Origin of the sequence: Micromonospora sp. DT62 (genome assembly GCF_049847285.1) — a bacterium.
In the GTDB taxonomy this organism is placed as follows: Bacteria; Actinomycetota; Actinomycetes; order Mycobacteriales; family Micromonosporaceae; genus Micromonospora; species Micromonospora reichwaldensis.
Genome location: NZ_JBNCOB010000007.1, coordinates 57,672 through 113,822, shown reverse-complemented (window position 1 = coordinate 113,822; position 56,151 = coordinate 57,672). Strand labels below are relative to the sequence as shown.

At 72.9% G+C, this 56,151-nt stretch carries 56 protein-coding genes, 1 tRNA gene and 1 pseudogene (2 of these 58 running past the window's edge); 22 read left to right on the top strand and 36 right to left on the bottom strand.

Translation table 11 applies throughout. From position 1 onward, the window contains the following. The 9 genes from ACPXCB_RS13105 to ACPXCB_RS13065 all read right to left on the bottom strand — a co-directional run. Positions 1-381, bottom strand: the 5' end (the start) of a protein-coding gene (locus ACPXCB_RS13105) for an LCP family protein (protein ID WP_425875197.1). It extends 558 nt beyond the left edge of the window; the window shows 381 of its 939 coding nt (coding positions 1-381); the start codon lies at positions 379-381; the stop codon falls past the left edge of the window. Positions 382-602: 221 nt separating this feature from the next. Beyond that, positions 603-1,817, bottom strand: coding sequence for an LCP family protein (locus ACPXCB_RS13100; RefSeq protein ID WP_425875195.1), 1,215 nt, complete (start codon positions 1,815-1,817; stop codon positions 603-605). A gap of 233 nt (positions 1,818-2,050) precedes the next feature. Then, a complete protein-coding gene (locus ACPXCB_RS13095) occupies positions 2,051-3,289 on the bottom strand; it encodes an LCP family protein (protein WP_425875193.1) in 1,239 nt (412 codons plus the stop codon). A gap of 75 nt (positions 3,290-3,364) precedes the next feature. Further along, the gene (locus tag ACPXCB_RS13090; protein WP_311409890.1) at positions 3,365-4,342 is read right to left on the bottom strand and encodes a UDP-glucuronic acid decarboxylase family protein; all 978 of its coding nucleotides are present in this window, start codon (positions 4,340-4,342) and stop codon (positions 3,365-3,367) included. Between the two features lie 103 nt (positions 4,343-4,445). Then, positions 4,446-6,119: a solute symporter family protein gene (locus tag ACPXCB_RS13085; protein WP_132240519.1), complete on the bottom strand. Its 1,674-nt coding sequence runs from the start codon at positions 6,117-6,119 to the stop codon at positions 4,446-4,448. Beyond that, a complete protein-coding gene (locus ACPXCB_RS13080) occupies positions 6,097-6,468 on the bottom strand; it encodes a DUF485 domain-containing protein (protein WP_357580133.1) in 372 nt (123 codons plus the stop codon). Before ACPXCB_RS13080 ends, ACPXCB_RS13085 begins: the two co-directional genes overlap by 23 nt. A 209-nt stretch (positions 6,469-6,677) precedes the next feature. Then, positions 6,678-7,331 carry a flavin reductase family protein gene (locus ACPXCB_RS13075; RefSeq protein ID WP_425875190.1) on the bottom strand — a complete coding sequence of 218 codons (654 nt, stop codon included), beginning with the start codon at positions 7,329-7,331 and terminating at the stop codon, positions 6,678-6,680. A gap of 9 nt (positions 7,332-7,340) precedes the next feature. Continuing rightward, the gene (locus tag ACPXCB_RS13070; RefSeq protein ID WP_425875188.1) at positions 7,341-7,748 is read right to left on the bottom strand and encodes a hypothetical protein; all 408 of its coding nucleotides are present in this window, start codon (positions 7,746-7,748) and stop codon (positions 7,341-7,343) included. A gap of 119 nt (positions 7,749-7,867) precedes the next feature. After that, on the bottom strand, positions 7,868-8,362 hold the full coding sequence (locus tag ACPXCB_RS13065; RefSeq protein ID WP_327029983.1) for an SRPBCC family protein: 495 nt from the start codon (positions 8,360-8,362) through the stop codon (positions 7,868-7,870). 185 nt (positions 8,363-8,547) lie between these two features. Here ACPXCB_RS13065 and ACPXCB_RS13060 point away from each other — a divergent pair, with 185 nt between their 5' ends. Next, a complete protein-coding gene (locus tag ACPXCB_RS13060; RefSeq protein ID WP_425875186.1) occupies positions 8,548-9,180 on the top strand; it encodes a hypothetical protein in 633 nt (210 codons plus the stop codon). A gap of 14 nt (positions 9,181-9,194) precedes the next feature. Here the strand turns inward: ACPXCB_RS13060 and ACPXCB_RS13055 are convergent. From ACPXCB_RS13055 to ACPXCB_RS13010, 10 genes and pseudogenes are all read right to left on the bottom strand, one after another. Beyond that, positions 9,195-10,069, bottom strand: a pseudogene (locus ACPXCB_RS13055) (IS5 family transposase). A 71-nt stretch (positions 10,070-10,140) separates the two neighbouring features. Next, positions 10,141-11,841, bottom strand: coding sequence for an ABC transporter permease (locus tag ACPXCB_RS13050; protein WP_425875184.1), 1,701 nt, complete (start codon positions 11,839-11,841; stop codon positions 10,141-10,143). Beyond that, positions 11,826-12,590 (bottom strand): ABC transporter ATP-binding protein, encoded by a 765-nt coding sequence (locus ACPXCB_RS13045; RefSeq protein WP_311409885.1) that lies wholly within the window; start codon positions 12,588-12,590, stop codon positions 11,826-11,828. Before ACPXCB_RS13045 ends, ACPXCB_RS13050 begins: the two co-directional genes overlap by 16 nt. A 154-nt stretch (positions 12,591-12,744) precedes the next feature. Further along, complete coding sequence (locus ACPXCB_RS13040) at positions 12,745-14,385, bottom strand: cation acetate symporter (RefSeq protein WP_425875181.1); 1,641 nt, start codon at positions 14,383-14,385, stop codon at positions 12,745-12,747. A 1-nt stretch (position 14,386) separates the two neighbouring features. Next, positions 14,387-14,776: a hypothetical protein gene (locus tag ACPXCB_RS13035; RefSeq protein ID WP_311410095.1), complete on the bottom strand. Its 390-nt coding sequence runs from the start codon at positions 14,774-14,776 to the stop codon at positions 14,387-14,389. A 287-nt stretch (positions 14,777-15,063) separates the two neighbouring features. Beyond that, entirely contained in the window at positions 15,064-15,729 is a 666-nt protein-coding gene (locus ACPXCB_RS13030) for a DUF5701 family protein (RefSeq protein ID WP_425875179.1), read from the bottom strand. A gap of 114 nt (positions 15,730-15,843) precedes the next feature. Further along, positions 15,844-16,605, bottom strand: coding sequence for a LytR/AlgR family response regulator transcription factor (locus ACPXCB_RS13025; protein ID WP_425875475.1), 762 nt, complete (start codon positions 16,603-16,605; stop codon positions 15,844-15,846). 17 nt (positions 16,606-16,622) lie between these two features. Continuing rightward, the gene (locus ACPXCB_RS13020; RefSeq protein ID WP_425875177.1) at positions 16,623-17,873 is read right to left on the bottom strand and encodes a sensor histidine kinase; all 1,251 of its coding nucleotides are present in this window, start codon (positions 17,871-17,873) and stop codon (positions 16,623-16,625) included. A 38-nt stretch (positions 17,874-17,911) separates the two neighbouring features. Then, on the bottom strand, positions 17,912-19,483 hold the full coding sequence (locus ACPXCB_RS13015; RefSeq protein ID WP_425875473.1) for a sugar transferase: 1,572 nt from the start codon (positions 19,481-19,483) through the stop codon (positions 17,912-17,914). 264 nt (positions 19,484-19,747) lie between these two features. After that, positions 19,748-20,608, bottom strand: coding sequence for an Fpg/Nei family DNA glycosylase (locus tag ACPXCB_RS13010; RefSeq protein WP_425875175.1), 861 nt, complete (start codon positions 20,606-20,608; stop codon positions 19,748-19,750). 80 nt (positions 20,609-20,688) lie between these two features. Here ACPXCB_RS13010 and ACPXCB_RS13005 point away from each other — a divergent pair, with 80 nt between their 5' ends. Further along, on the top strand, positions 20,689-21,948 hold the full coding sequence (locus ACPXCB_RS13005) for a glycosyltransferase (protein ID WP_425875173.1): 1,260 nt from the start codon (positions 20,689-20,691) through the stop codon (positions 21,946-21,948). Between the two features lie 333 nt (positions 21,949-22,281). On the opposite strand, the gene ACPXCB_RS13000 is transcribed toward ACPXCB_RS13005, so the two are convergent. From ACPXCB_RS13000 to ACPXCB_RS12980, 5 genes are all read right to left on the bottom strand, one after another. After that, on the bottom strand, positions 22,282-23,004 hold the full coding sequence (locus ACPXCB_RS13000) for a CDP-alcohol phosphatidyltransferase family protein (protein ID WP_425875171.1): 723 nt from the start codon (positions 23,002-23,004) through the stop codon (positions 22,282-22,284). Continuing rightward, positions 22,979-24,046 (bottom strand): iron-containing alcohol dehydrogenase family protein, encoded by a 1,068-nt coding sequence (locus tag ACPXCB_RS12995; protein WP_425875169.1) that lies wholly within the window; start codon positions 24,044-24,046, stop codon positions 22,979-22,981. The genes ACPXCB_RS13000 and ACPXCB_RS12995 overlap by 26 nt, the downstream gene beginning before the upstream one ends. Next, positions 24,034-24,765 carry a sugar phosphate nucleotidyltransferase gene (locus tag ACPXCB_RS12990; protein ID WP_425875167.1) on the bottom strand — a complete coding sequence of 244 codons (732 nt, stop codon included), beginning with the start codon at positions 24,763-24,765 and terminating at the stop codon, positions 24,034-24,036. Before ACPXCB_RS12990 ends, ACPXCB_RS12995 begins: the two co-directional genes overlap by 13 nt. A 78-nt stretch (positions 24,766-24,843) precedes the next feature. Further along, the gene (locus tag ACPXCB_RS12985; RefSeq protein ID WP_425875165.1) at positions 24,844-25,614 is read right to left on the bottom strand and encodes a hypothetical protein; all 771 of its coding nucleotides are present in this window, start codon (positions 25,612-25,614) and stop codon (positions 24,844-24,846) included. Then, on the bottom strand, positions 25,611-26,060 hold the full coding sequence (locus ACPXCB_RS12980; RefSeq protein ID WP_425875163.1) for an NUDIX hydrolase: 450 nt from the start codon (positions 26,058-26,060) through the stop codon (positions 25,611-25,613). The genes ACPXCB_RS12985 and ACPXCB_RS12980 overlap by 4 nt, the downstream gene beginning before the upstream one ends. 180 nt (positions 26,061-26,240) lie before the next feature. On the opposite strand from ACPXCB_RS12980, the gene ACPXCB_RS12975 reads away from it, so the two are divergent. The 3 genes from ACPXCB_RS12975 (at position 26,241) to corA (ending at position 29,396) form a co-directional block, all read left to right on the top strand. Beyond that, positions 26,241-26,699 carry an ester cyclase gene (locus ACPXCB_RS12975; RefSeq protein WP_425875161.1) on the top strand — a complete coding sequence of 153 codons (459 nt, stop codon included), beginning with the start codon at positions 26,241-26,243 and terminating at the stop codon, positions 26,697-26,699. A 106-nt stretch (positions 26,700-26,805) separates the two neighbouring features. Next, the gene (locus ACPXCB_RS12970) at positions 26,806-27,900 is read left to right on the top strand and encodes a PLP-dependent aminotransferase family protein (protein ID WP_121397512.1); all 1,095 of its coding nucleotides are present in this window, start codon (positions 26,806-26,808) and stop codon (positions 27,898-27,900) included. Between the two features lie 356 nt (positions 27,901-28,256). After that, positions 28,257-29,396 (top strand): magnesium/cobalt transporter CorA, encoded by a 1,140-nt coding sequence (gene corA / locus ACPXCB_RS12965; protein ID WP_425875159.1) that lies wholly within the window; start codon positions 28,257-28,259, stop codon positions 29,394-29,396. Between the two features lie 126 nt (positions 29,397-29,522). Here the strand turns inward: corA and ACPXCB_RS12960 are convergent, their stop codons facing one another. After that, on the bottom strand, positions 29,523-30,338 hold the full coding sequence (locus ACPXCB_RS12960; protein WP_425875157.1) for a hypothetical protein: 816 nt from the start codon (positions 30,336-30,338) through the stop codon (positions 29,523-29,525). Positions 30,339-30,422: 84 nt separating this feature from the next. On the opposite strand from ACPXCB_RS12960, the gene ACPXCB_RS12955 reads away from it, so the two are divergent. Together ACPXCB_RS12955 and ACPXCB_RS12950 are read left to right on the top strand one after the other, a co-directional pair. Then, a complete protein-coding gene (locus ACPXCB_RS12955) occupies positions 30,423-30,953 on the top strand; it encodes a peptidylprolyl isomerase (protein ID WP_425875155.1) in 531 nt (176 codons plus the stop codon). A 94-nt stretch (positions 30,954-31,047) separates the two neighbouring features. Then, positions 31,048-31,962 carry a rhomboid family intramembrane serine protease gene (locus tag ACPXCB_RS12950; RefSeq protein WP_425875153.1) on the top strand — a complete coding sequence of 305 codons (915 nt, stop codon included), beginning with the start codon at positions 31,048-31,050 and terminating at the stop codon, positions 31,960-31,962. Between the two features lie 26 nt (positions 31,963-31,988). On the opposite strand, the gene ACPXCB_RS12945 is transcribed toward ACPXCB_RS12950, so the two are convergent. Further along, positions 31,989-32,417, bottom strand: a complete 429-nt coding sequence (locus tag ACPXCB_RS12945; protein WP_425875151.1) for a PH domain-containing protein — start codon at positions 32,415-32,417, stop codon at positions 31,989-31,991. A gap of 87 nt (positions 32,418-32,504) precedes the next feature. Between ACPXCB_RS12945 and ACPXCB_RS12940 the strand changes: the two genes are divergently transcribed. The 8 genes from ACPXCB_RS12940 to ACPXCB_RS12905 all read left to right on the top strand — a co-directional run bounded on the left by ACPXCB_RS12940 (position 32,505) and on the right by ACPXCB_RS12905 (position 41,779). Beyond that, complete coding sequence (locus ACPXCB_RS12940; RefSeq protein WP_311409871.1) at positions 32,505-33,677, top strand: thiolase family protein; 1,173 nt, start codon at positions 32,505-32,507, stop codon at positions 33,675-33,677. A 53-nt stretch (positions 33,678-33,730) separates the two neighbouring features. Further along, positions 33,731-34,774, top strand: a complete 1,044-nt coding sequence (locus ACPXCB_RS12935) for a phosphotransferase (protein WP_425875149.1) — start codon at positions 33,731-33,733, stop codon at positions 34,772-34,774. A 187-nt stretch (positions 34,775-34,961) separates the two neighbouring features. Next, positions 34,962-36,557, top strand: a complete 1,596-nt coding sequence (locus tag ACPXCB_RS12930) for a glycoside hydrolase domain-containing protein (RefSeq protein ID WP_425875147.1) — start codon at positions 34,962-34,964, stop codon at positions 36,555-36,557. A 166-nt stretch (positions 36,558-36,723) separates the two neighbouring features. Next, complete coding sequence (locus tag ACPXCB_RS12925; protein ID WP_425875145.1) at positions 36,724-38,322, top strand: glycoside hydrolase domain-containing protein; 1,599 nt, start codon at positions 36,724-36,726, stop codon at positions 38,320-38,322. A gap of 129 nt (positions 38,323-38,451) precedes the next feature. After that, positions 38,452-38,964: a hypothetical protein gene (locus ACPXCB_RS12920; protein ID WP_425875143.1), complete on the top strand. Its 513-nt coding sequence runs from the start codon at positions 38,452-38,454 to the stop codon at positions 38,962-38,964. 68 nt (positions 38,965-39,032) lie between these two features. Then, positions 39,033-39,725, top strand: a complete 693-nt coding sequence (locus tag ACPXCB_RS12915; protein ID WP_425875141.1) for a response regulator — start codon at positions 39,033-39,035, stop codon at positions 39,723-39,725. After that, entirely contained in the window at positions 39,718-41,133 is a 1,416-nt protein-coding gene (locus tag ACPXCB_RS12910; RefSeq protein WP_425875139.1) for a sensor histidine kinase, read from the top strand. The genes ACPXCB_RS12915 and ACPXCB_RS12910 overlap by 8 nt, the downstream gene beginning before the upstream one ends. Before the next feature lie 55 nt (positions 41,134-41,188). Next, on the top strand, positions 41,189-41,779 hold the full coding sequence (locus ACPXCB_RS12905; RefSeq protein ID WP_425875137.1) for a hypothetical protein: 591 nt from the start codon (positions 41,189-41,191) through the stop codon (positions 41,777-41,779). Between the two features lie 101 nt (positions 41,780-41,880). Here ACPXCB_RS12905 and ACPXCB_RS12900 read toward each other — a convergent pair whose 3' ends face one another. Continuing rightward, a complete protein-coding gene (locus ACPXCB_RS12900) occupies positions 41,881-43,479 on the bottom strand; it encodes a ricin-type beta-trefoil lectin domain protein (RefSeq protein WP_425875135.1) in 1,599 nt (532 codons plus the stop codon). 156 nt (positions 43,480-43,635) lie between these two features. After that, the gene (locus ACPXCB_RS12895) at positions 43,636-45,798 is read right to left on the bottom strand and encodes a hypothetical protein (RefSeq protein ID WP_425875133.1); all 2,163 of its coding nucleotides are present in this window, start codon (positions 45,796-45,798) and stop codon (positions 43,636-43,638) included. A gap of 120 nt (positions 45,799-45,918) precedes the next feature. Here ACPXCB_RS12895 and ACPXCB_RS12890 point away from each other — a divergent pair, with 120 nt between their 5' ends. Continuing rightward, the gene (locus ACPXCB_RS12890) at positions 45,919-46,626 is read left to right on the top strand and encodes a glycosyltransferase family 2 protein (RefSeq protein WP_425875471.1); all 708 of its coding nucleotides are present in this window, start codon (positions 45,919-45,921) and stop codon (positions 46,624-46,626) included. A 97-nt stretch (positions 46,627-46,723) separates the two neighbouring features. Here ACPXCB_RS12890 and ACPXCB_RS12885 read toward each other — a convergent pair whose 3' ends face one another. Both ACPXCB_RS12885 and ACPXCB_RS12880 read right to left on the bottom strand, forming a co-directional pair. Further along, positions 46,724-47,626, bottom strand: coding sequence for a transketolase family protein (locus tag ACPXCB_RS12885; protein WP_425875131.1), 903 nt, complete (start codon positions 47,624-47,626; stop codon positions 46,724-46,726). 2 nt (positions 47,627-47,628) lie between these two features. Then, a complete protein-coding gene (locus ACPXCB_RS12880; RefSeq protein ID WP_425875129.1) occupies positions 47,629-48,393 on the bottom strand; it encodes a transketolase in 765 nt (254 codons plus the stop codon). 46 nt (positions 48,394-48,439) lie between these two features. On the opposite strand from ACPXCB_RS12880, the gene soxR reads away from it, so the two are divergent. Further along, positions 48,440-48,904 carry a redox-sensitive transcriptional activator SoxR gene (gene soxR, locus ACPXCB_RS12875; RefSeq protein ID WP_425875127.1) on the top strand — a complete coding sequence of 155 codons (465 nt, stop codon included), beginning with the start codon at positions 48,440-48,442 and terminating at the stop codon, positions 48,902-48,904. Between the two features lie 40 nt (positions 48,905-48,944). Here soxR and ACPXCB_RS12870 read toward each other — a convergent pair whose 3' ends face one another. Both ACPXCB_RS12870 and ACPXCB_RS12865 read right to left on the bottom strand, forming a co-directional pair. Beyond that, positions 48,945-49,922, bottom strand: coding sequence for an NAD(P)H-quinone oxidoreductase (locus ACPXCB_RS12870; protein ID WP_425875125.1), 978 nt, complete (start codon positions 49,920-49,922; stop codon positions 48,945-48,947). Positions 49,923-49,931: 9 nt separating this feature from the next. Continuing rightward, entirely contained in the window at positions 49,932-50,306 is a 375-nt protein-coding gene (locus tag ACPXCB_RS12865; protein ID WP_425875123.1) for a hypothetical protein, read from the bottom strand. Between the two features lie 84 nt (positions 50,307-50,390). Between ACPXCB_RS12865 and ACPXCB_RS12860 the strand changes: the two genes are divergently transcribed. Further along, positions 50,391-50,477: transfer RNA gene (locus tag ACPXCB_RS12860), tRNA-Ser, on the top strand. Positions 50,478-50,583: 106 nt separating this feature from the next. Here the strand turns inward: ACPXCB_RS12860 and ACPXCB_RS12855 are convergent. After that, on the bottom strand, positions 50,584-51,108 hold the full coding sequence (locus ACPXCB_RS12855) for a hypothetical protein (protein WP_425875121.1): 525 nt from the start codon (positions 51,106-51,108) through the stop codon (positions 50,584-50,586). Between the two features lie 185 nt (positions 51,109-51,293). Between ACPXCB_RS12855 and ACPXCB_RS12850 the strand changes: the two genes are divergently transcribed. Next, complete coding sequence (locus ACPXCB_RS12850) at positions 51,294-51,542, top strand: GntR family transcriptional regulator (protein WP_425875119.1); 249 nt, start codon at positions 51,294-51,296, stop codon at positions 51,540-51,542. Between the two features lie 37 nt (positions 51,543-51,579). Here ACPXCB_RS12850 and ACPXCB_RS12845 read toward each other — a convergent pair whose 3' ends face one another. Further along, positions 51,580-52,098, bottom strand: coding sequence for a hypothetical protein (locus tag ACPXCB_RS12845; RefSeq protein WP_425875117.1), 519 nt, complete (start codon positions 52,096-52,098; stop codon positions 51,580-51,582). An 84-nt stretch (positions 52,099-52,182) separates the two neighbouring features. On the opposite strand from ACPXCB_RS12845, the gene ACPXCB_RS12840 reads away from it, so the two are divergent. Beyond that, positions 52,183-52,443: a hypothetical protein gene (locus ACPXCB_RS12840; protein ID WP_425875115.1), complete on the top strand. Its 261-nt coding sequence runs from the start codon at positions 52,183-52,185 to the stop codon at positions 52,441-52,443. 135 nt (positions 52,444-52,578) lie between these two features. After that, on the top strand, positions 52,579-53,112 hold the full coding sequence (locus tag ACPXCB_RS12835; RefSeq protein ID WP_425875113.1) for a YbhB/YbcL family Raf kinase inhibitor-like protein: 534 nt from the start codon (positions 52,579-52,581) through the stop codon (positions 53,110-53,112). A gap of 19 nt (positions 53,113-53,131) precedes the next feature. On the opposite strand, the gene ACPXCB_RS12830 is transcribed toward ACPXCB_RS12835, so the two are convergent. Beyond that, positions 53,132-53,842 (bottom strand): class I SAM-dependent methyltransferase, encoded by a 711-nt coding sequence (locus ACPXCB_RS12830; protein WP_425875111.1) that lies wholly within the window; start codon positions 53,840-53,842, stop codon positions 53,132-53,134. A 212-nt stretch (positions 53,843-54,054) separates the two neighbouring features. On the opposite strand from ACPXCB_RS12830, the gene ACPXCB_RS12825 reads away from it, so the two are divergent. Beyond that, positions 54,055-55,875 (top strand): hypothetical protein, encoded by a 1,821-nt coding sequence (locus ACPXCB_RS12825; protein WP_425875109.1) that lies wholly within the window; start codon positions 54,055-54,057, stop codon positions 55,873-55,875. A gap of 28 nt (positions 55,876-55,903) precedes the next feature. Here ACPXCB_RS12825 and ACPXCB_RS12820 read toward each other — a convergent pair whose 3' ends face one another. Next, positions 55,904-56,151, bottom strand: the 3' end of a protein-coding gene (locus ACPXCB_RS12820; protein WP_425875469.1) for an IucA/IucC family C-terminal-domain containing protein. Its footprint extends 535 nt past the window's final position; only the last 248 of its 783 coding nucleotides appear in the window; the start codon falls outside the window, past its right edge; it ends in the stop codon at positions 55,904-55,906.

Here is a 56,151-nt window from a genome sequence, read left to right as displayed (position 1 = left end):
CCGGGACAGGGTGGCCGAGAGCAGGCGGGTGCCCGGCTGGCCGCCGCCGCCGTGCTCGTACGCCGCATTGATCTTGTCCTGGCCGCCGCCGTAGCCGTTGCCGGCGGGGATGGCCACGAGCAGGTCCCGGGGGACGGAGACCAGGTACGCCTCGCGCCCGCCGGCGGGGACGTGCACGATGAGGATGGTGTCCGAGCGTCGGTCCGCCGCGCTGCCGCTCTGCCAGCGGTCGGTCCCCACCAGCAGGTAGTTCAGCGGCCCGTCGGGGTCGGTGCGCTCCCGGCGGGCGGTCGGGTCGAGCAGTTGCTCCCGGACGACGCTGCGGTCGTACCGGTCGCTCAGCACCTCCAGGCCCACCACGGCGAGCCCGGCCAGCAGCACCAGGGCCAGGCCCAGGCCGAGCAGCAGCCGGGGCCAGCGGACGCGGGGCGGCCGGGCGGGCCGGGTGCCGGTCCCGGACCGGCCCCGACCGTCGCCCGTCGATCTGGACGTGACGCCTCCCCGCGACCCGTACGTGAATCCCTCTCACGTCAGGCTACGAGTCGACCACGGCGGTCCGGGCCGCTTCGCCGACATCGCCCGGCGGGCCGCCCCGGCCGGCGCTACTCGCGGCTGGAGACCACCTCGGGGTTGGCGAAGACGAATTCGGCCAGCTTGTCCTGTTTCACCGCGCGGAACATGTCCAGCGTCTGGGCGCTGAGCGTCTCGCGACTGCCGTCGCTGTGGAAGGTGCCGCCGTTCGTCTTCAGCATGACCAGGTCGTTGCCGGTCACCCCGCGCATGGTGAAGACGAAGTCGGGGACCGGCACGCCGGCGGTGTCGAGGATGAATGCCTTGCCGGCCGCGTCGATCAGCTTGTTCAGCTTGATCGGGTTGGTCAGCGTCCCGTCCTGGGTGGCCTTCTTCGCCATCGCCTTGATCAGCTGCTGCTGGTTCTGCTGCCGGTCGTAGTCGCCGTTCTTGAGGCTCTTGCGCTGCCGGGAGTAGTCCAGCGCCGCCCAGCCCTCCATTTCACGGCAGCCCTTCTTGTGCACCACGGGCGTCCGCTGCTTGCCGGTCTTCTTCGCGTCCGCGTTCCACATCGGCTTGCCGTCCACGTACGACATGTGGATCGACTCGACCTCCTGCTTGACGCAGATGCGCACGGTGCCGAGGGCTTCGATGACGTTCTTGAATCCGCCGAAGTTGATGATGGCCGCGCCGTCGAAGCTGATCCCGGTCATCTTCTTGATCGTCTGCGCCATCAGCTGGGCGCCGCCCTCCCAGCCGCCACCGTTGCGGGCGCCGGCCTGGAACGCCGCGTTGATCTTGTCGGTGCCGCCCGAGTAGCCGCTCGGCTTGAACGCCGGGATATGGGCCTCGGTGTCCCGGGGGATCGAGATCAGGTACGCCTGGTCGTGCGTCGCCGGGATGTGCAGCACGATGATGCTGTCCGCCCGCACGTCGTCGGCGGCCCACCGCTCCCGGGCGTCCACACCGAGCAGCAGCATGTCGATCGGGCCGTCCAGGCTGGCGCCACCCTCGGCGTCGGTCTTGCCGGCGTCACCGAGGAGGTTGCGCTGGGCGATGTTGCCGGTGGCGCTGCTGATCAGCGCCTTGCTGCCGACGATGGCCGCACCGCTGGCGACCATCAGCACGGCACCGAAGATCAGGGTGAGTCGGGCCCAGAGCGGATCCTTGCGGCGCGACCGCTTCTTCGCGGACCCGCCACCGGGCTTGCCGCCCTTGACGGGCTGCTTCGGGATGCTCGTGGAGGCCCGGACCGGGCCACGGGGGGACTCCAGCGCCGGAGGGCGACGGCTGGTCTGAACCGGCATGCGTGCTCCAGCTCGCGTTTGTCAGGGGGGCGGGATCACTGTACGGACGCTTTCCCGTCCTGGCGAGGTCGTCTGACCGTCAAATACCGTTCGCCCGGCCGTCATCCAGGGAAACTGACCGAACGGGCAGATCGATACGGCCGGTCGGCGGTTGGCTCACCGGAAGCGGTCGGCCGGCCCTCCGAATCGTGATGAAGTTCGTCGATCACGGGAGGGCCGGCCGGCGGAGCTGGTCAGTTTCCGGTGCCGTCCTTCTTCTTCTGGTTGGCCTCGACCCAGGCCGTCATGGTGTCGGCCGACATCGCCTTGTACATGGTTAGCGCCTTCTCCTTGTCCGACACCACCACCGACTCACCGTCGATGGTCTGGCTGCCGACGTGCGGGCTGGTCACGAAGGTGAGGTTCTCGCCGCGCAGGTTGCGGAACTGGACCCCCATGTCAACAAGCGAGAAGCTCTGGTCGACGGTGACCGCGGCGGTGACCGACTTGAGGAAGTCGTTCAGCTTCTTCGGATTGGTCAGCGTGCCCGTGCTCGCCGCCTTGTCCATCAGGGCGCGGAGGAAGTCCTGCTGGTGCCGCATCCGGGCGAAGTCGCCGTCCGGGAACTGCTTGCGCTGCCGGATCCAGTCCAGCGCCTCGGCGCCGTCCATGTGGTTGGTGCCCTTGGTGAACGTCCGGTACGGCTTGTGGATCGAGGTGACGGTCCGCTCGACCTTCAGGTCGACGCCGCCGAGGGCGTCGGTGACCTGCTTGAAGCCGGCGAAGTCGATCGCCATCACGTGGTCGAGCCGCACGTCGGTGAAGCACTCCACCGTCCGGACGGCCAGCGGCAGCCCGCCGAAGGCGAAGGCGGCGTTGATCTTCCCCCGCTGCCCGCTGCCGCAGTCGGCGTTGGCGCCCTCCGGGATCGGCACGTAGAGGTCGCGGGGGATGGAGACCAGGTAGGCCTTCTGGTGGTCCGACGGGATGTGCATCACGATGATCGTGTCGGCCCGCCACTTGCTGGACTTGTCCACCGGGGCGTCCGGGTCCCGGGAGTCGCTGCCCACCAGCAGGATGTTCAGGGCACCGTCCACCGCCTTGGCCGGGCGGCCCCCCGTGATCTCCGAGAACGGGTCGGTGCGGGCCAGGTCGTCGTCGAGGCCGCGGGCGTAGAACCAGGCGCCCACCCCGCCGAGCAGCGCGAGCACCAGCACGGCCACGCCGGCCACCAGGGCGATCCGGCCCCAGCGGGGGCGGACGCCGCCCCGGCCCGGCCGGTCCGGTCCGGTCGGTCCGCCTGGCCCGGCCGGTCCGCCCGGCCCCGCAGGACCGCCCGGGCCACCGGCCCGTGGCTCGTCCGCTGCCGGGGACCAGCGGGCCTCGGCCGGCCGGGCGCGTCCGGCGTCCCGGCCGGGGCCGGGCACCGAGGCGCGCCCGGCGCTGCGGTGCAGATGCGGGAGTGGAACTCCGGCGGGCATGGTCGCTGACATGTAACTCAGGGTACGTACGCGTAGCCACTGTCGCGCTGTGGCGCCGCCGACGTGTGCGCCAGCGGCGAGCGTTCGCTAGACCATCCGCTCGCGGAAGTACTCGATGGTGCGGCGGAGGCCGTCCTCGGGCGCCACGGTCGGCTCGTATCCGAGCAGCTCGCGGGCGAGGGTCAGGTCCGGGCGGCGCATCTCCGGGTCGTCGGCGCTGCGGGTGATGTAGGTCACCTCGGAGCTGCTCCCGGTGAGCGACACGATCGTCTCGGCCAGCTGCCGCATGCTCATCTCGTGCTCGGTGCCGCAGTTGATCGGCCCCGTCTCGCGGGAGTCGAGGAGCAGCAGGATGCCGTGCACCAGGTCGGACACGTAGCAGATCGAACGGGTCTGGTTGCCGGTGCCGTGCACGGTGATCGGCTCGCCACGCAGCGCCTGCGAGATGAAGGTCGGGATGGCCCGGCCGTCGTCCGGGCGCATCCGCGGGCCGTACGTGTTGAAGATCCGGACGATGGCCGTGTCGAGCCCCCGGCTCCGGTGGTAGGCCATGGTGGCCGCCTCGGAGAAGCGCTTCGCCTCGTCGTAGACGCTGCGGATGCCGATCGGGTTGACGTTGCCCCAGTACGACTCGGGCTGCGGGTGCTCCTTCGGGTCCCCGTACGCCTCGGAGGTGGAGGCCATCAGGAAGCGGGCGCCGTCGGCGACCGCGCGCTCCAGCAGGTGCAGGGTGGCCACCGAGCCGACGCGGAGGATCTCCACCGGCAGCTTCTCGAAGTCGGTCGGGCTCGCCGGCGAGGCCATGTGCAGGATGGCGTCGAACCGCTCGGCCATCGCCGGGTGGTGGGTCGGCAGGCCGTCGGAGATGTCGGCCTCGACCAGGGTGAAGTTCGGCTCGTCCAGCAGGTGGGCGACGTTCTCCTTCGACCCGGTGATGAAGTTGTCGAGCGCGACCACGGTGCAGCCGCGAGCGATCAGGGAGTCCACCAGGTGCGACGGTACGAAGCCGGCGCCGCCCGTGACGAGGATGCGGTGACCGGGTCCGAAGCGGGCAACAGCGTTCATGCCGGTCAGCCTACCCACTGCCCGGGACCGCCCTGCCGCAAGGAAGGGTCCCTTGTCGTCGCCAGGCGATGACAAGGGACCCCTCCATGCAGCTGTCGGGTCGTCAGTGGGCGCCGGCGCCGGTGACGGAACGCACCTCCAGCTCCGCGTACTTCTCCTCGTCGTGCTCCTTGGAGATCACGGTGCCGATCCACCCGCACAGGAAACCGAACGGGATGGACAGGATGCCGGGGTTGGACAGCGGGAACCACTGCCAGTCGTGCTCGGGGAACATCGAGGTGGCCGCGCCGGAGACCACCGGCGAGAAGAACACCAGCAGGACGGCGGAGAGCAGGCCGCCGTAGATGGCCCATACCGCGCCCGAGGTGTTGAACCGCCGCCAGAACAGGCTGTAGAGGATCGCCGGCAGGTTGCCGGAGGCGGCCACCGCGAACGCCAACGCCACCAGGAAGGCCACGTTGAGGTTCTGCGCGTAGATCGACAGCACGATCGAGATCGCGCCGATCACCAGGGCGGAGACCCGGGCGACCCTGACCTCCTGCCGCTCGGACGCCTTACCGTCCTTGATCACGTTGGCGTAGAAGTCGTGCGCCAGGCTGGACGAGGAGGCCAGGGTCAGGCCGGCCACCACGGCCAGGATCGTGGCGAAGGCGACCGCCGCGATGACCGCGAGCAGGGTCGCCCCGCCGAGATCGCCGCCGAGGAATTCGATGCCGAGCGCCTCGGCGAGCTGTGGCGCGGCCGTGTTGCCGGCCTTGTCCTGCGCGGTGATCGCCTCGCTGCCGACCAGCGCCGCCGCGCCGAAGCCGAGGGCCAGGGTGAGCAGGTAGAAGGTGCCGATGATGCCGATCGCCCAGAGCACGCTCTTGCGGGCCGTCTTCGCCGTCGGCACGGTGTAGAAGCGGATCAGGATGTGCGGCAGGCCGGCGGTGCCGAGCACCAGCGCGATGCCGAGCGACAGCAGGTCCATCTTGTTGTAGAAGGTCTGCGTCGCGTCGCCGGCCACCTCGACCCCGTAGCGCAACCCCGGTCCGAGGAGCGCGTCGCCCTTGCCAGAGGAGGCCGCGGCGGCGCCGAGCAGCTCCGACAGGTTGAAGTTGTACTTCGCCAGCACCAGCACCGTCATGATCGTCGCGCCGCCCATCAGCAGGAACGCCTTGACGATCTGCACGTAGGTGGTGCCCTTCATGCCGCCCACCGTGACGTAGACGATCATGAGCGCGCCGACCATGATGATGGTGGCGACCTTGGCGGTGTCGGCGTCCATGCCGAGGAACGTCGTACCCGGCTTGATGCCGAGCAGCAGGGCGACCAGCGCGCCCGCGCCGACCATCTGCGCCAGCAGGTAGAAGATCGACACCGTGATGGTGGAGACGGCGGCGGCGGTCCGCACCGGGCGCTGGCGCATCCGGAACGCCAGCACGTCGGCCATCGTGTACCGCCCGGAGTTGCGCAGCAGCTCCGCGACCAGCAGCAGCGCCACCAGCCAGGCGACCAGGAAGCCGATGGAATAGAGGAAGCCGTCGTAGCCGTAGAGGGCGATCATGCCGGCGATGCCGAGGAACGAGGCGGCCGACATGTAGTCGCCGCCGATGGCCATGCCGTTCTGGAAGCCGGAGAAGGACCGGCCACCAGCGTAGAAGTCGGTGGCGGTCTTGGTCTGCCGGCTGGCCCAGATGGTGATGGCCAGGGTCACCGCCACGAAGACCAGGAAGAGCGTGATGGTGAGGTTGCGGGCGGTGGTGCTGCCCGCCTCAGCCGCGAGGACCGTGTTCATTGCTCACCTCCCCCATCTCGGCCCGGATCCGGTCGGCGACCGGGTCGATCTTCCGGTCGGCGAACCGCGAGTAGAGCCAGGCGATGAGGAAGGTCGAGACGAACTGGAGCAGGCCGAAGACGAGGGCGATGTTGATGTTGCTGCCGAAGAGCTTCGTGCCCATGAAGTCCCGCGCGTACGCGGACAGGATGACGTAGAGCGCATACCACAGGAAGAACGCGACGGTCATCGGGAAGATGAAGCCGCGCAGCGTGCGCCGCAACCCGGCGAACTCGTCCGACCGCTGCACGGCCAGGTACCGGTCCGCCGCCGAGGTCGACGGCGTGGACGCGGGTGTGTCCGTGGACATTCGTGGATCACCACCTTCACAGGCGTGGGGAGTTTCGCGCACGGTAGAAAGCGCGCTCCCCGCCACGGAAGGGCGAGATCGACGCCGGTCGGCGGCTGCGCCGAACGGCACGGTGGCTGCGCCGAGTGACGCAGCTCACTCCGTTCACCGGTAGCGGGTGTGGCCCGGGTGGGCCGGACGGTCGCCGTCGACGCCGCCGGTGACGGTCGTCAGGTCAGCTCGCGGTAGCGGCCCCGGTAGTGCAGCAGCGGGTCCGTCTCCCCGGTCAGCTCGACGGCCTCGATGGTGGCCTCCACCAGCAGGCCCCAGCCGTACTCGCGGGCGGAGTCGAGCCGGCACCCCGCCCAGCCGCCGGCGTCGGCCGGCACCGGGCCGTAGGGGGTGTCGGTCCAGGCCCCGGTGGCGAACAGGCCGCCGGGGGACGGGAAGAGGCCCGCGAACCGGTCGGCGAGCTGCCGGTGCGCGGGGCCGAGCGGGGCCACCGCGAAGCGGCCGGCGGACTCGACCGCCGCCCACAGGTCGGACTCCGGGTCGACCAGGCCGAGCAGCCGGTCCGGCTCGCCCTCCGCGACCAGCGTCGAGGAGACCGTCAGGCCCGCCGGCTCCGGCGCCGTCCAGAGCGTCACCGGCGACGCCAGCCGACCCCGCAACCGGCGTACGGGCGAGCGTTGGTCGGCGGGCACGGCGAACGGGTCGATGTGGTGGATCTCGGCGCCCGGCTCATGATTCACGTGAAACATTGTGGGGCCTGCCCCGCCCCGACGGGCCCGGATGTGGCCCCTGGCGTCGACAGTCGGCGCGCCGCCGCTGTTGCCGGCGCGTCGGTGACGCGGTGCGGTGAGTGCCCGCCCGCGCGGCCCCACGTCACCGGATCACATGATCTCAGCGGGCTTGATGTGCAGGTTCAGCAGCATGTCCTCGAAGGCCTCGGGGCCGAATCGTGCCGCCACGATGTGCACCGGTGAACACACCATGTCCAGTGTCGCGACGCCCACGGGGCGACTCTCGACGCCGGTCACCACCAGGGTCGTCCCCCGCACGGTGACGTCCTCGATGGTGACGTCGTAGCCCAGCACGGGGCGGGTCCCTACCGAGAGCATGATGACCGTCTCACGTGCGAGATCCACCAGCGGCGGTGGCGGGACAGGCTGCACTCCCCGATTGACCGATGCCCAGTGCTGCGCCCACGACCCTGATCGGCGGATCAGAAACAGGCCGTAACTCGAGCCGGCACCGGATGCCTGCCCGTGGTGCAGGGTGCGGAAGTTCGCGCGGCTCACCCGCTGACCCTACCGGCACCGACCCTACGGACAGTTGGTCGAGATCTTGGACGTACTGCGCCCTCGCAGGGGCCGTTCCTTTCCGAGATCTCGACGGGGTGCGCGTACCGCTGGAGGGGTCAGTCGTCGGCGGTCAGTGACCGGCGGGCGGCGGCCAGCACCTCCGGGTCCGTGCAGCCGGCGGCGTACCCGGCGATCCGGCGGCGGATGTCGCGGCCGAGCAGCCAGGAGCCGATCCGGTCCGCGACCGGGCGCAGGAACGCGGGCCGGCAGCGGAAGCTGTACCGCCAGGTGGCGATGGCGTGGCCGGGCTCCGGGGCGGGCGCGAACCGCCACCCACCGGCGAACATCTCGAAGAACCACGGCCCGCGCACCATCTTCATCCCGACGTGGCTCGGCGGGGCCCAGGAGACGTACTCGCTGACCATCGCCAGGCCGTGCCGGGACCGGGTGAAGGTCCGTACCCCCTTGCCGGGCCGGGTCGCCCCGTCGGTGAAGTGCTGCTCGCGTACGAACGGGTCCCACCGGTAGCGCACGGGCGCGGTGGTCTGGGAGACCGCGAAGGCCAGCTCGGGCGGGACCGGCACGGTGATCACCGCTTCGACGACGGGCATCAGGCCATTGTGCCGCCGACCGGCAACCACCGCGTCCGACGTGCGCCGTCCGCCCCGCCTAGGCCCTGTCCTGTCGATCATGGATGCACGACCCAGCTACGCGATCGTGGGCGTTATCCGCGCCGGGCGTCGCACTGCGCCTGTGCCGCTGCAAGGGTCAAGGCCTCGCATGTGACGATGCCTCGGTGACACCGGAGCAAGTCGCCCAGATCCCAATGCGGGTGGCCGATCGATTGATTGAGCAGCTGGCACCCGGTGGATGGCGACCGCATGGTTTCGCGCCCGACGATGAGGTTGCCTTCGTGCGCGAGCCCGTTCACGGGGTCGTCTTCCACTTCGGCGTCAACCTCGCTGGTGGTGACGGTGTCTCGCTCAGCTCCAGCGTGGGCGTGGAACATGCCGGCGCCGCCGAGTTGCAGAGGCAACTCTTCGGTGACACGGGCACCGTGTGTCAGGTGGGTGCAAGCATGATCAATCTGGTGCACGACGCGGAGCCGTCCAAGGTCACGCCGTTTCGCTGGTGGGTCGCGTCGCCGGAACAGGTGGACGAAGCTGTTGCTCAGGTCGTCGCCGACTTGATGACCTATGGTGAGCCGTTCTTGGTCGGCAACCAGACGTTGCCGAAGGTGATCGAAACGCTGGTCGGACGGCCGAAATCGCAGGTCGAGTACGGAACTCTGGCCGTTTGCCTCGCGGTGTCGGGGGACCTGCCCGGGGCTCGCGCCATGCTGGCGAAGTTCGGTGCGGTTCGCCCGGTGTTTGCGGGAGACACGACCGAGACATTCGTCCACAATTTCACCGAGCGGTTCGGCGACTAGGGATCCCGCCTTGATCACGGGAGCCAGATAATGGCGGCGATGAGGACAAGACTGGCGCGGTAGAGGGATGCGCGTTTGGCGTATCGGGTGGCCAGGTCACGCCACTGCTTGAGCCGGTTGAAGCAGCGTTCCACGACGTTGCGCTTGCGGTAGATCGCTTTGTCGAAGGCTCGTGGCCGCCCGCCGGCGCTGCCCTTGGCGGCCCGGCGGACGACCTGGTCGAAGCGTTCCGGGATGACGTGTCGGATCCCTCGCCGCCGTAGCGCTCGGCGGGTCGAGTCGTGCGCGTAGCCCTTGTCTGCGATCAGCACCTCAGGCGGCTTGCGGGGCCGTCCGGGACCAGGCTCGTTGACCTGGATCGCATCCAGCAGCGCGAGGAGTTGGGGGTTGTCGCCGGCCTGGCCCGGGGTGAGCAGGATCGACAACGGCGGGCCGCGTCCGTCGACGGCGAGATGGATCTTCGTGCTCAGTCCGCCGCGGGATCGGCCGATGGCCTCGCCATCTTGCGCTCCAGGCGTCGCCGGTCGGGGAATCCCCTTTTTGCGGGCGCCAGCGGCATGCTGGTGCGCCCGCACGATCGACGAGTCGATGCTGATCGTCCACTGCACCGGTGTGCATTCGTCATGCACCTGCGCTGCGGCGAGGATCCGATCCCACGTCCCGTCGGCCGTCCCAGCGGCGCAGCCGTTCGTGGCAGGTCTTCCACGGCCCGAAGCGTTCCGAAGCGTTCCGGCAGGTCGCGCCATGGCGCACCCGTACGCAGCTTCCACAAGACTCCGTTGATGACCTGACGGTGATCCCGCCACCGCCCCCGCGAACCACCTGGCTCGGTAAGCAGCGGCGTGATCACCGCCCACGCCTCCTCGGTCAATTCACCAAGACGTACCACCGGCACATCGTCAACGACCAACCATTACAAGATCGACAGGACATGCCCTAGCCGGCGCGTGCCGGCGACCGTCAGCGCCTGGGTGTCACCGTGGCGAGCAGTTCCGGCATCCGGCGGTCCAGCACGTCGCCGGCCAGGTACGCGCCGAGCAGCGCCGCCCCCAGGCCGTACGCGGCCCCGAGCGGCAGGGCCAGCCAGAGCCAGACGTCGCCGAGCAGCCCGGCGGCCACCACCATCGGCACCGCCGCCACCGCGGTGGCGAGCATCGCCAGCAGGGTGAGGAAGCTCTTCGCGATCCCGGCACCGGTGTTCAGCGCGAACGGGTTGCTCGTCTCCGGCAGCGAGTACGCCCCGAGCACCGAGACGAAGCAGTTCACCGCCAGCCCCGCGCCGTACGTGCCGAACAGCGTGCCCGCCATCAGTCCGATCCAGCCGGGCTCGCCGATGACCACCGCGACGACCACGGAGATCACCGCCAGCATCGGCAGGACGTAGAGCGAGAACGCGGCCATCCGGGCGCGCAGCTCCTGCTGGCCGGAGACGCCCGCGACCACGTTCGCCGCGTACGCGCTGCCGTCGAAGCCGAACTGGTTGGCCAGGGTGACGGCGGCGAGCAGCCCGACGAAGAGCATCGACAGGCTGGACAGCACCGGGGACGGATCGGAGCTGGCCGTGAACCCCTCGGCGCCGTCGATCGTGAAGCCCGAGCCGCCCAGGTTGACCATGACCGGCACGAAGAGACCGACGACCGCGACGGTGATCAGGTTGGCCCGGCGTCGGGCGTCCCGCCACCAGTAGCGGGCCTCCCGGGCGACGAGGGCGCCGAACCGGTCCCGCCGGGCGCGACCGAGGACCCTCGGGAAGAGTTGGGCGACCGCCCCGCCGGTCGTACCACGCTGAGCGCGGGCCGGCCCGGCACTGGCCGTGCCCACCATCGCGGACTCGAGCGAGCGGGACCACCAGGCCAGCAGCGCGACGATCGTCGCCGCCGTGATCAGCAGCTTCACCGGTGCGGCCCAGACGCGGCCCTCGGCCACGTCGATGCCGGCCGTCCAGGGGGCGCCGAACGGGGTCCAGGCGACCACCTCGGCCACCCCCTGGAGGCGGTCCCAGTCGGCGTCGGAGAGGGCGGCGATGCCCAGGAGCTGCAACGGCCCGAGCAGCGCGGCGAGTACGGCGAGCAGCACGGCGGCCAGGTCGCGGACCCGGCGGGACCGCAGCGCGGTGGCGAAGGCGCTGGTCACCGCGCGGGCCGCGGCGACGCAGAGCAGCAGCCCGCCGACCACCCCGACGAAGGCGACCGCGGCGGCCGACCAGCCACCCAGCGCCCCGGCGGTGACCACCAGCCCGCACAGGGCCAGCAGCACCGAGATCGTGGGGACGCTGACGAAGGCGGCGGCGAAGAGCCCGGTGACGAGCGTGCGGCGGGGCAGCGGCAGCAGCGCGAACCTCGCCGGGTCCAGCGTCTCGTCCACCCCGAAGAAGACCAGCGGCAGCAGCAGCCAGCCGAGCACCGTCAGGCCGCCGCCGAAGGCGGCCACCATCAGCGCGTAGCGGCTCGAGTCGGCCAGGCCGGGCGCGGCGAAGAGGAAGAAGCCGGTGCCGGCGAACCAGAGCCCGAGCACCGCGCCGCCCACGAAGAGGGCGACCCGCCAGCCCTGACCCCGGAAGTTGTTGCCCATCACCCGCAGCTTGAGCCGGACGAAGTGCCGGGCGGAGACCCGCCGGGCGGGCTGGGCGGGGACGGTCGGTGCGGTCACTGCGACAGCCACGCCAACTCCTCGCCAGTCGCCGTACGGCCGCCGACCACCTCGACGAAGACCTGCTCCAACGAGCGGCCGCCGCGCACCTCGTCGATGGGCCCGACCCGCTTGATGGTGCCGGCCGCCAGGATCGCCACGTGCGAGCAGAGCCGCTCGACGACCTCCATCACGTGGCTGGAGAAGACCACGGTGCCGCCCCCGGTCACGTACCGGTGCAGGATGTCCCGGATCAGCGCGGCCGAGACCGGGTCGACCGCCTCGAACGGCTCGTCCAGCACCAGCAGCCGGGGCCCGTGCAGCAGCGCGCAGGCCAGGCCGATCTTCTTCTTCATGCCCGCCGAGTAGTCGACCACCAGGGTCCGGCCGGCGTCGCCGAGCGCGAGCACGTCCAGCAGCTCCGCCGCCCGCTGGTCGACCACCGCCGGGTCCATCCCGCGCAGCAGACCGTGGTACGCGAGCAGTTCCGCGCCGCTGAGCCGGTCGAAGAGCCGTACGCCGTCGGGCATCACGCCGAGCAGTTGCTTCGCCCGCACCGGGTCGGCCCAGACGTCGTGACCGAGCACCCGGGCGCCGCCGGCGTCCGGCCGGAGCAGCCCGACCGCCATCGACAGGGTGGTGGTCTTCCCCGCGCCGTTCGGGCCGAGCAGGCCGTAGAAGGAACCGGCCGGCACGTCGAGGTCGACACCGGCGACGGCGACCTTGCCGTCGAAGTGTTTCGCCAGGCCACGCAGGGAGAGCGCCGGGTGCTCAGCAGTCATGCGTCGACCGTATCCGGCCCGGACCAGCGGCTGCTCCGGCCGCAGGATGATCCCCGGTCATCCCCGAGTCGTACCCGTCGGCGCCGCTGAACGCCCGGCCCGCCTGTCAGGAAGGGCCCTTTCCGCTACCGCAGGCGTTGACAGGGGGCCTTCCTCACAGGCGGAGGGCCTCCGGGGCGTGCAGGCGGAGCATGGTGGCGCCGATGTCGGCCGGCGCCCGGCGGCGGGTCGCCATCGAGACCGCCACCATCACGGTGAAGGCGAGCGGCACCGTCCAGGCGGCCGGCTGGGCGGTGAGCGTGGCCGGCCAGCCGGACAGCGGCGGGCCGAGCACCGTGACCAGCACCGCCCCGACCGCCGCGCCGCCGCCGACCAGGATCCCGGCGGCGGCGCCCAGGTCGGTCAGCCCGCGCCACCAGATGCCGAGCACCAGCAGCGGGCAGAAGCTGGACGCGGCGACCGCGAAGGCCAGCCCGACGACCTGCGACACGTCCAGCCCGGCGAGGTTGAGCGCGAGGACCGTCGGCACGGCCCCGGCGATCACCGTGGCGAGCCGGAAGCCGCGTACCGAGCCGCGCCCCAGCACGTCCGTGGAGATCACCCCCGCGACGCTGGTGAGCAGCCCCGACGAGGTGGAGAGGAAGGCCGCGAACGCGCCGGCCGCGACCAGCGCGGCGAGCAGCCGGCCGGCGGTGCCGTCGCCGAGCGCCGCCCCGGGCAGCAGCACCACCACCGCGTCGGTCTGCCCGCTCAGCAGCAGCTGCGGGGTGTAGATCCGGCCGAGCACCCCGTAGATGGTGGGCAGCAGGTAGAACGCCCCGACCAGGGCGAGCACCACCAGCGTGGTGCGGCGGGCGGCGGCGCCGTCGGGGTTGGTGTAGAAGCGGACCAGCACGTGCGGCAGGCCCATCGTGCCGAGGAACGTGGCCAGGATCAGCGAGTACGTGGCGAACAGCCCCCGGTCGTCGTCCCCGGCGGCGCTGGGCAGCAGCCAGTCGGCCGCGTCGGTGGCGACCCCGGACACCTCCGGCACCGGGTCGCCGGCGGCGAAGGAGAGCTCGTCGCCGGGGCGTACCTCCTGGATCCGACCGTCGGGGAGGGTGAGGGTCGCTCGGTGCTCGACCACGACGGTGGTCGCGGTCCGGAACGTCGGCCCGTCGGGCGGGGTCACCGCCGGGCGGGCGTCGGCCTGCCACTGCAACGCCAGGAAGATCGCCGGTACGGCCAGCGCGGTCAGCTTCAGCCAGTACTGGAAGGCCTGCACGAAGGTGATCGCGCGCATGCCGCCGAGCGCGACGTTCGCGGTGACCACCACGGCCACCAGCAGGGCCCCCAACGGGTACGCCGAGCCGGTCACCGTGGCCAGCGTCAGCCCCGCCCCCTGGAGCTGCGGCACGAGGTAGAGCCAGCCGATGAAGATCACGAAGACGGTGGCGAGGGTGCGCAGCCGGCGCGACCCGAGCCGCAGCTCGCAGAAGTCCGGCAGGGTGAACGCGCCGGAGCGGCGCAGCGGCGCGGCCACGAAGAGCAGCAGCGCGAGGTAGCCGGCGGCGAAGCCGACGGGGTACCAGAGCACGTCGACGCCGTACTTGAGGATCAGCCCGGCGATCCCGAGGAAGCTCGCCGCCGACAGGTACTCCCCGCCGATCGCGGCGGCGTTCCAGGTCGGGCTGATCGCCCGCGAGGCGACCAGGAAGTCGGAGGTGGTGCGTGCCAGCCGCAGCCCGTAGAAGCCGATGCCGACGGTGACCAGGGTGACCGCCACGATCGCCGGTACGACGAAGCCGTTGCCCACCTCAGCGCTCCGGCCGCTGGACCAGGTCGGTGAAGTCCTGCTCGTTGCGTTCGGCCAGCCGCACGTACGCCCAGCCGACGGCGATCAGGAACGGGAACGACGCCACCCCGAGCAGCAGCCAGGGCAGGTTGACGCCGAGCACGGTGACCCGGCCGACGGCGGGCGCGACGGCGAAGAGCCACGGCAGCCCGCCGAGCCCGATCGCCACCACCAGGGAGAGCCGCAGGGCCAGCGCGAACTGGGCCCGGACCAGCCCCCGTACGAGCGCGTCGCCGACCCGGGTCTGCTGGGCCAGTTCGGCGCGGGTGCGCTCCGCCCGGTCCTCGCGGCGGGACACCTCGGCCAGCACGATCCGGGTCCGGGGCTGGGCGGCCGGGGCCTGCTGCGGCACTCCGGGCCGGCCCGCGTGCTCGGGTGCCCGGTCCGCGTGCTCGGGCGTCCCGGACCCGCCCTGCCGGGGCGCGGGGACGGGATCGTCGGCAGCGGCCACCCCGGCAGTCTCGCCCGATCGCCACGAATGTCAAGGGCAGCCATCGGCGTCACGCCCGCCCGGGCCGGCTCGGGCGAAGCCGTCCACACCGGGCTGTGGACAACCTGTGGAGAACGGGTCACGCCTGTGGATAACTCGTGGAGAGCGCGGCGGGGTGGCCGGAGGTCGGTCACCCCACCGCGCGGCACTCACTTCGTGTCGACGTGCTCCAGGCCGACGCGTTCCGGGCGGGCGGAGGCGGAGCCGAGCCAGGTGTGCGGGTTGCCGTACCAGCACCAGCCGAGCTTCGGCGCGTTCTGGCTGATCCAGAGCGCCGGCACCCGCTTGTCGCCGCAGCGGGAGCCGACCAGCGAGAAGCACTTGTTCTTCGCCAGCGCCTCCGGGTACAGCGTGACGAAGGCGAGCCCCTCGTCGATGGTGAGCGGCAGCCGGTCCTGGCCGGTGATCACCTCCATGGCGGCGGCGGGCGCCAGGTTCAGCGTCTCCTCGCCCCGGTCGACGTCGAAGAGCAGGTACGCCGGCCCGGCCGGCACCTCCAGCTCCTTGATCGGGTCGAACTTCGGCAGGTCGCCCTCAGCGTAGTGCCGGTCGACGATTCCCGGCTTCCGCTTGCCGGCGAGGGTGGTCAGCGCGACGCGCTCCTCCACCGGCACCAGGTCGCGGGTGACCACCAGGAGGAAGGGCACCCGCCCCTCGGTCGGGGCGGGCAGGTCGGCCGCCCCGGCGACGGCCGCCGCGCGCAGCGGCGCGACCAGGTCACGGAAGGCGTCCTCGGTCAGCTCGGCGAGGGTCGGGTAGCCCAGCTCCACCAGCCGGTCGAGCTGGCGGTCGAATTCGGTCGCGGCGTCGAACAAGGCGGCCTCCAATTGTCGTACGGAGTACCGTACAGCGTACGACGACGCGCGCGTATTCCCAATGGCGAAAGATTTCCGAGGGCGAGGGCGAGCGCCAGGAGCCGGGCCGAGGTGTCAGCGGTTCCAGTCCTGCTTCGCCGCGCGGACCAGCTTGTCCTTCAGCTCGCGGGTGTGCCGGCGGCTGACCGGCAGCTCCGCCGAGTCGACCACCACGACGTAGCCGGAGTTGACCAGCCGCAGCTCCGCGATCAGCTTGAGCTGCACCAGGTAGGACCGGTGGATGCGGACGAACCCGGCGTCCGCCCAGCGCTCCGCGAGGGTCGCCAGCGACACCCGCACCAGGTGGGAGCCGTCGGCGGTGTGCAGGCGGGCGTAGTCGCCCTGCGCCTCCACCCAGCGCACCGCCGAGCGGGGCAGCATCCGCGTCGTGCCGGCCAGCTCGATGGGGATGGTCGGATCCTCCTCCGCCCAGGCCAGCGCCGCCGGGTGCGACGGCACCACCCGCGCGCCGATCACCCGGCGCAGCGACTCGGCGAGCCGCTCGGCGCGTACGGGCTTGCGGACGTAGTCGGTGGCGCCCAGGTCGAACGCGTCCACCGCCCCGTCGTCGTACGCGGTGACGAAGACGATCGCCGGTGGCCGGGCGAAGCGGCGCAGCACCCGGGCCAGCTCCATGCCGTCCAGCCCGGGCATCCGGATGTCGAGGAAGACCACGTCCACGTCGCCGTCGCGGAGCACCCGCAGCGCCTCCGTCGCGTCCCCCGCCGTGTGCAGCCGGGCCACCCGGGGATCGGCCCGCAGGTGGTACGCCAACTCGTCCAGCGCCGGCGGCTCGTCGTCGACCGCCAGCACCCGCAGGAACCCGGTCGTGCCCACCTCCGCGGCCCGCTCGATCACGAGCCGGCCCGTACGCCGGGATGGAACTTCGGCACCCGCATGCTCACCTTCGTGCCCGAGCCGAGGCCCGTCTCGACGACGAGGCCGAAGCCGTCCCCGAAGACCGACCGGAGCCGCTCGTCGACGTTGGAGAGCCCGACGTGCTGGCCCGGGTCGTCCCCCACGCCGGCCAGCGCGGCGTCGCCCGGGTCCCCGGCGGCGCCGGCCAGCTCGGCGATGCCGGCGGTCAGCGTGCTCGGATCCATCCCCACTCCGTCGTCCTCCACGGTGATGTGGCACTCGGTGCCCGCGTCCCGGGCCTCGATGCTCACCATGCCCGTGCCCGGCTTGCGGGACAACCCGTGCCGGACGGCGTTCTCCACCAGCGGTTGCAGGCAGAGGAACGGCAGCGTCACGGGCAGCACCTCCGGGGCGATCTGGAGGCGCACCTGGAGCCGGTCGCCGAACCGGGCCCGCTCGATGGTCAGGTAGCGGTCGATCGAGCGCAGCTCCTCGACCAACGTGGTGAACTCGCCGTGCGCCCGGAACGAGTACCGGGTGAACTCGGCGAACTCCAGGATCAGCTCCCGGGCCCGGTCCGGGTCGGTGCGGACGAACGAGCCGATCGCGGTCAGCGCGTTGTAGATGAAGTGCGGGCTGATCTGCGCGCGCAGGGCGCGTACCTCGGCGCGGGCCAGCCGCTCCCGCGAGGAGTCCAGCTCGGCCAGGGCGAGCTGGTTGCCGGCCCAGTGTGCCGTCTCCAGGGTGGCCTGCACCAGGCCCGGCTCCGGCTGGCCGTCGGCGACCGCGACCAGCACCCCGACCCTGCGCCCGTCCGCGCCGGTCAGCGGGGCGACCACCGCGCCGCGTACCGGGCAGTCGACCCGGTCGCAGTGCAGCTCCGGCTCGCCGAGGACGGTCGAGCGGCCCGTCGCCACCGCCCGCCGGGCCGCCGCGACCAGTTGCGCGTGGTGGTGCCCGCCCCGCCCGTCGAGGGCGAGCAGGCTCTCCCGGTCCGTCAGCGCCAGCCCGGCCGCACCCACCAGCGCCCGCAGATGGCGTACGGCCTTCGCCGCGTTCGCGGCACTCAGGCCCGCGCGCAGCGGCTCGGCGGCCAGCCCGGCGGTGTGCAGCACCTCGTACGTGGCCCGCTGGGTGGCCGTGGCGATGCCCCGCCGCGCGCGCAGCCGGACCACCGCGAACAGGGCCGCACCCAGCGCGGCGAGCAGCGATACGACGCCGAAGACGCCCGAGAGGTTGCCACCCACGCAGCGATCCTGGCCCCTGGCGGCCCGTACGCCAAGGGTCAGTACGCGCCCTTGCGGGCGAGCACCACCCCGACGGTGCGCCACAGGATGCTCAGGTCGTACGCCAGCGACCAGTTGTCGACGTAGTAGAGGTCGAGCCGGACCGCCTCGTCCCAGGACAGGTCGGAGCGGCCGGAGACCTGCCACAGCCCCGTCATGCCCGGCCGGACCAGCAGGCGGCGGCGCACGTCGCCGAGGAAGTCGCCGTCGTCGGCGGGCAGCGGGCGCGGCCCGACCAGCGACATCTCGCCCTTCAACACGTTGATCAACTGCGGCAGCTCGTCCAGCGAGGAGGCGCGCAGGAAGCGGCCCACCGGGAAGACCCGGGGATCCTCCTTCATCTTGAACAGCATGCCGTCGGTCTCGTTCCGGTCGACCAGGCTGGCCAGCCGGTCCTCCGCGTTCACGTACATGGTGCGGAACTTCCAGACCCGGAAGGTGCGGCCCTCGTGGCCCACCCGGGGCTGGCGGAAGAAGACCGGACCCGGGTCGGAGATCCGGATCGCGATCGCGATGAACAGGAAGACCGGGGCCAGCAGCAGCAGGCCGAACCCGGCGGCCACCCGGTCCATCAGGTTCTTGGCCAGCAGCGCCGGCCCGGAGAGGGTCGGCTCCTCGACGTGCAGCAGCGGCAGGCCCTCGATCGGCCGGATGTGCACCCGGGGGCCGGCGATGTCGGTCAGCTGCGGGGCGACGACCAGGTCGACACCCGAGCCCTCCAACTGCCAGGCCAGCCGGCGCAGCTCGCCCGGCTCGGAGCTCGCCGAGCCGCAGACCGCGATCGTGTCGCCGCCGACCTCCCGGACGAGGGCGAGGATGTCGCGGCCCGCGTACACGGGGACCGGGGTCTCGATGCCCTTGGCCGCCGCGTAGCCGTCGGTGACGTGGATGGCGACCGGCATCAGCCCGGCGGCCGGGTTGCGGGTGACCGCCGTGTAGACCTCCAGGCACTCCGGCAGGGTGCCGATGAGCACCATCCGGTGACCCGCCTGGCTGATGTTGCGCCGGACCACGTGCAGCACGAAGCGGCAGAGCATCCGGTTCAGCAGGATCAGCAGCAGCGCCGCGAGCAGGGCGGTGCCGACCGTGTAGCGGGACAGGTCGGTCTTGGTGGCGAAGGCGAGGAAGGACACCGTCGCGGCGACGGCGACGCCGGCCCGGATCACCCGCTTGTACTCGTCCGGGCCCAGGCCCAGGTAGCGCCGGTCGTAGGCCCGGTTGGCCCAGAGGCTGACGAGCCAGCCGAGCGGCAGGAGCCCGAACGCCACCGTGTGGAACCACGTCGGGTCCTGCTCGGCGTTGTAGAAGCCCGCCCGCGACTGGTCGAACGTCTCGATGGCGATCAGGCTGGCGACCGCGGCGGCCGCGAAGTCGAGCAGCAGCAGGAGCATGATGTAGGGGCGGTGCCAGCGGGACACGCGACGGCGGGCCCGAGCCCACGCCGACCGGGGTACGCCGTTGTGGGACGGCGGTGCCGGCGGCTGGATCTCGAAGCTGTCGACGTGCCGCACGAGTTTGCTCCGGCCTGTGTTGGTTACCGGGCGCTGGAGGCTTGTCGTCACCTCACCCATGTCCTCCCGCATGACACGAGCCACTCACTCACCGTGAGGGCCCGGTCGCCCACCGTCCCAGTCTCCCACGCGGACGCCGGCCGTGCGCTGACCCGAGGGACAACGCGCCAGGTGTGGTGCCGCTGGGCGTCTGGCCGGCTCCGCGCCATTTCAGAAGCCGGGGACCGAGCCACTATACCGATGGATGGCGGGCCCGGTAGAGCCGCAACTCAGACCTTCGGCGCGGGATGGCCGATTCCGTTCCGTAATCGGCAGTGTCGTCACTCACCGTACGAGCCGCGACAGCCTACGGTCAGCGAGGGGCTTCCCGCCGGTCTGGCAGGTCGCGCAGTACTGGAGGCTGGAATCGGCGAACGAGACCTCGCGGACGGTGTCCCCGCAGACCGGGCAGGGCTGCCCCGTCCGGGCGTGCACCTTCAGCCCCGAGCGCTTCTCGCCCTTCAGCTCGGCCGCCTTCTGCCCGACCGAGCGGCGCACCGCGTCGCCGAGCACCTCCCGCGTCGCCGCGTGCAGAATCGCCACCTGGTCGTCGGTCAGCCGGTTGGTGATCGCGAACGGGGACAGCTTCGCCGCGTGCAGGATCTCGTCGGAGTACGCGTTGCCGACGCCGGCCAGCACCGTCTGGTCGGTCAGCACCCCCTTGACCTGGCCCTTGCGGCTGCGCATCCGCTCGGTGAAGGTGGCCAGGTCGGCGGCGAGCGCGTCGGGGCCGAGCCGGGCCACTCCGGGCACCGCCTGCGGGTCGGTGACCAGGTAGACGGCGAGGCTCTTCTGGGTGCCGGCCTCGGTCAGGTCGAAGCCGGAACCGTCGTCGAGGCGTACCCGCAGCGCGATCGGGCCCTTGCCGGGGCGCAGCGGGGCGGTGGACGGGAACGCCTCCCGGTAGTGCAGCCAGCCCGCCCGGGCCAGGTGGACCACCAGGTGCAGCTCGCCGTCGAGCACCACGTCGAGGAACTTGCCGTGCCGGCGGGCGTCCGTCACGGTCCGCCCGGCGGCGGCGGTCGGCGCCGGGTCGTACGTCTTCAGGGCGCTGATGGCGGCGACCTCCAACCGGTCGACGCGCCGCCCGACCGCGCGCTCACGCAGGTAGTCCGTGAGCGCCTCAACCTCCGGTAGTTCGGGCACCGTCCAACGGTAGCCTTCTTTCCCGTGAGCGTGAGGAATGAGCTTGCGAGTCCCGCAATCGCGAACGAAAGGCAAGCTCAGTGAGAATCGTGGTGGCGCACAACCGGTATCGGGAGGCTCAGCCCTCCGGTGAGAACACGATCGTCGACGCGGAGATCGCCCAGCTCACCGCGGCCGGGGTGGAGGTGTTGCCGTTCATCCGCAGCTCGGACGAGATCCCGACGATGTCGAAGTCGGCCAAGGCGCTGCTGCCGATCTCGCCGATCTGGGCGCCCCGCGCGCAGGAGGACCTGAGCCGGCTCATCACGGAGCACCGGCCGGACGTGCTGCACCTGCACAACCCGTACCCCCTGATCTCGCCCTGGATCGTGCGGACCGCGCACCGGCACGGCGTGCCGGTGGTGCAGACGGTGCACAACTACCGCCAGGTCTGCTCCTCGGGGCTCTACTTCCGCGACGGGATGATCTGCCAGGACTGCCGGGGCAGGGCCCTGGGGGTGCCGGCGATCGTGCACCGCTGCTACCGGGGCTCGCGGGCGCAGAGCGCGCTGATGGCGACCACGCTGGCCGTGCACCGGGGCACCTGGCGCTCGGTGGACCGGTTCGTCGCGCTCACCTCGGCGGTCGCCGATCACCTGCGTGACTACGGCATCCCGGCCGAGCGGATCGTGGTGAAGCCGAACGGCATCCCCGACCCGGGGGCGCCCGCGCCGCTCGGCGACGGCTTCCTCTACATGGCCCGGCTCTCCCCGGAGAAGGGGCTGGGCCTGCTGCTGGACGCCTGGCGGCGGCACCCGGACGGCGCGCTCGGCCCGCTGCGCATCGCCGGGGACGGCGAGCTGCGCCCGCTGGCCGAGGCCGCCGCCGCCGAGCGCGCCGACGTGACCTACCTCGGGCCGCTGGACCGTGCCGGGGTACGCGCCGCGGTCGAGGCCAGCGCGGTGATCATCGCCGCCTCCACCTGGCACGACGTGCTGCCCACCGTGATCATCGAGGCGTTCGCCGCCGGCCGCCCGGTGCTCGGCACCGCGCTCGGCGGCATCCCGTACCTCGTCGGCGCCGACGCGCCCCGGGAGCCGGCCGGCACCGGCCCGGCCGCCGTCGCCACGGCCGCCCCGGGGGAGGGCCGCGTCGCGCTGCCCGCCGGTGTACAGGCGGGCGAGGCGGGCTGGGTGGTGCCCCCGGAGCCGGCCGCCATGGCCGCCGCCCTGCCGGTGGCCCGGGCCGGGGCCGCGACGCTGGCCCCGGCGGCGCGCGCCCGCTACGAGCGCACGTTCCACCCCGACGTGGTCACCAAGCGCCTCCTCGACGTGTACGCAGGCGTGGCCCCCCGCCACTGACCGAGGCCCGCGAGCAGAGCGATCGCCCTACTGCTGCCGGGTCTGTGGCTGGCCGGAAAGCCGCTCCCGCCCTCCGGGATCCCCGTCCCACTCCTTAGGACCTCCGGAGATCTTGGTAGCTAGCGGCCCCTACAGGGGCCATTACCTACCAAGATCTCCCATGGTGTTGGCCGCAGCGTCCGGACTGGCGGACGCGGCGCGGTCCGGGGCGGCCCAACGGGCCGGTGACCAGCACGAGGGTGATGAATCGTCTACGACATCAGCTCGACAGCCGTGCCGCGTGTGGATCCTCCGCTGGCCGGAGACACCTTGGCGGATCGTGACGGCGGGGCGTCAGCGGAGGGAGGCGCGGGCGGAGAAGGCGATGCTGGCGAGCAGGAAGCCGCCGTTGACGATCGTGAACGCGACCATCACCCAGAGGACCAGGGCGGGGGCGAAGGCCAGCACCAGGCCGGCCGCGAAGATCACCGCGCCGTAGTCGCGGACCAGCTTCACCAGGCGTACGGGCAGCGAGGTCGAGGTGACCATGCTGGCGGCGTTCGGGCCGGCCTGCATCACCGAGGTGACCAGGTTGACCATCCAGGTGCCGGCGAAGATGGCGACCAGCCAGCTCGGGGTCGACGGCTCCTGCGCCACCGCCGTCGCCGAGAGTGCGGCGACCAGGGCGATCTGGGCGGCCACGTCGGCGAGCACGTCGACCCGGGCGCCCGCGGCGCTGCCCTGCCCGGTCACCCGGGCCAGCTGGCCGTCGGCGCAGTCCAGGGCGTACGCCACCTGCCAGCCGACCAGCGCGAGCAGCCCGACCGCCCAGGCCGGCACGTCACCGGCGGCGACCCGCCCGGCGAGCGCGACCACGGTGACCGAGGTGGCCAGGCCGAGCACCAGGTTGGCGATGGTCAGCGCGGTCGGGCGCAGCCCGAGGCGCTGGGCGACGAGCGCGAAGACCGCGCCCAGCCACTGGCTGATCGATTCGCTGAACAGGCCGCCGCCCCGGTTGACCCGGTGGAAGTCGGCGACGGTGGGACGGGGCTCAGCCAAGCTGGTCGCGGATTGCACCGGCGTAGTCTGCCAGCCGCTCCCGCGTCTCGGTAGGCGACATCGCCAGGTGTTCGAGGATCGTGTAGCGGTCCGGCCGGGTCCGGGGCGCGAACTGCACGGCATCGACGAACTGCTCGTCGGTCAGGCCCAGGTCGCCCGGGGTGGTGGCGAGGCCGTGCCGGTGCAGGCAGTGGGCGAGGCGACCGAACCGGTCGGTGTCCCCGCGCAGGAACGTGCAGAAGAGGGCGCCGAGCCCCACCTGCTCGCCGTGGGCGGCGGTGCCGGGGTGCAGCCGGTCGATCGCGTGGGAGATCTCGTGGTCGCCGCCGCTGGCGGGGCGCGTCGACCCGCACACCGAGCTGGCGATGCCGCCCATGATCAGCGCCTCGGCCAGCGTGGTGAGGAAGCTGTCGTCGGTGATCTTGCCGGGGTGGTTGAGCAGCGCCTCGGCGCCCGTCCGGGCCAGCGTCACCGCGAGCCCGTCGATGGGCTCGCCGCGTACCTCGTGGGCCAACTCCCAGTCGGCGCAGGCGTTCAGGTTGCTCACCGCGTCGCCGATGCCGGCCTGGGTCTGCCGGTCTGGGCCGTTCTCCACGAAGTCCAGGTCGACGATGACCGCGATCGGGATGTGCACCCCGTAGGAGCCCTTGCCGCCCTCGTGGTCGAGGGAGGCGGTCGGGGAGGCGATGCCGTCGTTCGCCAGGCTCGTCGCCACCGTCACCATCGGGATCCCGTAGCGGGTGGCCGCGTACTTGGCGGTGTCGATGGTCTTGCCGCCGCCGATGCCCACCACGGCGTCGTAGTGGCGGCGGCGTAGCCGGTCACCGAGGTCGTTCGCCGCGTCGATGGTGCCGCCGACGACCGTGAAGACGTCGGCCGCGCCGAGCGACGGCCGGCACAGCTCGACGATCCGTTCACCCTGCCCGGGGCCGACCACGACGGCCACGTCCCCGCCGGCCGAGATCCGCCGGTCGGCCAGCAGCGGCCCGAGGTCGGCCACCGCACCCCGCCGGACCTCGATCACCAGCGGGGTGTTGACCGTACGGGCTAGTAGTGGCACGCGATCTCCCGCGCCCGGGCCAGGTCGGCGTGGTTGTCGACCTCGACCCAGGAGACGTCGCCGATCGGCGCCGCCCGTACCTCGCCGCCCCGGTCGGCGAACTCCTGGTAGCCGTCCTCGTAGTAGAGGTTCGGGTCACGCCGCCACGTCGCCTCCAGCGCGTCGGCGAGGGCGTCGGCCACCTGCGGCTCGATCAGCGTCGCGCCGATGTACTCCCCGTACGCCTCGCCCGGGTCCATGAGCTTGGTGATCCGGGTGAGCTGGCCGGCGGCGTCGAAGGTGGTCTTCATCTCCTCCTCGGCCAGCGGCTTGATGGTGTCCACGGCGAGCAGGATGCCCGGGCCGCGCTCGGCCAGCAGGGTCTTCTCCACGCTCACCGGGTGCACGGTGTCGCCGTTGACCAGCAGCACGCCCCGGGCGAAGTGCTCCCGGGCCAGCCAGAGGGAGTACGCGTTGTTCCACTCCTCGGCCTTGTCGTTGTGCACGAGGGTGATCGTGACGCCGTACCGCTTCTCCAGGTCTGCCTGGCGGGTGACGACCGCGTCGGCGGCGTAGCCGACCACGATCACGATGTCGGTGAGCCCCACCTCGGCCAGGTTGCGCAGCGCGATGTCCAGGATGGTGGTGTCGCCGTCCACCGGCACCAACGCCTTGGGCAGGGTGTCGGTGTACGGGCGCAGCCGGCGCCCCGCCCCGGCTGCGAGCACCATCCCGATCATTGACGCGTCCTCCCTCGTACGACTCCCGGTCACCGCTGGAGGATAGCCCCGTGCGGCGGCACCGCTGCGGCCAACCGGTCAGCCGGGCAGCGCCGCCAGGTCCGCCAGCACCTCCAGCCGCTCCTCGGCGGTCAGCACGGCGTACGGGGCGGCGGCCCGCCGGTCGGTCTCCAGCTCGATGGCGAGCTGCTCCGGGCCGGGCGGCAGGGCGGCGGCGCTCGCCGCGCTGTGTCCGGCGGCCGTCCACGCGGCGGCGTGCGCGTCGGCCCGGTGGTAGCGCATCGTGCCGAGCCGGTTCAGCAGCAGCACGCCGGTCGTGGTGCCGTCCGGCTCGTAGGGCGGCGCCGTGGCGGCGAACGCGGCACCCGCGTCGGCGCCCTCCTCGGCGGCCAGCACCAGCGCGCACGTGAGTACCCGGCCGAACGCCTCCACCAGCCGCAGCACCCGGTCCTCGTGCCCCGCCCAGAGCTCCTCGGTGACCTCCGCGTGCACCTGCCAGATCTCGGCGAGGAAGGCCAGCCCGCGCTCGGTGGCGGAGAGCCCGCCCTCGGGGCTGCGGTGGATCATCCCGTACGCGACCTGCTTGTCCAGGGCCCGCCGGCACTCGACCGGGTCCCGGTAGCGGGTGACCGCGGCGAAGCCGGCCTCGTCGACCGTCCCGCCCGGCGCCGCGAGGCGGGTACGGAACTCCAGCAGGAAGCCGGTGGCCGCCGGTCCGCCGTACCGCTGGCTCAGCTCGGCGCCGCCGCCGTCGCGGCCGGCGAGGATGCCGGCGACGAACGCACGGTCCACCGCCGGGGCGACCAGGCCGGCGAACCGGTGCGGCGCCAGCTCGACGGTGTCGTTCACAGACCGATCGAACGCAGGGCGGCGAAGCCTTCGGCCGCGATCCGGCGGATGAGGCCGTCGTTGACGTCGCGGTGCTCGTCGAGCAGGTCCAGCTCGTCGGCGGCGAGCCACCGGAACTCGGTGTGCTTGCCCGCCTCCAGCGTCGGCCGGGCCAGGTCGCCGTCGACCCGGACCAGCCAGTCGCGCTCGACGCGGGCCAGGCCGTCGTCGGCGACGTAGTGGTACTCCCCGACGTGGCCGAGCACGTGCGACACCGCCCAGCCGGTCTCCTCGGTGACCTCCCGGCGCAGCGCGTCCATCCAGTCCTCGCCCGGTTCCAGATGGCCGCCGACGATGTCCCAGCAGTTGGGAAAGATGCGCCGGTGGGGAGACCGTCGCTGGACGAAGAGTCGACCGTCGTCGTCGACGATCAGCGCGCCGGCGCAGCGTAGAGGCTCGGTGGACACGCCACGACAGTAGCGAGCGGTGGCCCCCTCCGGCGACGCCCGGCCTCGTCGCCGGTCCGGGGGCGGCCCCGATGGCCGGGCCGGCGGGAACGCCGGCACGCGCGATGGTGTGGCGGGCCGATCGACGGGTAAGGATTCCCTGCGGGCGCGGACGGGCCGTGACCCGCGACGGAGGTCCTCATGCGTGGCGCGGATCGGCTGGTCGAGCAGCAGTACGCGATGCTCCTGCGGCGGGACGTGGCCCGGCTGCCGGACCTCTACGCGGCCGACGCCTTCTACTCGATGCCCGGCGTCACGGTGCGCCCGATCGAGTTGCCCGCCCTGCTGCGCACCTGGACCGGGGCGTTCCCGGACCTGTCCGTCGACCCGTTCGGGTCGGTGCAGACGGCGGGCGGCGCGGCCGTCGAGCAGCGGCTCACCGGCACCCACACGGGGGTGCTGCACACCCCGTTCGGCACCGTCGCGCCGACCGGCCGGCTGGTGAGCTGGGACGTGGTCGACGTCGTCCGGGTCCGGCGCGGACGGATCGCGGCCTGGCGGTCCTACTTCGACTGGGGGCAGCTCATCGCGGCGCTCGGCCTGCACGTGGACGGGCTTTCCCGGGAAGCGCAGCACGACCCGCTCGGCCTTCCGGTCTGACCTGTCGCCGACCGGTCGACGCCGGTCACCCGTCCCGGTGGCTCAGGATGCGGACATCGCCGTGCCTTCCGCGCGCACCCCGTCGCCTTCCGTACGCTGAACAGCCATGACCGCCGAGCAGCTGATCTCCTTCGCCCGTGGCGCTCCCTCCCTGGACATCGTCGATGTCGAGGGGCTCAAGGCCGCCGCCGTCCGCGCGTTCGACGCCGACCCCGCCGGGGTGACCGCGTACGGCACCTCCGTCGGCTACCTCCCGCTGCGGAAGTGGATCGCCGAGAAGCACGGGGTCTCCGCCGACCAGGTGCTGATCACCAACGGGTCGTTGCAGGCGGACGCGTTCCTCTTCGACCACCTGGTCCGCCCCGGCGACGCGGTGGTGGTGGAGCGTCCGACGTACGACCGGACGCTGCTCAACCTCCAGCGGATGGGCAGCGAGCTGCACGGCGTCTCCATCCAGCCGGACGGGCTCGACACCGCCGAGCTGCGCAAGCTGCTGGAGTCCGGGGTGCGGCCCCGGCTGGCGCACGTCATCCCGAACTACCAGAACCCGGCCGGCGTGACGCTGAGCCTGGAGAAGCGCCGGGAGCTGCTCGACCTCGCCGCCGAGTACGAGTTCACGATCTTCGAGGACGACCCGTACGCCGACATCCGGTTCCGGGGCGAGGCGCTGCCGTCGATGCTCTCGCTGGACACCCGCAACGTGGTGGTGCACGCCTCCAGCTTCACCAAGACGGTCTGCCCGGGCGTACGGGTCGGCTACCTGGTGGGTCCGGCGGACCTGATCGGCGACATCGCGAAGAAGGCGACCAGCCTCTACATCTCGCCGGGCATGGTCTCCGAGGCGATCGTGCACCAGTTCTGCGTCTCCGGCGACATCGAGCGCTCCATCGAGACCGTGCGCGCCGCGCTCGGCGAGCGGGCCCGGGTGCTGGCGGAGTCCCTGCGCCGGCACATCCCGGAGGCCCGGTTCGTGGAGCCGGACGGCGGCTACTTCCTCTGGGTCGAGCTGCCCGAGGACGTCGAGGTCGACAGGCTCGCGCCGGCCGCCGCCGAGCGCGGGGTCGCCGTGGTCAAGGGCAGCGACTTCGTCGTCGACGGCGGGCGGCACGCCCTGCGGCTGGCGTACTCGGCGGTGACCGCCGACCGCATCGACGAGGGCGTGCGGCGCCTGGCGGAGGCCATGGCGGCCGTACGGAGCTGAATTTCTGTCAGATTTCTGACAGTTGGACGATCGTGGCCGCCCCGGGTCTCCCGCCGGGGCGGCCGGCGGCCCACAATGCTGCGAGCGTCACTCACCACGTGTAGCGGAACTCACCGCCCGGTGCCGGCCCCCGCCGCGCCCGGCGACGGGACCGGGCCAGCCCGACCGGCGGCACGTGGGGCGGCGCGACCAGCACAACCCCCGCCCCCAAAGGGCGCCGGGTGGGCCGTGTCGTCCCCTCACCCCCCTGAAGCGACCCGGCCCACCCGGCGCCACCCTCCCGCCGATCGTCACCGGCGGTGATCATCGGCGGCGGCGTACTGTTCACCGGCGGCAGCGCGTGGGGAGGGGGCGTGATGACGGACCGGGAGCGGACGACCGCGTCGAACGGCGGACGGGTGCTCAGGCCCCGGGACTGGGTGGCGCCGGTGCGGGCGATGACCCGCCGGCTCAACTCCGACACCCCCCAGCAGGCGTCCCCGCCGGCCGGCCCGCAGCGCAGCGCGGTGGTCGACTGCGCCCTCTACGTGGACGGCCGCCGGCAGCCCGGCGACTGGCGGTACGCCGAGGCGCTCGCCGCGGCCCGCCGCGAGGAGCACGGCTTCGTCTGGCTCGGCCTGCACGAGCCGGAGCTGGCCGAGATGACCGCCATCGCCGCCACGTACGGGCTGCACGAACTGGCCGTCGAGGACGCGGTGAAGGCGCAGCAGCGCCCCAAGCTGGAGCAGTTCGGCGAGGTCAGCTTCCTGGTGCTGCGGACCGCCCGGTACTGCGAGCACGCCGAGCTGACCGAGCACTCCGAGGTCGTCGAGACCGGCCAGGTGATGCTCTTCATCGGCCCGAACTTCCTGATCAGCGTGCGGCACGGGGACGCCTGCCGGCTGGCCCCCGTCCGCGCCGACCTGGAGACGAAGCAGGACCTGCTGCTCCAGGGGCCCTGGGCGGTGGCGTACGCGGTCACCGACCGGGTGGTGGACATCTACCTGGAGGTCGCCGACCGGCTGGAGGACGACCTCGACACGCTGGAGGCCGACGTGTTCGACCGCCAGTCCACCGGCCGGATCCAGCGGATCTACCAGATGAAGCGGGAACTGGTGGAGTTCAAGCGGGCGGTCATGCCGTTGCAACGCCCGCTGATGACGCTCACCGCGCAGATGAACCGCGACGTGCCGAAGGAGATCCGCCGCTACTTCCGTGACGTGCAGGACCACCTGAGCCGCACCGTCGAGCAGGTCAACTCCTACGACGACCTGCTGAACTCGATCCTCCAGGCGCGGCTGGCCCAGGTCACGGTCGACCAGAACAACGACATGCGCAAGATCGCGGCGTGGGCCGCCATCGCCGCCGTGTGGACCGCCATCGCTGGCATCTACGGGATGAACTTCGAGGTCATGCCGGAGCTGCGGATGACGTACGGCTATCCGGTCGTGCTCGCCCTGATGCTCGCCATCTCGCTGACCCTCTACCGCTGGTTCCGCCGCAACGGCTGGCTCTGACGGTACGGGCCGGACGCGCAGCCGCCGCCAGGCGCGGACCCGGCGCCGTAGCCCCGTCGGGCGCGGAAGCGCCGGCGGTGCGGCGGGGAGCCGCTTCGCCGGCGCTTTCCGGAACCGTCAGGGGTGTCAGCGGCGGCCGTTGGTCTTGGCGCCGCCCTTGCCGAGCGCCTCGGTCAGGTCGTCCGCCGGGCGGCCCGAGGTGTCCTTGGCGCCCTCGGCCACCGACGGGACCTTGTCCGTCGCGTGGACCGTCGGCTGCTTGCCGGGGGTGGTGGTGGAGGCGCTGTCGCCGCCGGCCACCGCCGAGCTGCCGGCGCCGGTCGGGCCGCCGGCCACGCCCGAACCGCTCGACACCGTCGAGGCGTCGGTCACCGGCGTGCGGATCTCCATGGTCTCCACCTCGTCGCGCATCGGCTCCAGGGTGCGGGTCGGGTCGTACTCGGCCCACTCCTGCTGCTCCCGGCGCCGCCGCATCGCCACCGCGGCGACCCCGGCCACCGCGCCGGCCGCGAGCAGACCGGTCATCATGGACCCGCCCCGCCGGGAGTTCTTCTTCCGGGAAGCCTTCATGTTCTTCGCCTTGACCTTCCTGCCGGCCGCGACCTGCTTGGCTGCCATGGCCTTCCTGCCCGTGACCGCCTTGCCCGCCGCCTCGGCCTGCGCCTTGCGGACGGCCAGGGCCAGCGGCGCGAGCGCGGCGACCGTGGACGCGAGGCCGCTCGACGCGCGGTCGCGCACGATGACGGCCGTCGGCGCGACGGCGCCCCGGGCCGCCTGGACGCGCGGGGCGACGGTGGCGCCGGCACCCCTCGCGGCGTACGTCGCGGCCTGCCTCAGGTGACCGAGGCCCTGGTTCAGCTCCACCTTGGCCAGCTGCCCCTGGGTCTTACGCCGCCCGATTCCAAACACGGTCCCACCTCCTGGGAGTTGTTCCTTCGTCATCCTCCACCTTCGGATGCCTCCGCACTGCCAGATCGGGCACATGGGAGGATCCGCATGGAACTGACCAACGAGTGAGGAGTACCCGTGGCCGAGGCTGTCTACGCCACCTTGCACACCAACGCTGGCCCGATCCGGCTGGAGCTCTTCCAGAACCACGCCCCGAAGACGGTGAAGAACTTCGTCGAGCTGGCGGAGGGCAACCGCGAATACATCGACCCGCGTACGGGTCAGCCGGGCAGCGGGCCGTACTACGACGGCACGATCTCGCACCGGGTGATCAGCGGCTTCATGGTCCAGATGGGCGACCCGACCGGCACCGGGCGCGGTGGCCCGGGCTACAAGTTCGGTGACGAGTTTCACCCGGAGCTGCGCTTCGACCAGCCGTACCTGCTGGCGATGGCGAACGCCGGGCCGGGCACCAACGGCTCGCAGTTCTTCATCACCGTGTCGCCGACGCCGCACCTGAACAACCGGCACACCATCTTCGGGAAGGTGGCCGACGAACAGTCGGTGAAGATCGTCGACGCGATCGCCAACACCCCGACCGGCCCGAACGACCGGCCGCTTCAGGACGTCGTCATCGAGCGGGTCGAGATCGAGCGGACCGCTGCCTGAGCGGTCCGCGAGGTACCTTTGCCGACATGACTGAGCGCTCCGAGGGCCGGAACCGGTTGGTGGTCCGCGCGATCCGCGACGGCGGGCTGGCGTGGTGAGCGAGTCACCACCCACCACCCCGGTCTGCTACCGGCACCCCGACCGGGAGACGTACGTCCGCTGCACCCGCTGCGACCGGCCGATCTGCCCGGACTGCATGCGGGAGGCGTCGGTCGGGTTCCAGTGCCCGGAGTGCGTGGCGGAGGGACGTCGTAGCGTGCGGCCGGCGCGTACCGCCTTCGGTGGCGGTGCCGCCGGCCGCCACGGCTACGTCACCAAGGCGCTGATAGCGCTCAACGTGCTGTTGATGCTGCTCTCCATCGCCTCCGACCGGGGCGGGGACGCGGCGGTCGGCGGCTCCGGCTTCGGCGGTCTGATGGGCGGCAGCACGCCGCTGACCGACTGGGGCTCGGTGCTCGGCGGCGCGCTCTTCCCGGACGGCACGGTCGGCGGCATCGCCGAGGGCGAGTGGTACCGCCTGGTCACCGCGATGTTCCTGCACTACGGCGTGGTCCACCTGCTGCTGAACATGTGGGCGCTGTGGGTGCTCGGCCGGTCGCTGGAGGCCAGCCTCGGGCCGCTACGGTTCCTGGCGCTCTACCTGGTCGCCGGGCTGGGCGGGAACGTCGCCGCCTACCTGTTCAGCGCCGAGAACCAACTCACCGCCGGCGCCTCCACGTCGATCTTCGGCCTGTTCGCCGCGCTGGTGGTCATCGAACGGAAGATGGGGCGGGACATCTCCCAGGTGCTCCCCGTCCTGGTGATCAACCTGGTCTTCACGTTCACCGTGCCGGGCATCTCGATTCCCGGGCACCTGGGCGGCCTGGTGGTCGGCGCGCTGCTGGCGCTCGTGTTCGCGTACGCCCCACGGTCGCGCCGGACGCTGGTGCAGTTCGCGGGCGGCGCGTTGATCGTGGTGGCGTTGATCGGCCTGGCCATGGTCCGTGCCGCGGCCATCGTCGGCGGCTGACCCTAGGCCCGGATGCGCGGGCCCGCTCAGTGCGGGCGGGCCTCGCGCAGGGCCTCGGCCACGTCGGCGGGATCCGCGCCGAGGTCGTGGCGGCCGAGGAGGTGCAGCGACTCCCCCGCGTCGATCTCCAGCAGCTCGCTGGTCAGGCCCCGCCGCGCGCGGCGGTCCACGGTCACCTTCTCGACGGCCGACCAGGGCACCCGTCGGTGTCCCGCGAAGCCCCGGACGACCGTGATCCCGTCCGGGTCGACCGCGAGCCGGACGGGCGCGACCAGGTCGCGCGCAGCCCAGCCGGCGAGCGCGGCGGCCGTGAGCACGGCCAGCGCCAGCCGGATCGGGTCGCTCCCGTCGAGGAGCAGGGCCAGCGCGAGCAGCGCGACCGCGCCGGTCAGCTTGAGCGCCGGCAGGGTGGGCGGCACCCGCCACTGCCGGGTCGGGGCCGGGTGTGCAGGCATCCGTTCAGCATGCCAGGGCACCGGGGGAGGACGCCCGGCCGCCGACGACGTAGGATCGGGGCCGGCCCAAGTTACCGGGGAGTAGTCATGAGTGACGCAGTCATCGTCGGCGCGGTACGCACCCCGGTGGGGCGGCGCAAGGGCAGCCTGGCCGCCGTTCACCCGGTCGACCTCTCGGCGCACGTGCTGCGTGCCCTCGCCGAGCGCACCGGCATCGATCCGGCGCAGGTCGACGACGTGGTCTGGGGCTGTGTCTCCCAGGTCGGCGACCAGTCGTGGAACGTCGCCCGCAACGGCGTGCTCGCCGCCGGCTGGCCCGAGTCGGTGCCCGGCACCACGCTCGACCGGCAGTGCGGCTCCAGCCAGCAGGCCCTGCACTTCGCCGCCGCCACCGTCCTCTCCGGTCAGGCCGACCTGGTCGTCGCCGGTGGCGTCGAGTCGATGACCCGGGTCGCGATGGGCTCCAGCGTGGCCGGCGGGTCGCCCTTCAGCGACCAGCTGCGCGACCGCTACCGCGGCGTCGAGGGCTTCGCCGACGACGCGCCGCTGCCGTTCAACCAGGGCGTCGGTGCGGAGCTGATCGCCGAGCGCTGGCGCTTCTCCCGCGCGCAGCTCGACGAGTTCGCCCTCGCCAGCCACGAGAAGGCCGCCGCCGCGCAGGACGCCGGCGCCTTCGACGCCGAGATCGCCCCGGTCGCCCTGGCTGACGGCGGCAAGTTCGCCGCCGACGAGGGCATCCGGCGGGACACCTCGCTGGAGAAGCTCGGCGAGCTGGCCACCCCGTTCCGCCCCGACGGTGTCGTCACCGCCGGCTCCGCGTCGCAGATCTCCGACGGCGCGGCGGCGCTCGCCGTCACCACCAGCGAGTGGGCCAGCCGGCACGGCCTGCGCCCGCTGGCCCGCGTGCACACCGCCGTCGTCGCCGCCGACGACCCCGTCACCATGCTCACCGCGCCCATCCCGGCCACCGCGAAGGCGCTGCGCCGCGCCGGGCTGGGCATCGAGGAGATCGGGGTGTACGAGGTGAACGAGGCGTTCGCGCCGGTGCCGCTGGCCTGGCTGGCGGAGACCGAGGCGGACCCGGAGCGGCTCAACCCGCGCGGCGGCGCGATCGCCCTCGGCCACCCGCTCGGCGGATCCGGCGCCCGGATCATGACCACCATGCTCGCCCACATGCGGGACAACGACATCCGCTACGGCCTCCAGACGATGTGCGAGGGCGGCGGCATGGCCAACGCCACGATCGTCGAGTTGCTGTAGGGCGACGGGTAAACCCGTGGCCCGGCGGTGCGGGCGGGGGCTACGTTGCCGGCGTGACTGAGTTACCCGGCGTGACTGCCGCCACCACTCCGCCCGCCGACCGGGCGACCACGCCACGCGCCGACTGGGCCGACCCGCACTGGCGGGATGCCGCGCTCGGCTGGGTCGGCGACCAGCTCGGCCGGCTCGGGCGGCGGATCGTCGGGCCGGTCGAGCCGCGGGTCCGACCCTGGTCGCTGGTCTGGCGGGTGCCCACCGACACCGGGGACTTCTGGTTCAAGGCGAACAACCCCGGCACTCGGCACGAGGCGGCGCTGCTGGCCGCACTGGCCCGGCTCGTCCCGGGGCGGGTGCTCGACCCGGTCGCCGTGGACGCCGGCCGAGGCTGGTCCCTGCTGCCCGACGGCGGCCGGACGCTGCGCGACGCGCTGGGCGGCGATCGGAGCCTGCTGTCCCGCTGGGAGCGGGTCCTGCCGGAGTACGCCGACCTCCAACGCACGGTCGCGCCCGGGGCCGGCGAACTGCTCGCGCTCGGGGTGCCCGACCACCGGCCGGAGGCGCTGCCGGACCTGTTCGAGGCGCTGCTCGACGACGAGGAGGCGCTGCTGCTGGGCGCGGAGAACGGGCTGAGCGTCGAAACGCACGAGCGGCTGCGCGCCCACCGGGCCGGGTTCGCCGACGACTGCCGGCGGCTGGCCGGGACGGGTGTCGCGCCAACCGTCCAGCACGACGACCTGCACGACGGCAACGTCTTCGTCGCCGACGACGGGTACCGCTTCTTCGACTGGGGCGACGCCTCGGTGGCCCACCCGTTCGGCAGTCTGCTGGTGACGCTGAACTCGGTCGCGCACACCTTCGGGCTGCCCGAGGGCGACCCGGCGCTGGCGCGGCTGCGCGACGCCTACCTGGAGCCGTGGTCCGACCGGCACGACCCGGGGACGCTCCGCGAGGCGGCCCGGCTGGCCGTCCGCGTCACCCGGGTGAGCCGGGCGCTCTCCTGGCGTCGGGCCCTCCAGACCCCCGATCCGGCCCGGGCGGAGTATGCGTCCGCGGTGCCCGGCTGGTTGCAGGAGTTGTTCGAGCCCGATCCGGTCTGAGCGCGGTGCCGGGGACGCCCGGCCGGGAAAGATCGTCGCTCCGGCCGGCGGCCCGACATCGAACACGGTAGCGGCCTCGACACAGACCGTCGACTGTGGTCAGAATCAGCGGGCCGGCGCGGCGTACGGGACGCGGAGCGTTCCGCCCTGCCGGCCCGTCCGACTGACAGGACAGAACGGGGAGAACGTGAAATCCACCCTTCCGCTCGGCGGGCTGCGCCGCGCCACCCGCCGGAGCGTGGCCGTCGCCACCACCGGCATCCTCGGCGCCGCCCTCACCCTGGCGGTCACCACCAGCCCGGCCCACGCCGCCGTCGGGCCGCAGCCCGGCACCTACACGGGCCTCGGCTTCGACGCCTGCACCGCGCCGACCAGCGCCCAGATGGAGGCCTGGCGCGAGCACTCGCCGTACCGGGCGGTCGTCATCTACTTCGGCGGGTCCAGCCGGGGCTGCGCCCAGCCCGCCCTGACGGCCGAGTGGGTCGCCACCCAGACGGCGGCGGGCTGGCACCTCGTGCCGATGTACGTCGGCCTCCAAGCCCCGTGCCTGGCCACCGGCCGCCCACGCATCGACCCGGCCCAGGCGGCGGCGCAGGGCCGCACCGAGGCCGACGACGCCGTGGCACAGGCGGTGGCCCTCGGCCTGCCGCGGGAGAGCATCCTCTTCTACGACATGGAGGACTACGACGGCGGCGACGCGGCCTGCACCACGGCGGTCACCACGTTCATGAGCGCGTGGACCGTCCGGCTGCACGACCAGGGCTACCTCTCCGGCTTCTACAGCAGCATGGCCCGCGGAGTCGCCGACCAGGTCGCCGCGTACGACACCCCGGGCTACGTGCGGCCGGACTACCTCGACTTCGCCCGCTGGGACGACGTGGCGACGGTCTCCGACCCGGGCATCCCCGCCGACTACTGGGCGCCGAAGCGGCGGATCAAGCAGCACGTCGGCCCGCACGACGAGACCTGGGGCGGGGTCACCATCAACATCGACGGCGACTACCTCGACGTCGCCCCGCTGCCGGCCACCCGGTTCGGCGACTTCACCGGAAACGGCTGGTCGGATATCGGCTACCGGGACCCGGCCACCGGGCAGCTGCACGTCTACGGCGGCAACGGCACGACCCTGAGCGGCCGGGTGACGTTGGGCGGCGGCTGGAACGGCATGGACGTGCTCGTTCGGGCCGGTGACTTCGACCGCACCGGCGGCGAGGACGTCATCGCCCGCGAGAAGGCCACCGGCTACCTGTGGCTCTACCCGGGCACCGGCTCCGGGGTCGGCAGCCGGATCATGCTGGGCGCCGGCTGGAACAGCGTCCGGGAGATCACTCCCGTCGGCGACTACAACCGCGACGGTTTCCAGGACCTGGTGGCGGTGCAGACCTCCACCGGTGCCCTCTACCTTTACCCGGGCACGGGCACCGCGTTCACCACCCGGGTGCTGCTCGGATCCGGCTGGAACACGGTGGACGAGCTGAACGGCGGCGGCGACTTCAACGGCGACGGCTACCCGGACGTGGTGGCCCGGGAGAAGAGCACGGGCGACCTCTACCTCTACCCGGGTCGTGCCGGCGCGCCCAACACCCGGACGAAGATCGGCGCCGACTGGGACACGATGCGCGACCTGGTGCAGCTCGGTGACTTCGACCGGGACGGTCGGCCGGACCTGGTCGCCGTGCAGGTGTCGAGTGGCTACGTCTACCGGTACCGCTGGACCGGCACCGGGTTGGCGGCGCCGATCCGGCTCGGCACCGGCTTCGGACCGATGACGCCGCTGCTCTGAGTGCCGCCGGCCGGGCCCGGCGACGCTTCGGGCCCGGCCGGCGGTGCCGTCGTGGTCGCCGGTCTCGACAAGGAGGGCCGGCCGGGGCAGAATCGGCGCGCCGGTGTCGAGCGAGAGACGTGTCGACGTCCGCCCGCCGGCCATCCGCAACGAGGATCGGGGACTCGTGACGCTCAATTCCACTCTGCCCGTCGGCCGCTGGCGGGCCGTCGCGGCGACGGCGGTCGCCGTGCTCGCCGCCGGTGTCGCCCTGACCGCCACGGCCGGTCCCGTGCGGGCCGCCGGCTATGCCGGCCCGCACCCGGGCACCTTCACCGGTCTGGGCTTCGACACCTGCACCGCGCCGTCGAACGCGGCGATGAAGGCGTGGCTGGCCTCGCCGTACCGGGCGGTCGGCATCTACATCGGTGGGAACGGCCGGGCCTGCGCCCAGCCGAACCTGACCCGGGAGTGGGTGACCACGCAGGCGGCGGCGGGCTGGCGGTTCTTCCCGCTCTACGTCGGGCCGCAGGCGCCCTGCCGCAACACCAGCAAGCCGCGTATCGACCCGGCGCAGGCGGCGGCGCAGGGGCGGTCGGCGGCCGACGACGCCGCGGCGCGGGCGCGCGACCTGGGGCTGGCCCGGGAGAGCACGGTCTTCTACAACATGGAGAAGTACCCGGGCGGTGACGCCGCCTGCTCGGCGGCGGTGCGGACCTTCACCCACGCCTGGACCACCCGGCTGCACGACCACGGATACCTTTCCGGTTTCTACACCGACGTGGCCTCCGGCGGGCTCGCGGACCAGGTCTCCGCGTACGAGCTCGCCGGCCACGGCCGCCCCGACTATCTGGACTTCGCCCGCTGGGACGGCGTGCAGACGGTGACGGACGAGGCGCTGCCGGAGTCGTACTGGCTGCCGAATCGGCGGATGAAGCAGTACCAGGGCGACCACCACGAGACGTGGGGCGGGGTGACGATCAACATCGACAGCAATCACCTCGACCTCGCCGTGCTGCCGGCCACCCCGTTCGGCGACTTCACGGGCAACGGTTGGGCGGACCTGGGCTACCGTGATCCGGCCACCGGCCAGCTGTACGTCTACGGCGGCAACGGCGCCACGCTCAGCGGCCGGGTCTCGCTCGGCGCGGGCTGGAACGGCATGGACGCGATCGTCCGGACCGGCAACTTCGACCGGTCCGGCGGCGAGGACCTGCTGGCCCGCGAGAAGGCGACCGGTTACCTCTGGTTCTACCCGGGCAACGGTGCGGGCGTGACCACCCGGGTCCGGGTCGGCAGCGGCTGGAACAGCATGCGGGAGATCACTCCCGTCGGCGACTGGAACGGCGACGGCCACCAGGATCTCGCGGCGGTGGAGAGCTCCACCGGCGTCCTCTGGCTCTATCCCGGCACGGGCACCGGGTTCGGCAGCCGGGTCGCCCTCGGCGGCGCGGGCTGGACCGAGCGGGACGAGTTGACCGGCGGGGCCGACTTCACCGGCGACGGGCGCCTCGACCTGCTCGCGCGGGAGAAGAGCACGGGCCGCCTGCAAGTCCACCCGGGCGGCCCGGACGGGCTCCTCGGCAGCCCGCTCGACGCCGGCGCCGGTTGGGGCGGCATGCGCGACCTCGTCCAGCTCGGCGACTTCGACCGGAACGGCCAGCCGGACCTGGTCGCGGTCCAGCAGTCGACCGGCTACGTGCTGCGGTACCGGTGGAACGGCGCAGGTTGGCTCAGTCCGACCCGGCTGGGCAGCGGTTTCGGTTCGATGCAGCCGCTGCTCTGAGGCCGCCCGATCCGGGTCCACCGACGCGGTGGGCCCGGAGTCGGACAGACGGTGCGACGGCCCGCCGTGGAAGTTCTGCAATTTGCGCGTGACCCATGTCACCCCCGCGCCGCCCTCGTTGGGCAGGGTATGGACGTCTTCTCCCGCACGTTCCTCCCGGCCGCCTCCGAGGCCGGGCTGGCGGTGCAGACCGTCACCCGGCACATGCCGGTCTTCCGACGCTGCGTCGGTTCCGGCGACGCCACCATCCTCGTCACCCGGTGCGCCCGGCCGGACCGCCCGATGGCCAGCGAGTACCTGCTCCTGCTGACCCACCGACGGCTGGTCGTCACCCAGCAGACCCGCGTGCTGCACCGGCTGCGCCTGCACCTCAACACGGAACTGCGCGAGCTCAGCAACGTCACCTGGAGCCCCGACCCGCGCCTGCACTCGGTCGAGCTGGCCGCCACCGCGATCGACGGGATCCGCGAGCGGTTCCTCATCCGCACCCGCCATCCGAAGCAGGTGTGGCAGCTCGACGCGCTGCTCAACCACGCCTTCCGGACCCGGCTGCGGACGCCCCGGGAGCGGCTCGTCGCCACCATCGGCGAGGCGCCGCCGGTCGCGCGGCCCGTCGCCTTCCGCCCCGCCGTGGTGCGCTGACCGTCTTCTTACCGAACCCGAACATCCGCTGACCCGCGCGGCGGCACCGGGTCGGGAATCATGGGCCGGTGACCGTCGACGCCGCGCCTCGCGGGCTCGTCCTCGTGGTGGAGGACGAGCCGGCCATCGCCGACCTGGTCCGGCTCTACCTGACCCGGGACGGCTTCGGCGTACACCTGGAACGGGACGGGGCGGCCGGGCTGGCCGCCGCCCGCCGCCTGCGCCCGGTGGCCTGCGTCCTCGACATCGCGCTGCCCGCCCTGACCGGCACCGAGGTCTGCCGCCGCCTGCGCGAGGCCGGCGACTGGACGCCAGTCATCTTCCTCACCGCCCGCGACGACGAGGTGGACCGCGTCGTCGGGCTGGAGCTGGGGGCGGACGACTACGTCACCAAGCCGTTCAGCCCGCGTGAACTGGTCGCCCGGGTGCGGGCGGTGCTGCGGCGCACCGCCGGGACGCCCGAGGGCACGGGCCTGCCCCGGGTCGTCGGTGCGGTGGCCCTCGACCCGACCCGCCGGACGGTGACGGTCGCGGGCGTCCCGGTCCAGCTCACCTCCACCGAGTTCGACCTGTTGGCGCACCTGATGGCCCGACCGGGTCGGGTCTTCACCAGGGAGGAGCTGCTCGCCGGGGTCTGGGGGTACGCGGCGCACGCCGGTACCCGGACCGTCGACGTGCACGTCGCACAGGTCCGGGCGAAGCTGGGCGCGGCCGGCGTGATCCGCACCCACCGGGGCGTCGGGTACTCCGCCGATGGCTGAGTCGACCGTCGCGCCGCCGCCACGGCACCGTCCCGGCCGGACGCTGACCTCTCGCGCGGTGCTGGTCACCTGCGCGGTCGCCCTGGTCTCGGTGCTGGTCACCGCGATCGTCGCGGTGCCCCTGGCGGTACGCGGCGTGGAACGGCACGACCGGGAGGCGTTGGCCGCCCAGGCCCGGCTCGCGGCCGAGGTGCTGCGCCCCAGGCTGGAGACCGGGCGGACCACCGACGAGGAGCGGATCGTCCGGCAGCTGAACGCCCAGGGCGTCGACGCGTACCTCGTCCGGGGCGGGGTGGCGGAGCGCCCCGGCCTGCCGCCACGGGTGGTGCGGCGCGTCGCCGAGGGGCGCAACGTGTCGACCCGCCGCGTGATCGAGGGGCGGCGCACGCTGATCGAGGGGCGCGCCCTGCCCGGCGGCAACGGGGTGGTGCTGACCCGAGCCCGGCCCGCCGCGCCGTGGCGGCAGGTGGTGCCCAGCCTCTGGCTGCCGCTGCTGGCCGGGCTCGCCGCCGGGGTGGCCGCCGGGCTGCTGCTCGCCCGCCGGCTGGCCCGACCGATCCGGCGCGCCGCCGACGCCGCCGCCCGGCTGCGCGCCGGGGACCGGGCGGTACGCGTACCGGTGGAGCCGCCCGACGAGGTGGCCGACCTGGCGTACGCGCTGAACGGGCTGGCCGCCGCGCTGGCCACGAGCGAGGGCCGGCAACGGGAGTTCCTGCTCTCCGTCTCGCACGAGCTGCGCACCCCGTTGACCGCGATCCGGGGCTACGCCGAGGCACTGGCCGACGGGGTGATCGGGCCGGCGGACGCGGCCGACGCCGGTCGTACCGTGCTCGCGGAGGCGCAGCGCCTGGACCGGCTGGTCAGCGACCTGCTGGCGTTGGCCCGGCTGGAGGCCGCCGACTTCCCGCTCGAACCGGTGCCGGTGGACCTCGCCCGGCTGGCCGCCGACGCGGGTCGGACCTGGGCCGACCGGTGCGCGGCGGTGGGGGTGCCGTTCCGCGCGGAGATCCCGGACGCGCCGGTGCCGGTCCACACCGATCCGGGCCGGATCCGGCAGGTGGTGGACGGGCTGCTGGAGAACGCGCTGCGGGTCGTACCGCCGGGGGCGCCGATCGTGCTCGCGGTCCGGGCTTCCGGCGCGGACCCGCTGGCGGGCGGCGTCGTCGAGGTCCGCGACGGCGGACCGGGCCTCACCGACGACGACCTGGCGGTCGCCTTCGAGCGTGGCGCCCTGCACCAGCGCTACCGGGGGGTGCGCAAGGTCGGCAGCGGGTTGGGGCTGGCGCTCGCCGCCGGCCTGGTCCGCCGGCTCGGCGGGGACGTCGCGGCCGGGCACGCGCCGGAGGGCGGCGCCGCGTTCACGGTCCGGCTGCCCCCGGATCCTTACCGAACCCGAACATCGCTCTGACCCTCCGCTCGCCGGTGGGCGGGAGGCTGGGGTTCCACGGACGAGAGGGAGACCCATGGCACGTTGGGGAATCGCCACCACCACGCTGCTCGCGGCGGTCGCGCTCGGCGTCGGCGGATGTGGCGCCGCCGGACCGGCCGGTCAGCCGGCCCGGGAGACCGCCGTCGAGGTCGCCGCGGCGCTGGGCGCGGAGGGCCAGGCGCTGGCCGCGCTGGGCTTCGACGCCGGCGACCTGGACGTCGAGCCGCTGGCCGCACCCGCCTCGCCGGAGGCGTCGCCGGGCGCGGCCGGGGAGAAGCGGCGGGAACGCGCCCAGGAACGCCGCGAGCGCCGGCAGGCCCGGGTGCTGCTGCGGCGGGACGCCCTGCACGGCGAGGCCGTGGTGCGGACGAAGGACGGCGGTACGCGGACCGTCGCCGTGCAGCGGGGCGAGGTGACCGCCGTCGACGGCGACTCGATGACCGTGAAGTCCGCCGACGGCTTCACCATGACCTGGACCTTCGGCGACAAGCTGCGCGTCGTGGAGCGTCGCACGACGATCCGGTCCACCGACGTGAAGGTCGGCACGACGGTCGGCGTGGCCGGTGCCAAGGAGGGCGACGGCGGGGTCGCCCGCCTGGTCGTCGTGCCGGCCCGGCAGAAGTAGGTGGGGGTGTGGCCCGTCGGCGACGGCGGGCCACACCACGCCGGCCGACGCGAGCGGTACCACCCGGGGAGGGCGGCACCGCTCACGCGGGCGGGTCGGACTCAGTAGACGCGGGAGCCGATGAAGTCGTCGTGCCCGTAGCCGACCGGGTTGGCGAAGTTGCGGGACTCGAAGGACCACTGCTGGCGGCTGCTGGTGGAGCAGGCGGCCAGGCGCAGCCGGGGGGTGCCCAGCAGCGGGTTGTCGAACGCCAGGCAGAGGTTGGCGTTGCCGGCCGTCCGGATCTGGCTGCCGGCCAGCACGAACTTCTGGTTGGCGCCGCCGTGGCAGTCGTGGATGTTCACCGCCGTGCCGGCGCTCAGCGACCCGCCCGAGACGTCCAGGCAGCGGTCGTGGGAGAGCTCCGAGTGCAGCGACTGGCGGGTCGGGTCGTACCAGAAGCCCTGGTTGCGTCCGCCGTGACAGCCGTACGACTGCTGGGGGGTGCCGTTGCGCGAGTCGTAGCCCTTGCCGTCGACGCAGGTGCCCGTGGCGGCGTTGCGCAGCTGCTTGAACTCGAAGAGCCCGTCGTAGAGCACGCCGTTGCCGGTGCTGGCCGGGTCCACGCAGGTCGCCCGCTGCCGCCCGGAGTCGACGAACTGGGTGACGCACTGGGCGAACATGCCGTGCCCCCGCTTGTTCGGGTGGAACGACTGCCGGGCCGCGTTCTCGTCCCAGACGCCGATCTCGATGAACAGGCCGCGTACGGAGGTGTTGTCCGTGCACACCTCGTGGCCGTGGAAAAGTCGGCTGGCGTCCAGGTAGCGGGTGCCCGTGTTGGTCGCCGCCGCCCGCAGCGCCGACTCGAACATCGGCACCGCCTTGTTCCGGGCGAACGCGGCGTCGGCCAGGTAGAGCAGGCAGCCGCCGGCGTACCAGCCGGGGAAGTTCGGGTTGTCCTCCACGTCCGGGCTGCCCGGGCTCGGGTACGACATCAGCACCAGCTCGTAGTCCGAGCGCAGGTAGCCGGCGCCGGTCATGGTCTGCCGGATGTCGGTGAGCGCGTCCTCGACCGCCCGCCGGCTGCCGTCGGTGCGGACGCTCCACTGGTCGGTGTAGGTGGGGTGGCAGGCGCCCTGGAAGAGGACCCGGCGGACAGCGCAGTCGGTGGCGACCGGGCCGAACTGGATCGTGCCGTCGCCGTTGGCGCCGACCACCACCCAGATCAGCTTGATGTGCGTGTTGCGTGCCTTGATGGCCAGGTGGTCGCCCTGGTTCAGCTCGTTGTGCTGGGTGGGCCCGCCCCGGATCAGGTTCCACGGGGTCGCGCCGGAGCAGGCGATGTTGTACTTCTCGTCGGCGGTGAGGCCGGTGCGGAACACCGCCTGGTCGTACGAGCGGTCGCACCAGTTGCCGGGCTCGTGGGTGCCGGGCACGTAGTTGCCCACCCCCTCGCCCGAGATCTCGCTGTCGCCCATGGTGATCAGCGCGGTGCGGCGCTGCTCGATGGGGCGGACGGCGGGCGTGCCGTAGAGCGCGGTGGCCTCGGCGGCGCGGATCGTCTCCAGGTTGGCGGGGAGCGGCTGGACGGCCGGACGGTCGGCCGCGGTGGCGGGGGAGGCCGTTCCGGCGAGCATCGGCAGGACGAGAGCGGCGGCGGCGACGACGGTGAGGGCCCGTCGTCGGGTCGCGCGTTCGCGCCTGGCAGAGGAACCAAGCATCGACGCACTCCTTTCGGCTCGATCGCGGGACTTCGATCGAGTTACCAGAAGGTAGCGTCGGCTTCGAGGTATGTGAATGCGTCTCGTAATCGTTGGGCGCAGAGTGCAGAACCGGGCGATCCGGTCGAATCGCGCGGCGGCCGGCTTCCCGGCGGGTCAGCTCCCCGGCGGGAGGGCGTAGCCGACGTAGCCCCGGAACTGCACGCGCCAGCCCGCCGGCACCAGCGCCGTGCACGCCGGCCGGCTGCCCGTGCAGACGATGGCGTCCACCGAGGCCGGGTCGGCCGGCGGGCGTCCGGGCAGCACCGACTGCAACGCCACCAGCTCCGGCGGGCGGCCGTCGCCGTCGCGCAGCAGCAGCCACCAGGGGTACTCCCAGTTGTCGTTCTGCTGCACCAGGCCGATCCGGCGGGTGTCCGTCGCGCGTACCGCCTCGGCGGCCCAGCGGAACTCCTCCGCCCACTGGGGACGCCGCAGGAACCGGGTGTCCCATTCGGAGGTGGTGAAGACCGAGCCCGCCCCGACCAGCCGGCGCGGGAAGCCGTACGACACCGCCAGCACCCCGGCCAGCGCGCAGCCGGCCAGCACGCTCACCGCGAGCCCGGCCGCCACCGGCCGCCGTCCACCCGCGCCGCCGGCCCGGCGCCGGAACAGCGCGTCCAGCCAGAGCCCCGCCAGCGGTACGGCCAGCGCCAGCGCGTAGAGCAGCAGGCGGTTGCCCCACGGCTGCCACTTGATCATGGCGGTGTGCAGCAGCACGGCGGCCACCACGACCACCGCGTACGCGCGCAGCGGACCCGCCTGCGTCGGGGCGACCCGACCGGGCCGGGCCAGCGCGTACGCCGCCCCGATCACCGCCAGCGCCCCGGCCAGCGGGAAGGCCACCCGATCCTCGTCCGGATACCACGACGGCACCGGGAACCGTTCCCGCCCGAAGGTGGTGGCCCGGTCCTGCGGGTCCACCCCGATGATCCCGGCAGCGCCGACGATCGCCTCGGCACCCGCCCAACGCAGCGGCGCGAGCGGCGTGTCGAACGCGGTGTGCGCGATCCGCAGCGCGTTGACCAGCAGCGACGGCGGGTCGTGCCGTTCCATCGGAATGGACTCGCGCAGCCGGGGCGGCCCGAGCGGATGCCCGAACTCGGCGGTCACCCGGGCCAGGAACGGCCCGACCACCACCACCGCCACCAGCAGGATCAGCGCCGACCCGGCGACCGTCCGACGCACCTGCCGCCGCGACCGGACGCCACCGGCCCGGGCCAGCCGGAGCTGGGCCAGCCCCCAGAGCAGCAGCAGCGGCCCGACCGCGACCAGGCCGCTGGTCTTGGTCAGCGCGGTCAGCCCGGTGGCCGCCCCCAGCGCCAGCATCGCCCCGGCCCCGGCCCGCCGGCGCAGCCCGTCCAGCGCCACCGTGGCCGCGCAGGCCACCCAGGCGGCGCAGACCAGGTCCGTCTGGGTGCTGGTCGCCTGGAGCGCCACCATCGGGGTGGTGGCGAGCACGAACGCGGTCAGCAGTTGGGCCCGCCGCCCCCCGCCGAGCTGCGCGGTGATCCGGGTGGCCGCCAGCAGTACGCCGACGCCGGCCGCCCACTGCACCAAATGGTGCAGCGCGTCCCCGCCGGTGAACAGGCGCAGGTGCAGCAGCAGGTACTCGGCGCCGGGCGGGATGGTCACCTGCCGGTGGATGGCGGTGGGCCAGAAGTCCAGGCCGCCCCGGGCCACCCAGTGCTCCACCTTCGGCAGGTGGTAGGTCTGCGAGTCGAAGTTGTTCGGCTCGGCCAGCAGGGCGATCAGCAACTCGACCAGCAGCAGCCCGCCGACCGTGCCGGCGAGCAGCCGCTCACCCCGACCCGCCGTACGCCAGGCGTCAGCCAGCCGGGTCCACCGCCCGGCGTGGCGGGGTGCGACGGGACGTGCGGCGGCCAGCGGCGGAGGAGGGGGCGGGGCGCCGACGGCCGGACCGGCCGTCGCGCCGACCAGCGCGGGCTCGGACGCGGCGACGGCCTCGACGGCGCGGTGCGCGGCGGCGACCACGGCCGTGCCGCGCGCTTCGTCCCGACGGCGTCGCCAGCCGACGGCGGCGAGCGCGCCGGCGAGGAGCGTCAGCCACGCCACGGCGAACGCCGGCAGGGTGAGCAGCCGCAGCGCGCCCAGTAGTTCCACCGTGAGCACCGCGAACGCCCCGGTCACCAGAGCCGCCCGGACCAGCGCGAGGCGCCGCCCCGCCACGGTCCCGGCCGCGACCGGACGGAGCGCGACGGCGAGCAGTCCGATCGCGGCGACCGGCGCCAGGGCGAGCAGGTAGCCGACTGCCGACATGCGGGCAGTAAACACCATGAACCTGAGGCCGCCGCGCTCAATGCCCGCAGTGCTGAGCACCGGTCGCCAACCGCCAGGCTAGGCTAGGGCAGACATATCGTCGCCACCGTGGAGATTCCCGTGAAGCTCTCGATCCTCATGCCGGTCTACAACGAGGAAGAGCGCATTGCGGATGCCCTCAAGCAGGCATTGGCGGTCGACTACCCGTGTGAGATCGAGCTGGTCGTGGTCGACGACGGCAGTCGGGACGGCACCGGGGAGATCCTCGGTCGAGCCGACGACGCGCGCCTGCGGGTCATCACCCACCAGCGTAACGCCGGCAAAGGCGCCGCCATCAAGACGGCGGTCGACACCGCCGAGGGCGACTACATGGTCATTCTCGACGCCGACCTGGAGTACGACCCGCTGGACATCCCGAAGCTGCTCGACCCGGTGCTCGACGGGCGGGCCACGGTGGTCTACGGCAACCGCACCTTCGGCAGCCACAGCGCCTACAGCTTCTGGTACGTGATGGGCAACAAGGGCGTCACGATGGCGGCGAACATCCTGTTCAACTCCTACATCGGCGACCTGGAGACCTGCTTCAAGCTGATGCCGGTCGCGCTCTACCGCTCGCTCGACATCCGCTCGCGCGGCTTCGGCATGGAGGCCGAGGTCACCGGCAAGCTGCTGCGCCAGCGCATCCGCCCCTACGAGGTCCCGATCAGCTACCGGGCGCGGGGCCGCGAAGAGGGCAAGAAGATCACCTGGAAGGACGGCGTCGAGGCGATCTGGATCCTGGGCCGCGAGCGCACCCGCCGCCGCCCCCTCGGCGCCCCGACCCGCTGACCCGTCCCGCCCTCCCGCGTCACCCCCCGCCGCCCGAACTCTGTCCCGCGGCTCCCCGCCGCCGACGGTGCGCGGTGCCGTCGACGGCCGGCGTGGCTCAGCGGCCGGCCGGCACCGGCGCCGCGTCCAGGAACCCGGCGACCGAACGGCGCAGCCCGGTGGCGTCCAGCCCGTGCCAGCGGGTGTGGTCCTCGGCCGAGCCGTAGCGGCGCAGCTCCTCGCGTCCCACGCCGAGCGCCAGCAGCCGGTGCGGCCGGTCGGCCAGGGCCGCCGACACCACCCGGGCCGACGTGCCGGCCAGGTAGGGCTCCACCAGGATCACCGCGTCGCCGGCCAGCGCCCGCAGCCCCGCCGTGTCGAACGGCCGCGGCCGGTGGGTGTAGGCCACCGTCACGCCCAGGTCGGCCACCGCAGCCACCGCCGCGTCCAGCACCGGCCCCACCGCGACCAGCAGCGGTGCGCCCGGCCCCGCGTCCCGGATCACCCGCAGCGCGCCGTCGCCGCCGTACGGCCGGGCGTTGTGCAGCGTCGACAGTCGCAGGTACGCCGAGCCGTCGGCGGCCACCGCGTCCCGCAGCAGCGCCGGCACCTCGTCGGGGTGACCGGGAACGTGCACGGTCCAGCCGTGCAGGGTGTCGATCAGCGAGACGTCGGCCGGCGACAGGTGGGTCCGGCCGGCGGCCGCCCGGTCGTACGACGCGCCGATGCTGACCAGCACCGCGCCCACGCCCTGGTGGTCCAGGTCGAGCTTGAGCTGCTCGTACGCCCGCTCGACGAGGAACGGGGCGTAGCTGTGCGCGATCGGCCGGAGCCCCGTCAGGGCGAGCCCGCCGGCCACGCCCACCAGCAGTTGTTCCCGGATGCCGACGTTCAGCACCCGGTCCGGGTGCCGGTACGCGGCCGGCTCGAACGCGTCGGCGGAGATGTCAGCCAGCACCAGGGCCGTACGCGGATCCTCCGCCAGCAGCGCGGTGGTGGTCTCGATGAAGCGGTCCCGCACGGTCACTCCCCCTGGTCGACGACCGCGACGACGACGTGCGGCCGGTGGTTGTCGTGCCCGGTCAGGGCGGTGTGCAGGGCGTCGTGGTCGTGCCCGTCGACGGTGGTGGCGGTCCAGCCGTTGACGGTGAACCGGGCCGCCGCGCCGCCCGCCCAGCCGTGCGTGGCGGAGCCGTTGTCGACCACGATCGCGGTCAGGCTGCCCAGCCCGGTCGCCCCCGCGTACGCGATCGCCTCGTGGTTGGAGCCCTCGTCCAACTCCGCGTCGCCGAGCAGCACGTGCACCCGGGGCATCAGCAGGCCCTGGGCGCGCAGCCCGAGCGCGGTGCCCACGCCGAGCCCGAGCCCGTGGCCCAGCGAGCCGGAGCCGATCTCCACCCCGGGCACCAGCACCCGGTCGGGGTGCTCGCCGAGCCGGCTGGCGGGCCCGCCCTGGTCGTCGAGCCAGTCGGCGGGAACGAACCCCTTCGCGGCGAGTACGGCGTAGTAGCCGGCCACGGCGTGGCCCTTGGAGAGCAGGAACCGGTCCCGCCCGGGGTCGTCGACGCTCTCCGGGGTGACCCGGAGGATGCGGTCGTAGAGCACCCAGAGCACGTCGACGGTGGAGCGGACGTTGGCGCTGAACTCCCGGCCCGCGCGCACCCGCTCGTACAGCGGCGCGACGGGTTTCGGCAGCGGCGGGGCGCCCGGGTGGCGGGGCGCGGCGGTGGGGTCACGGGGCGGCGCGGCGGTCGGGGCCGGGCCCGCGCTGGCGGTGGTCGTGGTCATGCCGCTAGCCTGCAAGTTGAAGTCCACTTCAACTCAAGGCGACGTGATGCACGAGTCTCTGACCATCGGCCAGCTCTCCGTCCGCAGCGGCGTCGCGCCCTCGGCGCTGCGCTACTACGAGCGGCTCGGGCTGATCCGGGCGGAGCGGACGGGCGGCAACCAGCGCCGCTACGCCCGCACCGAGCTGCGCCGGGTGGCGTTCGTCCGGATCTCCCAGCAGGTCGGCATCTCGCTGGAGGAGATCCGGGAGGCGCTGGACTCCCTGCCCGCGTCCCGCACACCGAGCGCGGAGGACTGGGCGCGCCTCTCGGCGACCTGGCGGGAGCGGCTGAGCGAGAAGATCCGGCTGATGACCAAGCTCCGCGACGACCTCGACGGCTGCATCGGCTGCGGCTGCCTGTCCCTGCAACGCTGCACGCTCTACAACCCCGGCGACTCGCTCGCCGGCGAGGGCCCCGGCGCCCGCCTGGTGCTCCCCCGTACCGTCGAGGAGCCGGCGCCGACGCCCTGACCCGCCGGGCCAGGCCCGTCCCGCCGGGACCGACCGCGCGTCAGCCGGTCGTGAGCAGCACCTTGCCCACGTGGTCGTTCGACTCGACCAGCCGGTGTGCCCGCGCCGCCTCCGTCATCGGCACCCGCCGGTCCACGACCGGCCGGACCGCCCCCGACTCGACCAGCGGCCACACCTGCTCGCGGACGCCGCGCACGATGTCCGCCTTCTCCGCCAGCGGCCGGGACCGCAGCGCGGTGGCCGCGATCGTGCCCCGCTTGGCCAGCAGCGCCCCGAGATCCAGCTCGCCCTTGCGGCCACCCTGCATGCCGATCACCACCAGCCGGCCGCCCGTGGCCAGCGCCGCCACGTTCCGGGGCAGGTAGGCGGCGCCCATGATGTCGAGGATGACGTCGGCGCCCCGGCCGCCGGTGACCCGCCGGACCTCCTCGACGAAGTCCTGCTCCCGGTAGTCGATCGTGTACGCCGCCCCCAGATCACGCAGCCGCTCGTGCTTCGCGGCGCGGGCGGTGACCGCCACGGTGGCGCCCAGCGCCACCGCGAGCTGGATCGCGAAGGTGCCGATCCCGCTGCCGCCGCCGTGCAGCAGCAGCGTCTCGCCCCTGCCGAGCCGGGCCACCTGCACCACGTTCGACCAGACCGTGCAGGCGACCTCGGGCAGCGCCGCCGCGTCGACCAGGTCGACGCCGGCCGGCACCGGCAGGAGCTGCCCGGCCGGCACCGCGACCCGCTCCGCGTAGCCGCCGCCGGCCAGCAGCGCGCAGACCTCCCGGCCCACCTCCCAGCCGGCCACGTCGGGCCCGATCGCGCTGATCACCCCGGAGCACTCCAGCCCGGGGTACGCGGGCGCGCCCGGCGGCGGCGGGTAGTGCCCCTGCCGTTGCAGCAGGTCGGCCCGGTTGACCGCGCTGGCCCGCACGTCGACGACCACCTCGCCCGGGCCGGGCTCGGGATCGGGCACCTCGCTCCAGACCAGTGCGTCGGGTCCGCCGGGCTCCGGGATCGTCATCGCGCGCATGTTCCGTGTCTACCCCACCCGCCCGTCGGTCCACGCCCGGGCCAGGATCTCGTCCACCGTCCGCGCCGGGGTGACGACCATCGCCGGCAGCTCCGCCCCGAGGATTACGTCCTGGAGCACCACGGTGAAGCCGGCGGCGGCGTACCGGTCCGCCGCCGACGCCGCGAGGTCGTAGCGCAGCCGCAGTTGCCGCCAGGCCTCCGCCGACGGCTCGGCGGTCATCTCCTCCTGGCCGCTCACCACCATCCGCCGGAAGACGTCGCCGCGCAGGTGCACCGCGCGGGGCAGCCGCCGGGCCAGCGCCTCGGCCACAGTGGACTCTTCGGCGGCCATGATTCCGCTGATCAGCACCACCGACGGGTTCTCCCACACGCCGTCGATCATCTCAGCGCGGGTGCGGTGCCCGCTCGCCCGCAGCGGGTCCGTGGCAGACTAGGCACGTCGCGCACCCCTCGGGCGCGCGGCCCGGGAGGGTTCGCCTAGTGGCCGATGGCGCTGGTCTTGAAAACCGGTAAGGCAGCGATGTCTTCGTGGGTTCGAATCCCACACCCTCCGCTTCCTGACGATCGGTCCTGACGCAGCTCAGCCCCGGTTCGTGGGCCGGGGCTGAGCGCTGGTGGGGGCCGGTGGGGGCCTAAGCCCGCCAGAACGGGGAGTGCGTCTACGCCCAGCGCGCGCCGTTGCGAACTGCCGTGGCTATGTCCAGCAGGTGGCTCAGCCGGTACCGCAACACCCGGGCCTGCCTCATCGACAGCACGAGGTTGGCGGCGGCGCTGCCCTCGACGCTCGTCAGGCTCACCATTTGCTTGGCGGCCGGATGCAGCGCTTGCACCAGGCCCACATCGACGATGAACGCCTCCAGCCGGTTGGTGTCCAGGTGACGGGTTCGGGAACGGTGGTGGCCTCGGCGCTGGCAGCCGTCCCGGTCGCACCAGCGCGGGCAGGCGGTCGGGTTGACGCCGGCAAGGGCGCCGGTCTCGTACACGTGCACGTATCCGCAGTGCCGATCAAGACCTGCCGCGCTGGCCGGGTGGGCATCCAGTCCCGCCCGCGCGCTCGCAGTCGTTGTGCTGCTGACGTGCGCCGCGCAGATGTACGCGCAGGCGTCGAGGGAGTCGGCTGTGTAGAGCTCGATGCGGACGGTCGCAGGCTCTCGACAGGCGGGCAGGGTGGGTAGGGTGCTCACGGGTCGCCTCCCTGGGGCGATCAAGGCCCTCGGTCGGCGGTGCAGTCGCTGGCCGAGGGCCGCTCTGTTGGGTGACCGTGACTGAACGTACAGTGTCTAGACGTCTAGACGTCTAGTCGCTAGACGTCTAGAGACTGAATATCCCCGCAGACGTACAGATCATGTGCGTGCTTACGCTCTCGCCCATGACGAGCCCGCTGTCCAATGTGCCGCTCTACCGGCAGTTGGCGGACCTGCTCGCCGCCCAGATTGATGAGGGCAAACTGACTCCCGGTCAGCCGCTGCCGAGCGAACTGCACCTCCAGCAGACCTACGGCGTAGCCCGGGGCACCGTGCGGATGGCCATGCGGGAGCTGCGCGACCGGGGTCTTGTCGTCACCGTGCACGCGCGAGGGACGTTCGTGGCCGAGCGGCCTGACGCCGCCTCGCAGTAGAGGTCGCTCGGCCTGCCGCGTACGTGTGCAGGTGCCGTCAGCAGCGGAGGTAGGTGCCGCACAGCGGCGGCGCGTCGACGCGACAGACCTTCCAGCCGCCCCTGATGCCCCCCTCCTCCGCCGTCTGGAAGCGCCACCAGTGAGTGGCGCCGGTGAAGGTGACGTTTCCTGAGGGGGCTACCTCCGTGAGCCGGAGGTCCACCATCGCCGAGACCGCGCCGTCCGGGTCGGTCTGCCAGTTGGTCGTCTCGACCCGTACGCCGAACGTGACCTGCGACTCGACCTGTTTGCGCAGGTCGCGAGCCTGCCGGAACAGCTCGTCCCGGTGGTCGCCGCACAGGCACCGGTTGATGTCGGGGTTGTCGTCCGGCTGAAAGACCGCCAGGAGGTACGCCTCGGCCGCCGCGGCGGGCGTCTTCTCGCCCCGCCCCGCCTCGATCGCCCTCGTCACCCCCTGCCTGACCGGCCAGCCCAAGCAGGCCACCGCGAAGGCGACGGCGGCGGCGACCGTCGCCCGGCGACGCCATTGCCGACCGGTCAGCGGCATCTCGATCACCGGGGGAGACTACGTGCCCGAGTGACGACGGGTGGTCAGCGGCTACGGTGTCGGCGGCGAAGCCGTGATCGTTCGGAGGTGCCGATGGCCGTGATGGATGAGTGGGGCTCCGTCTTCCGCAGGGTCGTAGCTGGCGGCGGCGATATCACGGACATCGCGCGCGCCATGAGGGCCGGCGCGGGATCCGGGTCTCTCATCTGGGCCGGCGGCGTCCTGCGGCGGGAGTTCGGCCTGACCGTCAGCGAAGTGGTGGACGTTATCGCCTGGGCCGAGGCGCCGGGTGGTGACCGGGACGAGGAAAGCCTGGCCCGGCTGCGATCCGAGGTGCGTACGCCGTTGAGGTAGGCGCGCCCGCTGGGCCGGGGGTGGACGGTCGGGACCTGCGGCCGGGACGGGACGCCCGGCGCTGCCGGTTCGATCGCGGGCGCCGACGGGGTAAGAAGGTGCGGAGGAACAATCGCTCACCGGAAGGACCCCCGAATGACCCTGGAACGACCGATCGCCCCGGACCCGTACGACCTGCTGCCGACCGTTGCGTCGTTCACGCTGACCAGTGACGACGTGCAGAACGGCGAGCCGATGGACGCCGCGTACGCCCACGGCAGCGTCGGGGGCGACAACATCTCGCCGCAGCTCGCCTGGTCCGGCTTCCCGGCCGAGACCAAGGGCTTCGTGGTGACCTGCCTCGACCCGGACGCGCCGACGGGCAGCGGCTTCTGGCACTGGGTCCTGGTCAACCTGCCGGCCGACGTGACGCGGCTGCCGCGCGGCGCGTCCGGCGACGACCTCGGCGGCGCCTTCACGGTCCGCAACGACTACGGCGACCGGGGGTACGGCGGCGCCGCCCCACCGGCCGGCGACCGGCCGCACCGCTACGTGTTCGCGGTGCACGCCCTGGACGTGGAGCGCCTCGACGTCACCCCCGCCGCGACCCCCGCCGTGGTCGGCTTCAACCTGGCCTTCCACACCCTGGCCCGCGCCGTGATCCGTCCCACCTACCAGGTCAAGGAGTAACCCCGGACCGGGCCCGGCCTCAGGAGGGGACCCGGGCCACCGCGAAGACCGACTGGCCGAACGGGGGGAGGACGCGCTGTTCCGCCGCCTTGGTGGCGGGGAGCACGAGGGTGTCGTAGACCTTGACCATCGGGCCCTCCTTCGGCATCAGCCGGAAGACCTTGGTCGCCATGAAGTAGCCGAGCAGGCCGAGCGCGTTCGCGTAGTGGATCTTCTCCACCGTCAGGCCGGCGTCGGTCATCGCGGCGGCCAGGGTCTTCTTCGTGTAGCGCCGTACGTGGCCGGTGGCGATGTCCGCCGGGCTCATCGCGAACTGGAAGGCGGGCACGATGATGATGACGTTGCCGCCCGGCCGGACCAGGTCGCGCATGCTGCGCAGCGCGCCCACGTGGTCCTCGATGTGCTCCAGCACGTTGTACGACACGGCGGCGCTGTAGTCGCCCCGGTCGGGGTGCGGCAGCAGCATCTGCCGGACCTCGATGTGGGGCTGGTCGGCCAGCCGCTCCTTCAGCAGGACGAGCCGGTCCGGGTCGGCCTCGGTGGCGGTGAAGCGCGGCAGGTGCTCCGCCCACTCCAGCGCGTAGTCGCCGAGCCCGCTGCCGATCTCGATCGGGTTGTCACCGAGGTACGGCAGGGCCAGCTCGACGAACCAGCGACGGTGGTTGACCGCCGTCGCGAGACCCTCCAGGACCTCGGACTGCACGCGCTGATCCCCAGTGATTTCTGCCATGCGTCGATTCCTCACGATATGAACTCGACCCGCGCCTGGACCGACAGAGTGAATCATCCGCACTGGCAACAGAAAAATCGGGGCACCCGTGGTGGCCGAAATGCGGTCGGGGGTGGGCACGTGATCGGCGGTCGGCGAACCCGGCACATGGTACGCCAGTACCCCGAAACATGTCACCTTGGCGTCATAGCCTGACTACTCTACGAATCGTCATGACTACTCCTGAATCGGGCCTCCCCGCTGGCGAGTCAGGGCCCGGGGCGTCGGTGGGCGGGCCCGACCGGGGCGTACGGCCCTGGAAGGGGTGGTGGACGGACGCCGCCGCGGTGGCGAGTTTCGTCCTGCTGGGCTTCTGGGTGACCGCGCGGCTCTGGCTGCGCCCGTCGCACGGCATCCGGGACAACCGCACCGACCAGTCGCAGTTCGAGTGGATGATGGCGCACGGCGCGCGCGTGGTGACCGATTTTGTTGATCCATTCACCTCGGACCGGATGAACGTGCCGGAGACCGTCAATCTGATGGCAAATACGTCCGTATTATCCGTATCTCTGCCAATGACGCCCGTCACCCTCCTGCTCGGCACCCGCGCGTCGTTTCTGCTCTTTCTCACCCTGGGCATGATCGCCACGGCGACGGCCTGGTACTTCCTGCTGTCCCGGGTGGTCGTCGGCGCCCGCGGGCCGGCCTGGCTCGGCGCCGCGTTCTGCGCGTACGCCCCGGCGATGGTCTCGCACGCCAACGCGCACCCCAACATCGTCTCGCAGTACGTGGTGCCCCTGATCATCTGGCGCACCCTGCGGCTCGCCGAGCCGGGGCGCTGGCTGCGCAACGGGCTGCTGCTCGCGGCGGTCGTCGTGTGGCAGGCCTTCCTCAACCTCGAGGTGCTGCTGATGACCGCCATCGGGCTGGGCGTGGTGGTCGGGGCGCTCGCCCTCGGCCGGCCCGAGCTGCGCCAGCGGGCCCGGCCGTTCCTCGCGGGCCTGGCCGTGGCCGCCGCCGTGGCGCTGGTGCTGCTCGCGTACCCGCTCCACGTCCAGTTCTTCGGCCCGGGGGCGTACAACGGGCTGTCCTGGCTGATCCGGGGCTACTCGACGGACCTCGCGTCGTTCGTGGCGTACTCGCGGGAGTCCCTGGCCGGTGACGCCCGCAGCGCCCAGGGGTTGGCGAAGAACCCCACCGAGGAGAACGCCTTCTTCGGCTGGCCGCTGGTGGTGCTCGTCGTCGCCCTGGTCTGGTGGCTGCGCCGGCACGTCGTGGTACGCGGCCTCGCCGTCCTCGCGCTCTTCTTCGGCCTGCTCTCCCTCGGGCGGGAGGTGCAACTGAACGGCAAGGGGACCGGGATACCCGGCCCGTGGGCGGCGTTGGAGAACCTGCCCGTCCTGCACTCGGTGGTGCCGACCCGGTGGGCGCTGGCGATCACCCCGATCGTCGGGGTGCTGCTCGCCTACGGGGCGGACCACGCGCGCGCCCTGGCCGCCCGGCACCCGCGGGCACGCCCGCAGATCCGCTTCGCCACCGCCACGGTGCTGGTCATGGCCCTGCTGCCGATCCTGCCGACCCCGCTGCCCACCACCCGTCTCGACCCCGTGCCCGCCTTCGTCACCTCGGGCGCCTGGCGGCCGTACACGGACGGCGGGCGGAGCATCGTGACCCTCCCGCTGCCCGACACCCACTACGCCGATCCGCTGCGCTGGTCGGCGCGGACCGGCCTGGACATGCCCATCGCCCGCGGCTACTTCCTCGGCCCGGACACCCGCCCCGGCCGGGACCGCATCGCCCTGTTCTCCGCGCCGCCCCGCCCCACCAGCGAGTTCTTCGCCGAGATCCGGCGGACCGGCGCGGTGCCGCCGATCACCCCGCAGGCGCGGGTCGACGCGGTCGGGGACCTGCGGTACTGGCGGGCGGGCGCGGTCGTCCTCGGGCCGCACCGGCAGGCCGACGCGCTGCGCCGGGGCATGACCGAGCTGACCGGCGTCCGCCCCACGTACACCGGTGGGGTCTGGCTCTGGGACGTCCGCCCGCTCACCGACTGACAGCGCCGGGCGGCCCGCAGGCGGCCGGTCAGGCCTGGCGGACGCAGCAGCCCTGGCAGATCTTGGGCTTGGGGAGGGTGAAGGCCAGGCAGCAGGTGCGCCGCTGCACGGTCGGCTCGCCGTTCGGGCCCGGGACCAGCTCCACCAGGTCGGCGAGGTCGAGCGCGCCGAGCAGCGTCTCGATCGTCTCGACCGACGAGCCGGGCAGGCCGTCGGCGGCCCGGAGGACGCCGTGGGCGATGCCCGAGGCCACCGACCCGAGCAGGGTGCGCGCGC

Bases quoted from the DNA above. Each gene is read 5' to 3' on its own strand.
- ACPXCB_RS12835 (WP_425875113.1), top strand. From the start codon at position 52,579: ATGACCCTGGAACGACCGATCGCCCCGGACCCGTACGACCTGCTGCCG.
- ACPXCB_RS12910 (WP_425875139.1), top strand. From the start codon at position 39,718: ATGGCTGAGTCGACCGTCGCGCCGCCGCCACGGCACCGTCCCGGCCGG.
- ACPXCB_RS12905 (WP_425875137.1), top strand. From the start codon at position 41,189: ATGGCACGTTGGGGAATCGCCACCACCACGCTGCTCGCGGCGGTCGCG.
- ACPXCB_RS13015 (WP_425875473.1), bottom strand. From the start codon at position 19,483: ATGGGTGAGGTGACGACAAGCCTCCAGCGCCCGGTAACCAACACAGGC.
- ACPXCB_RS12940 (WP_311409871.1), top strand. From the start codon at position 32,505: ATGAGTGACGCAGTCATCGTCGGCGCGGTACGCACCCCGGTGGGGCGG.
- ACPXCB_RS12870 (WP_425875125.1), bottom strand. From the start codon at position 49,922: ATGCGCGCGATGACGATCCCGGAGCCCGGCGGACCCGACGCACTGGTC.
- ACPXCB_RS13080 (WP_357580133.1), bottom strand. From the start codon at position 6,468: ATGTCCACGGACACACCCGCGTCCACGCCGTCGACCTCGGCGGCGGAC.
- ACPXCB_RS12970 (WP_121397512.1), top strand. From the start codon at position 26,806: ATGACCGCCGAGCAGCTGATCTCCTTCGCCCGTGGCGCTCCCTCCCTG.
- ACPXCB_RS12945 (WP_425875151.1), bottom strand. From the start codon at position 32,417: ATGCCTGCACACCCGGCCCCGACCCGGCAGTGGCGGGTGCCGCCCACC.
- ACPXCB_RS12960 (WP_425875157.1), bottom strand. From the start codon at position 30,338: ATGACGAAGGAACAACTCCCAGGAGGTGGGACCGTGTTTGGAATCGGG.
- ACPXCB_RS13100 (WP_425875195.1), bottom strand. From the start codon at position 1,817: ATGCCGGTTCAGACCAGCCGTCGCCCTCCGGCGCTGGAGTCCCCCCGT.
- ACPXCB_RS13045 (WP_311409885.1), bottom strand. From the start codon at position 12,590: ATGACTGCTGAGCACCCGGCGCTCTCCCTGCGTGGCCTGGCGAAACAC.
- ACPXCB_RS12990 (WP_425875167.1), bottom strand. From the start codon at position 24,765: ATGATCGGGATGGTGCTCGCAGCCGGGGCGGGGCGCCGGCTGCGCCCG.
- ACPXCB_RS13065 (WP_327029983.1), bottom strand. From the start codon at position 8,362: ATGCCCGTCGTCGAAGCGGTGATCACCGTGCCGGTCCCGCCCGAGCTG.
- soxR (WP_425875127.1), top strand. From the start codon at position 48,440: ATGCACGAGTCTCTGACCATCGGCCAGCTCTCCGTCCGCAGCGGCGTC.
- ACPXCB_RS12920 (WP_425875143.1), top strand. From the start codon at position 38,452: ATGGACGTCTTCTCCCGCACGTTCCTCCCGGCCGCCTCCGAGGCCGGG.
- ACPXCB_RS12825 (WP_425875109.1), top strand. From the start codon at position 54,055: ATGACTACTCCTGAATCGGGCCTCCCCGCTGGCGAGTCAGGGCCCGGG.
- ACPXCB_RS12865 (WP_425875123.1), bottom strand. From the start codon at position 50,306: ATGATCGACGGCGTGTGGGAGAACCCGTCGGTGGTGCTGATCAGCGGA.
- corA (WP_425875159.1), top strand. From the start codon at position 28,257: ATGACGGACCGGGAGCGGACGACCGCGTCGAACGGCGGACGGGTGCTC.
- ACPXCB_RS12850 (WP_425875119.1), top strand. From the start codon at position 51,294: ATGACGAGCCCGCTGTCCAATGTGCCGCTCTACCGGCAGTTGGCGGAC.
- ACPXCB_RS12900 (WP_425875135.1), bottom strand. From the start codon at position 43,479: ATGCTTGGTTCCTCTGCCAGGCGCGAACGCGCGACCCGACGACGGGCC.
- ACPXCB_RS13090 (WP_311409890.1), bottom strand. From the start codon at position 4,342: ATGAACGCTGTTGCCCGCTTCGGACCCGGTCACCGCATCCTCGTCACG.
- ACPXCB_RS13095 (WP_425875193.1), bottom strand. From the start codon at position 3,289: ATGTCAGCGACCATGCCCGCCGGAGTTCCACTCCCGCATCTGCACCGC.
- ACPXCB_RS12895 (WP_425875133.1), bottom strand. From the start codon at position 45,798: ATGTCGGCAGTCGGCTACCTGCTCGCCCTGGCGCCGGTCGCCGCGATC.
- ACPXCB_RS12830 (WP_425875111.1), bottom strand. From the start codon at position 53,842: ATGGCAGAAATCACTGGGGATCAGCGCGTGCAGTCCGAGGTCCTGGAG.
- ACPXCB_RS12975 (WP_425875161.1), top strand. From the start codon at position 26,241: ATGCGTGGCGCGGATCGGCTGGTCGAGCAGCAGTACGCGATGCTCCTG.
- ACPXCB_RS12880 (WP_425875129.1), bottom strand. From the start codon at position 48,393: ATGACCACGACCACCGCCAGCGCGGGCCCGGCCCCGACCGCCGCGCCG.
- ACPXCB_RS12840 (WP_425875115.1), top strand. From the start codon at position 52,183: ATGGCCGTGATGGATGAGTGGGGCTCCGTCTTCCGCAGGGTCGTAGCT.
- ACPXCB_RS13085 (WP_132240519.1), bottom strand. From the start codon at position 6,119: ATGAACACGGTCCTCGCGGCTGAGGCGGGCAGCACCACCGCCCGCAAC.